This is a genomic window from Candidatus Pelagibacter sp. HIMB1506, assembly GCF_052047935.1.
Lineage (GTDB): Bacteria > Pseudomonadota > Alphaproteobacteria > Pelagibacterales > Pelagibacteraceae > Pelagibacter.
The window spans coordinates 1,266,815-1,324,485 of record NZ_JBNAIS010000001.1 but is presented as its reverse complement, the minus strand read 5'-3'; the positions used below and the strand labels follow the sequence as shown (position 1 = coordinate 1,324,485).

Sequence of the window (57,671 nt, the reverse complement as noted above, 5' to 3'; positions counted from 1 at the left end):
ACGTAATCAATTTTATTCTTGAAGTTGATATCTTGACCCTTAATATTTAAAAACTCAATTCTAGACGACTTGATATCTTTTTTTGCAACCTCTATAGCTTTTGATGGTTCAATTCCATATAATTTCTTTGGTTTGTAATTTAGTAAATTCTTAGATATTCTACCACTTCCAACTCCAACTTCCATTATCGTTTTGTTCTTAATTTTCTGAAGGTTAAATGGGTAGACAATTTCTTTTAGCAGTTCATTACTTCCTAAATATCCTTCGTAATGATTATCAACTGTAAATTGTTCCCCAAATTCTTCAAAACTTTCTCTATGATCAATTCTCATTAACTAAATATCTTTAAATACAAGAATATTATAAAAAAATCTAAACCAATGCTTGTTTAATTGAAAGTTTAACTTTACCTCTATCAAATCCAATTACTTTAACTTTTACTTCATCACCTTCTTTGACAACGTCAGTAACTTTAGCAACTCTTTTATCTGCAAGTTCTGAGATATGAACAAGTCCATCTTGTTTTCCTAAGAAATTGACAAATGCACCAAATTCCATAATCTTCATTACTTTACCTGAATAAATTTTATTCAGTTCAGCTTTTGCAGTTATGTCTTTAATCATCTGCATTGCGATGTTTCTAGACTCTTCATCTGGAGCAGCAACTGTTACTACACCTTCATCATTTACATCTACTTTCGCACCTGATTTTTCAACTATTTCTCTGATTGTTGCACCACCTTTTCCAATTACAGCAGCAATGTCTTTTTTATCGACATTAACTTGTTCCATTTTTGGAGTATGTTTTCCAACATCAGATCTTGAAGCTGATAATGCTTTATTCATTTCTCCTAAGATATGAACTCTTCCATCTTTAGCTTGGCTTAATGCTTGCTCCATGATTTCAAATGTAATACCTGTAATTTTGATATCCATTTGAAGAGAAGTAATACCATCTTTGGTTCCAGCAACTTTAAAGTCCATATCACCTAGGTGATCTTCATCACCTAAAATATCTGACAAGACACTAAAATCATCACCTTCCTTAATTAAACCCATTGCAATACCTGCAACTGGCTCTTTAATTGGCACTCCAGCATCCATTAACGCTAGAGAAGTTCCGCAAACAGTAGCCATTGAAGAAGAACCATTAGACTCAGTTATTTCTGAAACTACTCTAAAGGTATATGGAAACGCCTCTTTAGTTGGTAATGAAGAGTTAATCGCTCTCCAAGCTAATTTACCATGTCCGATTTCTCTTCTACCAGTTCCGATTCTTCCAGTTTCTCCAACTGAAAAAGGAGGAAAATTATAGTGAAGCATAAATCGTTCTCTCTGAAGCCCATCTAAACTTTCAATTCTTTGTTCGTCATCAGAAGTCCCTAAAGTTGCAACAACAATTGCTTGTGTCTCACCTCTAGTGAATAATGCAGAACCATGAGCTCTAGGTAAAATACCCACTTCACACTCGATAGGTCTTACATCAGATAAACCTCTTCCATCAATTCTATTTTTATTTTTTAGGATATCGGTTCTAACAATTGATTTTTCTAGACTTTTTAGCTGACTGTTAACATCAAGATCTGTGTAGTTTTCATCTTCCTCATAAAGTTTTTTAGCTTTATCAGTAATTTCAGAAATTTGATTAGATCTATCTTGTTTATCTCTTGTAGCAAAAGCTTTTTTAAGATCTTCAGTAAAAGATTCCTCAAGTTTTTTCTTAACTTCAGATAAATCTTTTTTCTCAACTATCCATTCAGGTTTTCTACATTCTTTTGCAAGCTCCTCAATCATTTCAATAACTGGAACAAAGCCTTCATGACCAAATTTAACTGCATTTAACATTTCTTCTTCAGTTAAACCGCCTGCCTCTGACTCAACCATAAGCACAGCATCTTTTGTACCTGCTACAACTAAATCTAATTTCGATTTTTCTAACTCTGCTTTAGATGGGTTTAAAACATATTTTCCATCAATAAATCCAACCCTTGAGGCTCCTACAGGTCCCATAAATGGCATTCCTGATATAGCTAATGCTGCTGATGAAGCAGTGATTGATAAAATATCTGGTTCGTTTTCTTTGTCGTATGAAATTACAGTTGGTAACAACTGTACTTCATTTTTAAATTCGTCTGGAAACAAAGGTCTGATTGGTCTATCAATTAATCTAGAGATTAATGTTTCACTCTCAGTTGGTCTTGCTTCTCTTTTAAAATATCCACCCGGAATTTTTCCAGCTGCATAATATTTCTCTTGGTAATTTACAGATAATGGAAAGTAATCCATATCAGGATTTACTTTTTTTGCCCCCACTACTGTTGCTAGTACGACTGTTTCTCCACATGTTGCTATTATTGCACCGTCTGCCTGTCTTGCTACTTTACCTGTTTCTAAACTTATCTTCTTTCCCGCTACTTCAATTTCCTTCTTGTATACTTTAAACATTTCATTTCCATTTCGTTTCGTTCGTTTCGTTCCATTCCGTTCTATCTATCTTGACTTCTATTTTCTTAAATTCAATTTCGACAGTACATTTTTGTAAGAATCCATTTTGTTTTTCTTTAGGTATTCTAACAATTTCTTTCTTCTATTTACCGCTCTCAACAATCCAACAGATGAGTGTTTATCCTTCTTGAATTGCTTAATATGCTTAGAGAGAGTTTCAATTTTCTCTGTTAGCAAAGCGATTTGGATTTCTGAAGATCCAGTATCTTTATCATGCATTGCTAATTCTTGTGCCTTTTTATTCATGCCTCTTTCTTCCTATTTATTTGTTTGTTTTATTAAGTTTTCTATTTTTTCCGCATACTCAAAAGATTCGTCTTTTCTAAAAAGTAATTTTGGTAAAAATTTCATAACCACTTTTTGTGATAAAATTTTTCTTATTAAAAATGAGTATTCTTTCAAAACATTAATTGTTTCCTCAGCATCTTTTCCTCCCAATGGAAGAACATATGCTTTAGCAATTTTTAAATCAGGACTCATTCTAACCTCTGTAACTGTTATAGTATTTGTTTCTAAGTTGGGCACCTTAGCCTCATTTCTTATAAAAATCATGCTTAAAGACTGCTTAATCATTTCTCCAACTCTAAGCTGTCTTTGTGATACTGGTTTTCCTATTCTATCAGCCATTAAATTGATCTCTCTGTAGATGTAACACTAAATGCCTCTATTGTGTCGTTTTTTTGGAAATCCATATAATCTTTAACGGTAATTCCACATTCTTGACCATCACTAACTTGTTTTACTTGATTTTTTTCTCTGAAAATTGTTGAAACTTTTCCTGTGTAAATTATTGCTCCATCTCTAATAATTCTTACATCAGAATTACTATTTATTTCACCTTCTGTAATTTTTGAGCCCGCAACTTTTCCAGCACCTGAAACTTTGAATATCTCCAGAATTTGTGCTGTTCCAGTAATTGTTTCTTGAACATCAGGAGATAATAGCCCAGACATTTTTTGTTTAACATAATCCAACACTTCATAAATAATATTATAAGAAGAGATTTTTATTTTTTCATTTTCAGCAAGTTTTTTAGCCTCTTTGCTCGGTTTAACATTGAAAGCTATTAGAACAGCATTAGATGCTTTGGCCAATGTAACATCGGTCTCAGTTACCATTCCAATGTCTGCTAAAATTATTTTTGGTTTCACTTCTTCATGTTTAATTTGAGCAATTGCATTTTTGATAGCCTCAGATGATCCTTGAACATCGGATTTAATAATTAAATTTAATTCCTCAGAAGACTTATCTGAAAAGGCAGAATCTTGCGTTGCAAAGGTTAATGGGTTCTTTCCATCTTTGCTCTCTTGAGCTCTATTTTCACTCAAAGTTTTAGCTTCTTTTTCGGTGTCTAAAACAATAAAATCATCTCCAGCTTTAGCGGCACCATTTATACCTAAAACTTCTATAGGAGTTGAAGGTGAAGCCTCGCTAATATTTTGACCTTTATCATTAATAATTGCTCTAACCTTTCCCCATTTTAAACCACTTACAAAAAAATCACCTTTTTTTAGAGTACCTGTCGTTACAATAATATTTGCAACCGGTCCTCTCCCAACATCTATTTTTGACTCTAAAACAATGCCTGTAGCTTTAGATTCATAATCTGTTTTAAGATCTAAAATTTCAGCTTGTAAAATTATAGACTCAACTAACTTATCTAAGTTTTGTTTTGTTTTTGTAGAAACCTCAACCATTAATGTATCACCAGATAAATCTTCTGCGATTAACTCATGTTCAAGTAGTTGGTTTTTAATTTTTTGCGGATCAGCTTCAGGAAGATCACACTTATTTATTGCAACTACTATAGGAACATTTGCTGCTTTTGCGTGTTTTATAGACTCAACTGTTTGTGGCTTTACCCCATCATCAGCTGCAACAACCAAAACTACTACATCTGTTAATTTTGATCCTCTAGCTCTCATTTCAGTAAAAGCTGCGTGACCTGGAGTGTCTATAAAAGTTAATTTATTATTTTGACTTTCAATTTGATATGCTCCAATATGTTGAGTAATTCCACCAAACTCTCCTGAAACAACATTAGCACTTCTTAAAACATCTAAAACAGAAGTTTTACCATGATCAACATGGCCCATAACTGTAACAATAGGTGGTCTATTTTTTAAATTTTCTACTCTAGTAGCTTTTATTTTTTGAATAATTTCTTCTGCTTTTTCTTCTCTTATTGGATTATGTCCAAATTCCTTAACTAAAAATTCAGCTGTATCGGCAGCTAAAGTTTGATTAATTGTTACAGTTACACCCATTCCAAATAAATATTTAATTACATTACTAGATTGCTCCGCCATTCTATTGGCTAGCTCTCTAACAGTTATTGCCTCTGGAATATTGATGTCTCTTTTTACTGGTTTTGAATTTTCTTGCGCATCTTCTTTAGAAGAGTTTTTCATTTCTTTTTGTCGAGCTCTTTTAACTGATGCTAAACTTCTTTCTCTTGCTTCTATTTCGTCACTTAATGCTCTTGAAACAGTTAATTTTAATTCTCTTTTTTTTGTTCCAGCTTTTAATGTTTTTTTATCTTTTTCATTATCTCCCTTAAGTCTTTTAGTGGCTCTTTGCTCTGCAAGTTTTCTTCTTTCAAAATCACTTGTAATTGGAGGAGATTTTGACGCAAAAGATGGTTTTACTGGTGCACCTCTATTAAATGAAGTAGTAGATTTTGGTTTTCCCACACCAGGTCTAAACGATCCACCCTTATTATTGAATTTTCCACCTTGTTTTTCGATTACTCTGGAATTTTTTCCTTGAGTTTTAGCTATCTCAATATTTCTTATAGATTTCTTTGCAGAGCCGGATATTGTTAATTTTGTTTTTTTCTCCATTGCTCATCTCTCAATCTTTATAAATTATATTTCTAGCAGACATAATTAATTCATCTGCCTCTTCTTTAGATAAAGCAAAATCCTCTAGATAACCTTGAATTTTAACCCTCTCTCCTTTAACTACATCGTAGCCACCAGTAAGTTCATCAGATGCAAGATCTGCAAAATCTTCTAATGTTAATATTTTCTGTTCGCCCAATGTAACTAGCATTCCTGGTGTAAGGCCTTTAAGGTTTATAAGAGCATCTTGTAAACCAAGCTCTTTAATTCTTTCCGATATATCTTCTTGATCTTTTTGATGAAACTCTTTTGCTCTATCAATTAACGCAATAGCTGTTTCTTCCTCAATTCCTTCTATTTTAGTTAAGTTTTCTGGCAAACTATCTTTAATATCGTCTATTGTTGAAAAACCTTCAGCAACTAATAACTGACCTAAAGTTTCATCCAATTCTAAGTTTTTAACAAAGTTATCTGTCTTTTCTTTAAATTCTAATTGTCTTCTCTCGGAGTCTTCTGCATCAGTCATAATATTAATTTCATAATTTAACAATTTAGTTGCCAACCTTACATTTTGACCCCTTCGACCAATCGCTTTACTCAAATTTTCTTCAGTTAAAATCACATCAAGTTTTTTTCTTTCTGCATCAACATTAACTCTTTGAACTTCTGCAGGCGACAAAGCATTTGATACTAATATTGCAGCATCCTCTGACCAATTCACAATATCAATTTTTTCTCCTTGAAGTTCATTTACAACTGCCTGAACTCTAGAACCTCTCATACCAACACAAGCTCCAACAGGATCTAATGATGTATCAACTGCTTTAACACAAATCTTTGCTCTACTTCCAGGATCTCTTGAAGAAGATTTAATTTCGATTAATCCATCATATATTTCTGGCACTTCTTGAACAAAAAGTTTCTCCATAAATTTTGGATGAGCTCTAGACAAGAAGATTTGTTGACCTCTTGGCTCTCTTCTTACATCATAACAATAAGCTTTTACTCTATCACCAGCTTTAATATTTTCTCTAGGAATTAATTCATTTTTTTGGATGATTGCTTCTGTTCTACCTAAATCAACAATGACACTTCCAAATTCTAATCTCTTAACAATACCACTTAAAATTGTATCTTTTTTATCAATAAAGTCATTGAATTGTCTTTCTCTCTCTGCTTCTCTTACATTAAAGCTTATTACCTGTTTTGCAGTTTGAGCAGCTATTCTACCGAAATCAAAAGATGGTAATGGTTGAAGAACTTCATCACCGATTGATTTATCTTTATTATTTTCATTAAGATTTATCGCATCTTCTAACTTTATTTCTGTATTTGCATTTTCAGGATTTTCAGAAATAACAAGTTTTCTGAATAATTCTATGTCTCCATTATCTCTATTGATTGAAACTTTAATTTCATTTTCTTGACCAAACTTAGATTTGGCTGCTTTAGCTATTCCTGTTTCCATAGAACTAATTATAAGTTCTTTATCTATCGATTTTTCCAAAGCTACTGCTTCAGCAATTCTTAATAATTCTAATTTATCTGCTCTTTTATTTAACATTTTTTATCTGCTCCAAAAAAAAATGGGCCAAAGCCCATTTTGATAATTCAACAATGTAAAGGCAATATAGTAAAGTTTTTTTTTAATTCAACTGAAACTATTTAGAAAAAACGTTGATTTTATCTGTTTTTTCCCACGAAAATGATCCATCATCTCCTGAAGTTCTACCAAAGTGACCATAGGCTGCTGTTTTTTCATATATAGGTCTATTAAGGTTTAACATCTCTCTAATTCCTCTAGGACTGAGATCAAAATTTTCATTAATCTTTTCAACAACAAATTTGTTTTTATCTAAATCATTATCAAATAAATCAACATAAATAGATAAAGGTTTTGAAACTCCGATTGCATAAGCTAACTGTATCAAACATTTATCTGCTATTTTTGAAGCAACAACATTTTTAGCAATATATCTTGCCGCATAAGCAGCAGATCTATCTACTTTTGTAGGATCCTTGCCTGAAAATGCTCCTCCTCCATGGGGTGCTGCTCCACCATAGGTATCCACAATAATTTTTCTTCCTGTTAAACCACAATCGCCATCTGGACCACCTATTACAAAATTACCAGTTGGGTTTACATAAAAATCTTTCTCATTAAAGTCTTTAAGAAATTTTTGTGGAATTGATTTTAACATATACGGTCTTAATAATTCTCTTACCTGGGCTTGATTAACATCAGAAGAGTGTTGAGATGATATGACAACAGATTTTACTTTAGTCGGTTTACCATCAACATATTCGAATGTAACTTGGCTTTTTGAGTCAGGTTCAATATTTTTTAATTTACCAGATTTTCTATCCTCGGCCATAAGTCTTAAAATTTTATGCGAATAATGAATTGGTGCTGGCATAAATACATCTGTTTCATTACATGCATAACCAAACATTATACCTTGGTCTCCAGCACCCTCATCTTTATTTCCAGATGAGTCCACACCTATTGCAATATCAGCAGATTGAGAATGCAAATGACTTTCTATTTTTGTTGCTTCTTTCCAGGTAAATCCTTCCTGATCATATCCAATATCTTTTATACAATTTCTTACTTTTTCTATTAAATCATCTTTTTTAATCTCAGGTCCTCTTACTTCACCTGCTAGCACAACTTTGTTTGTTGTCGTTAAAGTTTCACAAGCAACTCTTGAATAAGGATCTCCAGAAATGTAACTATCAACAACCATATCAGAAATTCTATCTGATACTTTATCTGGATGTCCCTCTGAAACAGACTCACTTGTAAATAGGAATTTTTTTAAATTACTCATATTTAATTCTATTAAATGAAAATATTAAAAAAATATACAATAAAATTATTAAACCAAAAATTTTATTCCCATATTTAGAAAAGACTGTTGGTTTAATTTTTCTCATTTCGGTAAAATCAATATATCCAATTTCATTAAAGTTAATTTTTTCCTCAACGATACCGATAGGGTTTACTACTGCAGCTATTCCGTTATTAGCTGATCTAATTACATATTTTCCACTTTCAATAGCACGAAATATACTGTGAACAAAGTGTTGTTCTGGTCCTATTGATTGACCAAACCATCCATCTTCTGAAATATTTACTATTATATCAAAGTCATAATTTTTATATAATTTTCCAGAATAAATTATCTCATAACAAATTAATGGTAAAAATTTTATAGAAAAATTATTTTGATTTAACTCTATAATTTCCCTTTTTTGACCTTTTGAGTAGGATTGATAATTGTTAGTTAATGATTTGAAACCTACATTTTTTAATAAGTTTTCCATAGGTAAAAATTCACCAAACGGTACAAGATTTATTTTATTATAATAATTTAATAAATTAAGATTATGATCATAAACAGATAAAGAATTGTAATACCTCACTTGATCATTAACTTTTGACTTGTTGTTGATGCCTAAAATGAGTAAGTGATTTTCGTTAAAACTTTCATTAAATAAATAATCATAACTTTGAATTTGATCCTGAGAAATTCCAGGCAATATACCCTCTGGCCAAATGAAAATTGTTTTCTCTTTCTTATTTGGTGAACTAATATTAATAAGATCTTCTATAGTTAATAAAGGCCCCTCTCCTGAATAAAACCTATTCAAAGAAATATCCGTACCAACTAATCTTATTTTATAATCAAGTTTTTCAACATCACTATTGTAAAAATCCTGCTTATTTGAATATCCAAAGAAGTAAAAAAATAAAAATATTAAAGGTAAAATTAAACTAAAAATTAAATCTTTTTTATCATTCCGTAAAATAAAAAGTGCAGGACATAGAAACAAAGTTATACAAAATAAGTTGAAAGAATATGTGCCTATTAAAGATGTTATACTTAAAATTTCTAAATGATTTGAAAAACTATATGCAATTAGGTTCCAAGGAAAACCTGATAAAACTGAACCTCTTATAAATTCTAGAAAACCAAAGATTACAGAAAATAATAAAATTGAACTTAAAGTTTTATTTGGTTTAAAGAAAATAAACAAATAACAAACAAAACCGTAAAATAACGCAATAAAAGAAGGAACTAAAATTAGAGCAAATGGAATTAAAAATTTAAAATTTTCATCAAATGTTAATGAAATAGAGATCCAATATATATTTGTTAGAAAATATCCAAATCCAAATAACCATCCATAGAAAAAAAATAATTTCTGTTTGCTCTCTTTTTTTTTAATCAAAAAAATAAAGAATAAGCTAAAGGATAGAAAATTAATTATTAACAAATTGAAAGGTGGTAAACTTAATGATGTTATCGCTCCAAGAAACAATAAATAAACTACATCAATATATAAATTTTTTTTCAATTTACTTAATTTTTGAGATAACAGATTTAAATATTTTTTCTTCTTCTTTTAACATTTTAAAATAATCTTTATTTTTTAAATGATCAAATCCTAACAAGTGTAAAAAACCGTGAATAAATGTTTTAATTATTTTTTCTTTAAATTGTTTATCTGTTTGGGATTTTGGTTTATTCATAAAATTAAAACTGATAATTATATCTCCCAAGTAAGTTTGCTTTGATATTTTTAATATTTTGGTAGATGGGAAAGATAAAATATCAGTAGATTTATTTTTATTTCTAAATTTTCTATTTAAAATTTTAATTTTTTTATTGTTTGAAAGAAGTAAAGATAAGCTTATTTTTTTATTTAAAAATTTATATTTTTTTGGAAAAGCATCACAAATACTTTTAAAAAAAAAATCTTTTTTTTTAAGTTTTTTAGACCAAGCCTTCTCTTCTGAGAAGACGTTTAAATTAATCATTTTTAGAGTAGGCTTTTACAATTTTAGAAACCAGTGGATGTCTAACTACATCTGAATAATCAAAGTCTACAACTGAAATTTCATTTAGATGCCCCAATAATTCTTTTGATCTAACTAATCCTGACATGCTTTTGTTGGGTAGATCTATCTGAGTAGGATCTCCATTGACTACAATTTTTGAATTTTCACCAATCCTTGTTAAAAACATTTTTATTTGTGTATCTGTTGCATTTTGCGCTTCATCTAATATGGCAAAAGAATTTTTTAGCGTTCTACCTCTCATAAATGCCAAAGGAGCAATTTCGATATCACCAATTTCGATCATTCTTTGTATTTTTTCAAAATCGAATAAGTCATACAAAGAGTCATATAAAGGTCTTAAATACGGATCTACTTTTTCTTTCATATCTCCTGGTAAAAAGCCAAGTCTCTCTCCTGCTTCAACAGCAGGCCTAGATAGAATAATTCTTTCTATTTTTTTTTCTAACAACATAGTCAAACCAACTGCTACAGCTAAAAAAGTTTTTCCTGTTCCAGCTGGACCTGCTGAGATTACAATGTCACTTTGTCTTAGAGCTCTGACATAGCTTTTTTGTTTTTCAGATCTAGGAATAATTGATTTTTTTGGTGTTTTTATAATGTCAGTTACATTATTATTTTTAACCTTCTCTTTAATCATAAATTGATCAATTGATGATATAAGATCTTTGTTTTCGACTGAACCATTATTTATAAATTGATTAGTTAAAAATTGAATTGCATTTTTTATTAACTCATTTTTTTGCGGATCTGATTTTATCATTATTGAATTTCCCCTAGAATACAAACTAGAGTTAGTCATCTTTTCTAATTCTTTTAAATTTTTATTAAATTCTCCAGCAACACCCATGAGTAATTCATTGTTGTGAAATATTACACTTAATGAATTATTGTCTGAGTAAACAAATTTTAGAGTGGTATCGATTTTTTTTTTAATTGTATTATTCAAAGATTATGCCACCTTTTGATCTGGGTTGCTTAGCAATTCTCCAAACAATGTAGTTCTATTACTATTTGTAATTTTCACTTTCACAATTTTTCCAATATGTTCTCTTTTACCATTAAAAATTACTGATGTCATATATTCAGTTCTACCAAAAGCTTTGGATTTATCCTCAGTTAAATTTTCAACCAAAACATTGATTGTTCTATTTTCTAATTTTTTGTTCATTTGAGTTTGATTTTCAGATAATAAATTTTGAATAAATTCTAATCTTTTCATTGAAATTTTTTTATCAATTAAATCTAAACCTTCTGCCTTTGTCCCAGGCCTTGGACTAAAAATAAATGAGTAAGAATTTATAAAATTAACTTTTTTAATTAAATCGACTGTACTTTGGAAGTCTTCTTCAGTTTCACCAGGATAACCAATAATAAAATCACTTGAAAATTCAATTGATTGATTAATTTTTTTCAATTCGTCATAAACTTTTAAATAATGATCTATTTTATGTTTTCTATTCATCAACTTTAAAATCCTATCGGATCCACTCTGAACTGGAAGATGGACTAAAGGCATTAACTTTTTAGAGACTTTATATACTTCAATTAAATCATCAGTCATATCTTTTGGATGCGAAGTTGTGTATCTAATTCTTTTTATATTTTTAATCTTTTCAGTTTCTAAAATTAAATCGGATAGTCTTTTACTATTATCATTGTAAGCATTTACATTTTGTCCCAAAAGAATAATTTCTTTTGCTCCATTATCTGACAAATAATTTGCCTCCTCAATTATTTGATTAAATGGTCTAGAATATTCTGGTCCACGAGTATATGGAACCACACAAAAATGACAAAACTTATCACATCCTTCTTGAATAGTTAAAAAAGATGAAACTTTACCTGCCTCACTCTTTATTTTACTAAAATATTTAAATTTTGAAACAGCATCAAAATCTGTTTGTTCGATTTTTTTTCTTTTTTTAATATAATCCAGAATTGTTTCATTAATCTTATGATAGGCTTGAGGGCCAATCACTAAATCTATATAAGGCTCACGTTTAAGCATCTCTTGGTTTTCTGCTTGAGCAACACACCCCGCTATTATTACTAATGGTTTAATTTTGGCTCTAAAGCTTTTTTTAACCCGTCCTATTTCAGAATAAACTTTTTCTTTTGCTTTATCTCTAATATGACAAGTGTTTAATAAGTAACAGTCAGCTTCTTCTAGGTTTTTGCTTTTTTGATAACCAATTTTCTTTACTGAATCAAAAATTCTATTTGAATCATATTCGTTCATTTGACAACCGAATGTTTTTATAAAAATTTTTTGCATTCTAGTTTAAGATTTTTTTTTTATTCCATAAAGTTCAAGCTTATGATCAACTAAAGTGTAACCATATTTATCAGCTACCTTTTTTTGAAGTTTTTCGATTTCTTCATCAACAAATTCTATTATTTCACCTGACTTTACATCTATTAAATGATCATGATGTCCTTCATTAAGCTCTTCATACCTTGCTTTTCCACCTTTAAACTCATGCTTTGTAAGTATTCCAGATTCTTCAAATAATTTTACTGTTCTGTAGACGGTAGCAATACTTATTTTATTATCAACCTTTGAAACTCTATTGTAAAGTTCATCAACATCAGGATGATCGGTAGACTCGGACATGACCTGAGCAATTATTTTTCTCTGATCTGTTAATTTCATACCTTTTGCTAAACATTTTTGTTCAATTGTTTCAGACATAATTTAATTTTAACTTATATAAATAGGGTTAATCAAATTTTTTTTAACTTTAAATTTATCGCACAAATAAGGAATATTTTCATATTTTACGTCTTTTTCACCTTTAAAATCCTCTAAGCTGTAGCAATAATAATCAATATTTTTTGCTAATTTGAGAGCCTTCACAACAGAAATAGAATTTCTAATCCCTGCAAAACTTCCTGGGCCTCTGTTAATGTATATATTGTTAATATCCTTCAATTCAAATTTATTTAATTCTAAAAATTCTTTTATTATCAAAGTTAATTTTTCATAATTTATTTTAGTATTCTCATGAGTAATGTTGTAAATATGATCATTAGCTATGATCATTAAAAAAATTTTATCTCTAGCAACATCAATTATAAGTTTATTCATTTTATCTTTGTTTTTTAGTTTTAGTTCTAAATCAGATGAAAATAATATCAAATTTTATTCAGAAGATAATGGGATTTTATCAATAATGTATCATCGTTTTAATGAACATAAATACCCATCGACTAATATTAATATGGATATATTTAAGAAGCACTTAGAAATTGTTAAAAATTCTAAATACAATTTTCTTAATCCTAATGAATTTGATTCAAAATTTAAAACTTCAAAATCAGAAAAAGAAGTTTTGATAACAATTGATGATGCATTTGAATCATTTTACAATGAAGCTTGGCCATATTTAAGAGATAATAAAATTCCATTTATACTTTTTGTTTCAACAGAACCAGTTGGAAACAAGGGTTATATGACCTGGGATCAAATTAGAGAAATTGATGCAGCGGATTTTTCTTTAATTGGACACCATTCACATAGCCACGAGTACCTAATAGAAGAAACTGAAGAAAATTTCATTTTAGATATTAAAACTGCAAACAAAATTTTTGAACAAGAACTTAATTATATTCCTAGTCTATTCTCTTATCCGTTTGGTGAATATTCTAAATTTATGAGAGATTATATTTCTCAAAACTTTAAATACGCATTTGGCCAACATTCGGGGGTTATTGATCTTAATAAAAATAAATTTGAATTGCCAAGATTTCCGATAAATGAAAAATATGGAGAGCTTAAAAGGTTTAAATCTATAATTAATTATTATCCTTTAGAATATAAAAGTTTATCTCCAAGTGAAAAACATCTTACAATAAATAATAATCCACCAAATTTTAAAGTTGAATTTTTTAAAGAACAAAAAAATTTAACCAATATCACATGTTATTCCAATGAAGGGGACAAGTGGGATAAATCTAAAACTAATTTGTTATCTAATCAAATCTTAACTATTGAATTTAGAGAACCTTTTAAACCTAGAAGAGGCAGGATAAACTGTTCTTTAAATGATAATGGCAAATGGAGATGGTTTGGAGTTCAATTTCCGGTCAAAAAAAATTAAATTAAGCTTTCTAAATCCTTACTAGATGGCAATAATCTTGCGTCATCAAAATCTTTCAATTTATTTTGATTGATTATTTTTTGTAGTACTTCAATGTACTGATTTCCTGTTTCTGCATATTTATCTAAATGTTTAGATAATATTATACTATCAAGTGGTTTATCATTGCTTCTCAACTCACTTCTGGCTTTTCTTAAATGTATGTAGGATTTATGAGTATTTAAATTTCTTAAGTACGCTCTCACAGACAGTTGTAAGCTATTAAATTTCATGACCTTATGAGTTTCACTTTTGTCAGCTTCTTTAGGTTTTAAACCTTCACCTGACCATGTCCATTGACCAAATAAAGCATTTCCTTTTCTTGCAAATCTTGAAGTTCCCCAGCCTGTTTCTTTTGCCGCTTGTGCAATTGCTAACGAAGCTGGAATTTCATCCATTCTTACTTTTAATGATGAAAAATCATTTTGCCTAACACCATATTGCTTAAATTTTGTCTCAAGCCATTTTTTTTCTATATCAGTATTGCTACTTTTATTTAGAATCGTGAAAAGTCTTTTTCTATCTACTCTAATTTTAGTGTTTTCTTTAACAATCAATGGAAGGATTATTTTAATAAACATATCCTTTTTTTTCTTTGAACTAGAGATGTCATTTATTTCGTTTGGAAGAAGTCCTATATCGATAGGCTTTACGAGTTTATTTTCCCTCACATCTTTTAAGTTATAGTTTACCTCTTTGAATAATGAATTAATTTCTGAGGTTGTATACCTGACTAAATTAATTTCTGAATTATTATCCTCTAAAATATCATAAAGTAAATCCATCTCATCTACTTCACCTGAGATATCTTCTTCAATTAAACCATTTGTATTAAGTTTTTTTAATAAAAGATTTTTAGAGTTATTTGCAAATTCCTTATGATTAAAATTTGTTTCAGCAAAGTTAATAAATATCGGGGTTACATAAAAAAATGAGATTAAAAAAATTCCACTTAACGTAAATCTAGAAATAGAATTAATGCTTTTATTTTTACTAAATTGAAATTTGATTAAATTTTTTTTCATAAATTTTTAAATTGCAATAACTTCTTTTACCTCTGGAAGATAGTGACACAGAAGGTTTTGTACTCCTTGCTTTAAGGTCATTGTCGAACTTGGACAGCCTGAACAACTTCCTTGTAATTGCACTTTTACTATTCCGTCTTTAAATTCTTTAAATTTTATATCACCACCATCTCTTGCAACTGCAGGTCTAATTTTTTGATCTAAAATTTTTACAATTTTTTCCTCAATTTCACTTAGATTATTATTTTTTTCTTCTTCATTTTCATCAATTACGTATTCTTTACCATCTAAATAAAAGTCATTTATTAATGAAATAACAATATGTTTAATTTCGTCCCATTTAATTTGGTCATTTTTATTTACTGAAATAAAATCCTGTCCTAAAAAAATACCCTCAACCCCATTGACTGACAAGATATTTCTAACCAAATCATTATTTATTTGATCTTTACTTGTTATTTCATAAGGCCCACTGTTTGAAACTTTCTTCCCAGGAAGAAATTTCAAAGAATTAGGATTTGGTGTTATTTCAGTTTGTACGAACATGTTGTAAATATATATAGATCTTATTTCTAAAATTTAAACTTGATATTTAAATTATATTAAAATCCTAGTATTTCTTTAATTCTATCTATCTTTTTTGATGCAATTGAGTTTGCTTTTTCAACTCCTTCTAGAAGAATTTTATCTAAATAAGGTTGATCATTTAAAAGTTTTTTAATTTCCAAAGATATAGGTTCAATCTTTTTAACCAATAAATCAGAAAGTTGATTTTTAAATTCAGAAAAATTTTTACCTGAAAAGTTTTCGACTGTATTTTGTAAAGTTGAATTGTTTAAACTAGAATATATGCCAAGAAGGTTTTTTGCTTCTAACCTCTCTTTTAATTCTTCAACACTACTTGGCATTGGTAACGGATCAGTTTTTGCTTTTTTTATCTTATTTACTATTGCATCTTTGTCATCTGTTAAATTAATTCTGCTTAAATCTGATAATTCAGATTTACTCATCTTTTTTGATCCATCTTTTAAACTCATAATTCTAGAAAATTCTTTTTGAATTAAAGGTTCAGGTACTTGCAAAAAATTATCTTTATCAAAATCATTATTAAACTTTTGAGCAATATCTCTACATAGCTCAAGATGTTGTTTCTGATCATCACCAACAGGGACATGAGTCGCATCGTACAAAAGAATATCAGCTGCCATTAAAACAGGATATGAATACAGTCCAACACTTGCTTTTTCTTTATCTTTACCTGCTTTTTCCTTGAATTGTGTCATTCTATTTAACCAACCCATTCGAGCAACACAGCTCAAAATCCAAGCTCCCTCTGAATGGGCTGCTACACCAGATTGATTAAAAATAATGCTTTTTTTGGGATCAATTCCACTTGCTATAAAAGTAGCTACGGTCTCTCGAATATTATTTTTTAGCTCTTTTGGGTCTTGTTTAACTGTAATTGCGTGCAGATCAACCACACAGAATATACAATCATTATCAGGGTCATTATTAAGGTCTACAAAGTTTTTGATTGCACCTAAATAATTACCAAGGTGAAGATTGCCTGTTGGCTGAACACCAGAAAATATTTTTTTACCCATATTTTTAATAGTTTAATTTAATATCACTAATTTTAAAAGCTTTGATGAAATAACAAATAAATATGTAAAAGAATAGTGCAAATAATACGCTTAAGATTAAATAAATTGATTTAAAGCTATAATAAAATGAAAGTTGATTTTCAAAAAAGTTTAATAGAAAATTAAAGAATAATCCCATTAAAATTGATGCAAAAATTATTTTAAAGAAATTTAAAAAAAAGTTATTTTGAAAATAGAATAAATTATTATTTTTTAAATATATAAAAAGTACTACTGCATTAAACCAAGATGAAATTGAAGTTGCAATTGGAATTATAATAAAACCTATTTTGTTAAAATAATAAATACTAATTAAAATATTTAAAAGAACCGAAATTAACGAAATATAAAATGGTATTTTTGTATTATGATTAGCAAAGAAAAAACTTGAAAAAACTTTTATCAAAGCAAAAGCGGGTAAACCTAAGGCAAAATAGAATAAAGAAAGACTTGAATTATTAACAGATTCTTTATTAAAATTACCATAACCAAATAACGCTGAAATTATTTGCTCTGAACCAATCATTAAAGCTATTGTTGCGGGAATACTTAAAAATAAACTTAGCTCTAAAGCTTTGTTTTGAATAAAAGAAATTTTTTCTTCATTTTTGGTGTCTATAAATCTTGAAAGTTGTGGCAAAATCACAACTCCAATGGCAATACCAGCTATCGCTAGATTGATCTGATAAATTCTGTCTGCATAATAAAGATAAGAAACTGCGCTAGCTTGAAAGGAAGCAATAATTGTTCCAACTAAAATATTGATTTGAGTTACGCCAGATGAAAAAATGCTCGGTAATAGTTTTCTAAAAAAAAACTTTACTTTTTCATCACTTGCTAACTTAAATTTAAATTTAAATGAAAAAAATCTTTTAACAAAATAATATAAAAAAATTAATTGTAAAAAACCTGCTAAGGATACACCGTATGATAAATGGTAAACAAGCTCATCTCCTAAGGCTTTAGAAAATAATAAAACAATTATTAAAATAACATTTAATAAAATTGGTGCTGCTGAAGCTGCAGCAAATTTATTATGAGAATTTAATATTGCAGAAAAAAAAGATGCTAAACTAATAAATAATAAAAAAGGAAAAGTAATCCTTGTTAAACTGATAGCTAAATCCATTTTTTCTAAATCATCTACAAAACCTGGGGCAATAATTGATACAAATCCAGGCATAAAAATTTGAACAACTATTGTTAAAATTAAGAGACCTAAAAATAAAAGATTAAAAATATTATTTGCAAAATCGTTTGCAGATTTTTTTCCTTTGTTCATTTCAGAAGTATAGCTAGGTACAAAGGCGGCATTGAAAGTTCCTTCTGAGAATAATCTTCTAAATGTATTTGGAATTCGAAATGCTACAAAAAAAGCATCTGCCAACAAACCTGTTCCAAGAAATATTGCAATTAATATGTCTCTAATATATCCAAGCAGTCTGCTAATGATGGTATAAAAGCCAAATGTGCCTGTTGACTTAATTAAGTTCATAAATCATATTAGTCTTAATTTTACCCTAATTGTATACTTATTATCAGAATATATAGATCAAATATTCCAAATAATAAAAAATATAAAATAGATAAAGTTTGTATTCAGTTTAATAAAAATGAAAAAAACAAAGATTGATCATTACACAGATAAAGAAGCTTTAGATTTTCATAAAGATAAGAAACCTGGCAAGATTGAAATAGTCTCTTCCAAAAATATGACTACAAAAAGAGACCTTGCTCTTGCTTATTCTCCAGGGGTTGCTGCCCCAGTTAAAAAAATAAGTGAGGATCCAGAAGCAGCTTATGATTATACAAGTAAAGGAAATTTAGTAGCCGTAATTAGTAATGGTTCTGCAATTTTAGGATTGGGTAACTTAGGTGCATTAGCCTCTAAACCAGTTATGGAAGGAAAGGCAGTACTATTTAAAAGATTTGCAGATATAGATTCGATTGATTTAGAAATAGACTGTAAAGATGCTGATGAAATTATCAATTCAATTAAAAACTTTGCTCCGAGTTTTGGAGGAATAAATTTAGAGGATATAGCTGCACCAGATTGTTTTATCATAGAGCAAAAACTTAAAGGAATATTAGATATTCCTGTGTTTCATGATGATCAACATGGAACAGCAATTATCACAACAGCAGCTTTACTGAATGCACTCGACATAAGTGGAAAATCAATCAAAGATATAAAAGTTGTAGTTAATGGTGCTGGTGCATCTGCTCAGGCATGTACAGAGTTATTTATTAACTCAGGTGTAAAATCTGAAAATGTAATAATGCTAGATCGAAAAGGTGTGATTTATAAAGGAAGAGCGGAAGGTATAGATCAATGGAAATCAAGATTTGCAATTAATACAGATTTAAGAACTTTAAGTGATGCCATTAAAGGGGCTGATGTTTTCTTAGGATTATCTTCTAAAGGTGTTTTGAAAAAAGATATGGTTAAAAGCATGTCTAAAAATCCAATTATATTTGCATGTGCAAATCCTGATCCAGAAATTACACCTGAAGAAATAAACGATGTAAGAAATGATGCGATTATTGCAACTGGAAGATCAGATTATCCCAATCAAGTAAATAATTTAATTGGATTTCCTTATATATTTAGAGGTGCGCTAGACGTGAGATCAAAAACAATTAATGAAGAAATGAAAGTTGCTGCTGCTGAAGCTATAGCAAAACTTGCTAGAGAAGATGTTCCAGATGAAGTTGTGGCAGCTATGGGAGGTGAAAGGCCTCATTATGGAAAAGATTATATAATCCCATCAACTTTTGACCCAAGATTAATTAGTGTTATTCCAGCTGCTGTAGCTAAGGCTGCTATTGAAAGTGGGGTTGCTAGAAAAAAAATTGATAATTTTGAAATCTATAAAGAGCAACTTAAACAAAGATTAGACCCAACAGTTACAATTATGCAAGGTATAAACACGTTCATTAAAAAGAATCAAAAAAGAATTGTTTTTGCAGATGGTGAAGACGAAAATACTTTAAAAGCTGCAATAGCATTTAAAAATTCAAAACTTGGTATTCCAATTTTAGTTGGTAAAGAAAGTAAAATTAAAGAGCAGATTAAAAATATCGGTTACAACGAAAATTTTGATATCGAAATTACCAATTCAAAAGATGAAGAAAAAAGAAAAAAATACGTAAATCATCTATTTAAAAAACTTCAAAGAGAACAAGGTTTATTAGAAAGAGATTGTGATCGAATGGTCAGAAACGATAGAGTTGTCTGGGCTACTAGCATGGTCGCTTGTGGAGATGCAGATGGTGCAGTTACTGGAAATACTAGACGTTTTGGAGCATCTCTTGAAAAAATAAAACAAGTTGTTGATGTTAGAAAAGGTGAAATAATGTTTGGACTAAACATGGTTGTTAATAAAGGAAAAACAATTTTTATTGCCGATACAAGCGTTCATGAATACCCATCATCAGAAGAAATGGCAGAAATAGCAATTTCAGCAGCTAGAGTAGTGAGACTTTTTGGAATTGATCCAAAAATTGCATTTGTTTCACACTCTACATTTGGACAACCTTTAACGAGTAGAACAAAACACATTCGTACAGCAGTAGATATTTTAAAAGATAGACAAGTTAATTTTGAATTTGATGGTGATATGCAGCCTGATGTTGCTCTCAATCCTGATTACGAAGATCTCTATCCTTTTGCAAAAATAGTAGGTAAAGCAAATATTCTGATAATGCCTGGACAACATAGTGCAGCTATATCCTATAAACTAATGAAAACTTTAGGTGATACTAAAGTTATAGGACCCTTATTGATTGGACTTGGTTTGCCAATTGAAATTGCTCCTCTTAGGTCTTCAACATCAGAAATAATTAATTTAGCTTCAATTGCCGCTTATTCATCTGAGGTAATTGAATATAAAATAGATTAATTTTTTTGAACTCTCAAATCTTCAAGTAGCAAAATACTTGCAACAACATCTTCAACGTCAAGAATTTCTTTTGCTTCACTGATAACCATTTCTTTTTCTTCATCAGTTAAAGCTATTCCATAAATGTAAATTTTCTTTTTATAAGTATCTATTTGATAATTTGTTGCTTTGATATTTTTATTTACTATCAAGGCAGTTCTTAATTGAGACGTTATAAGTAAATCTTTTGCTGACTGCTTAAAATTAAATTCCTCTTTAATTTTGATATCATTTCTTACCGATCTAGCGCCTTTTGTTTCCCAGGCAATTTTAGTAATTTTTAATTTTTCTTCTGGTGCATCAACTTTTCCAGTGATAAATATTCTTCCGTCCAAAACTTTAGTTTTAACTTTTAAAAAATGTTTTTTATCCATAGCAAGTATTTTACTTGAAATTGTTTTTTGCATAATAGAATCGTCTATTTGTGTTCCGACAGTTCTTGGATCAATTGCTACTGATACTCCTGTCCCGAATAAACCAGTTGAGCTAACTCCTGGCACGCAACCTGATAAAATAATTGATAAAAAAATAATTATTAAAATTTTAAATTTCATTTTTTAATTTTAAGCAAAAATTATAAACTACCTTTTTGGGAATATTTTTATTGCTACATATTAAATCTGTAATTTCTTTTGTAGTTAATTTGTTAATCATTTTCTTTATCAAATTAATATCTGATTCACTTAGCTTTTGGGAAGCTTTTTCTTCTTTTTTTTCAGAAATAACTATTGTTAATTCCCCTTTTAATTCATTGTTAAATAATTCTAATTCATCGATATTCTTTCTAATATACTCTTCATACAATTTAGACAGCTCTCTACAGAAAACTATTTTTCTTCCATTAAAAAAATTTTTAAATGCAGGAATAAGTTTATTTATTTTTTTTGATGATGAAAAAAAAACCAAACTGTAATTAAAATTTGATAGTTTTTTTAATTCATCTTCAATTTGATTTTTTTTTTCTGGTAAAAAACCATAAAATAAAAATTTATCAGAAAACCCACTTGCTGCAACAGCAGTTGTAACTGCTGAAGGTCCAGGTATTGAAAATATATTAAGATTATTTCTTATACATTCATTTACCAATACTAAACCTGGATCAGAGATACTTGGAGTTCCCGCATCTGATATAAGTGAAATTAATTTACCTGATTTTAAATATTCAATTACTTGTAATGTATTTTTTTTTTCATTGAATTTATGATTTGAAATCAATTTTGATTTAATTTGATATTTTTCTAATAAATTTTTAGAAACACGTGTATCCTCACAAAGTATATAATCTGATTTTTCCAGAACCTCTAATGATCTGAATGATATATCTTTTAAATTACCTATTGGTGTTGCTACCAAATAAAGCCCGTTTTTATAATCATTTGATTTAAATTGTGGTTTTGTGATCATAATTCAGCTTAAAAATTATATAATAACATCAAAATGAAAAAGATTCTCAAAATTATTTCTGTTTCTTTACTTCTCTTATTCTTAAACTTCTTAAATTTAGTTAATGCAAATGAAAAAATAAAAATTGGACTGTTAGTTCCGATGACTGGAGAAAATAAAGATCTGGGCTCATCTATTATTAAAGCTGTAAGTTTAGCTGTCAAAGATATTAATAATGATTTAATTGAAATTTATCCAAAAGATACTGCCACAAGAGCTAACCAAACTCTTAAGTCTGCTTTTGAATTAAAACAAATGGGAATTAATATTATTATTGGACCAATATTTCATGAGAGCTTAACTTACTTGGATGAGATGGAAGATTTAACTTTTTTATCTTTAACAAATAAGACTTTGGATTTGCCTAAAAATGTAATTTCTGCTGGAATAAATTCCACTTCACAGTTTAATACTATAAAAAAATTTTTAGATGAAAATAATTTAAAAAAAACTCTTTTTTTAACCCCGATTCAAAATTTTGAGTTTGAAGTAAAGGACGGTTTAAAAAATTCAAAAATAAAAATTTTTAAAAATTTTGAATATAATACTGAACCAACTAAGCTTACAAAACAAATTGAGGAAATAACCAAATATAAAATTAGAAAACAAAATCTAGCAGATGAAATTCAAAGAATTAAAGAATCAAATGAACCAAATAAAGAAAGAAAAATAAAAAACTTAGAAAAAAAATATACAATTGGAAATGTTAATTTTGATGTGGTTGTTATATCTGATTTTGATGAAAGTCTCAAAAGTGTTGCAACTTCTTTGCTGTACACTGATGTGTCTCCAAAAAATAAATACTTTATAACTCTTAACCAATGGTTTGATGAAAGTTTAATGGAAGAAACAAATATTCAACCAATTTATTATCCATCAATTAATAAAGAAAATTTTGATGATTTTAAAATCAAATATTTTAATGCTTTTAATCAAAACCCATCCCATCTATCATTGTTAAGTTATGATTTAGTTGGTTTAGTATATTATCTTTCATTGAAATCAGATCTTTCAAAAATGGATAAATTATTTAAGAAAAAAAATTCATTCAAAGGAAAGATAGGAATTTTTGATATTAAAGATAACAAAATTAACCACAGATTAAATTTTTATAAAATAGAGGATAAAAAACTTACAGAAATCTTTTAAGCTTTTTAAAAGCTTGATAACGATGGTCCATTTTATATTTTTGAGATGGTTTCATTTCACCAAATGTTTTAGATTTTTTTAGTGGAATAAAAATTGGATCATAACCAAATCCATTTTTCCCCTTTGGCTCATTTGATATTCGACCCTCAACTTTGCCTACTACACAAGTAATTTTTTTATTTAAGTGCGAGATTGATAGAGCACAAACAAATCTTGCTTTAATTTTTTTATTTTTCCAATTTTTATCTTTTTTATCTAGCTCTCTAAATACTTTTTTAATAGCTTTATTAAAATCCCCTGATTTTCCTCCCCATCGTGCAGAATAAATTCCAGGTCTTTTATCTAAATAATCTATCTCCAAACCAGAATCATCAGCCAAACATATTAAACCGGTCTTTTTAGAGAAATATTTTGATTTAATTAAGGAATTTTCCTCAAAAGTTTTTCCATTTTCAGCAGGACTTTTAAGTTTAAAATCAGAAGTAGAGTAAATTTTGATATAATTTGGTAATAAACTCCTAATTTCTCTTAATTTACCCTTGTTGTTAGTGCCAATGAGTAATTGTTTAATTTTTTGCTTAGACATCTAGAAATAATTAAATTCCTTACCATATATGAGCCTATGGAAAAAGAAGAAAACCAAAACAATACTCCAGAAGACGAAAATCAGAATTTAGAAAAAGAAGCAGAAAAACCTGAGGAAAGCTCAGCGGGTGAAAATGAACAAGAAACACCTCAGGAAACTAAAGAAGAAATTAAAGAACCAACTCCAGAAGAAAAAATTACTGAACTAGAAGATAAACTGGCACGAACTTTTGCTGAAATGGAAAATCAAAGAAGAAGGTTTGAAAAGGAAAAAGAGGACGCCTTTGAGTATGGAGGCTCTAGCTTTGCTAAAGAAGCGTTAAATTTAATTGATAACTTAGATCGTTCTAAACATGTTTTAGAAAGTGATGACAAGTTAAAAGAAACAGACGCTTTAAAAAAGACACTGGAGCATTTAGAGATAATAAAGAAAGATTTAATTTCTATTTTTGAAAAAAACAATATTAAACCAATTGATTGTATTAACAAAAAACTAGATCCTAACTTTCATCAAGCAATGATGGAGATTGAAGATGACACTAAAGAAGCTGGAACAATTGTTCAAGAAATTCAAAAAGGCTTCACTATTAAAGATAGACTTTTAAGACCTTCATTAGTTGGTGTCTCAAAAAAAATTACCAAAAAAGAGGAAAAAATTGAACAAAATCAGGAAAATTCAGGAGATAAATAATAATGAGATCAACTTGTAGTTTCAAATTTAAACCCTATATGACGAAAGAGAGACAATAATATTATGAGTAAAATAATTGGAATAGACTTAGGAACAACCAACTCTTGTGTTGCGGTAATGGAAGGAACACAAGCTAAGGTTTTAGAAAATGCAGAGGGAGCAAGAACAACTCCTTCAGTAGTTGCATTTACTGACGAAAATGAAAAATTAATAGGTCAACCTGCTAAAAGACAGGCAGTAACAAATCCTGAAAATACAATTTTTGCAGTTAAAAGATTAATCGGAAGAAATTTTGATGATCCAACAGTAAAAAAAGATGTTGAAGCTGCACCATTTAAAATAGTTAACTCTGAAAAAGGAGACGCTTGGATTGAAGCTAAAGGAGAAAAGTATTCTCCCTCACAAATCTCTGCATTCATATTACAAAAGATGAAAGAGACAGCTGAAAAATATTTAGGATCAGAAGTAACAAAAGCTGTAATTACTGTACCAGCATATTTTAATGATGCACAAAGACAAGCTACAAAAGATGCAGGTAAAATTGCAGGACTAGAAGTCTTGAGGATTATCAATGAACCAACTGCTGCATCGCTAGCTTATGGTTTAGATAAAAAACAAAATAAAAAAATTGCTGTATACGATCTAGGTGGAGGAACATTTGATGTTTCTATACTTGAGTTAGGTGATGGTGTATTTGAAGTTAAATCAACTAATGGTGATACTTTTTTAGGTGGTGAAGATTTTGATAATGCTATAGTTGATTATTTAATTTCTGAATTTAAAAAAGATAATGGTATTGATCTTAAATCAGATAAACTTGCTTTACAAAGATTAAAAGAAGCGGCTGAAAAAGCAAAAATTGAATTATCATCTGCAGAACAAACAGACATAAACTTACCATTTATAACTGCGGATAAAACAGGCCCAAAACACATTAATTTAAAGATGACTAGAGCAAAACTTGAAGCTTTAGTTGAAGATTTAATTGCTAGAACAATGCCTCCATGTCAGACTGCTTTAAAAGACGCAGGAATTACTGCAAGCGAGATAGATGAAGTAGTTATGGTTGGTGGTATGACTAGAATGCCAAAAGTTATAGCAGAAGTTAAAAACTTTTTTGGAAAAGACCCTAATAAAAGTGTAAACCCTGATGAAGTAGTTGCAATGGGTGCTGCTATTCAAGCAGGAGTGTTGCAAGGAGATGTTAAAGACGTTCTTTTATTAGACGTTACACCATTGTCATTAGGTATTGAAACGCTTGGTGGAGTTTCAACTAAACTAATTGATAAAAATACAACAATTCCAACTAAAAAAAGCCAAGTCTTCTCAACAGCAGAAGATAATCAGCCAGCTGTCTCTATCAGAGTTTTACAAGGCGAAAGAGAGATGGCTACTGATAACAAGTTATTAGGTAATTTTGAATTGGTAGGTATTGCACCAGCTCCAAGAGGAGTTCCTCAAATTGAAGTTACGTTTGATATTGATGCTAACGGTATCGTAAATGTTTCAGCAAAAGACAAAGGAACTGGTAAAGAACAAAAAATCCAAATTCAAGCTTCAGGTGGATTAAGTGATGAAGAAATCGAAAAAATGGTCAAAGATGCTGAAGCTAATAAAGAAGCTGATAAAAAGAAAAGAGAGTCAGTTGATGTTAGAAACCAAGCAGACACTTTAATTCATTCAACAGAGAAGAACTTAAAAGAACATGGATCAAAAATTTCAGATGCAGAGAAAAAAGCAATTGAAGATGCATCATCTGCTGTAAAAGAAGCTCTAAAAGGTGAAGATATTGAAAATATCAAGAAAAAAACAGAAGCTTTAGTTCAAGCTTCAATGAAACTTGGAGAGGCAATCTACAAATCACAACAAAGTGCTAAACCAGAATCAGGAAAAGATGATGGTGGAGATAATACAGGTAAAAAAGACGAGAATGTTGTTGATGCTGATTTCGAAGAAGTAAAAGACGAGAATAAAGAGAAAAGCGCATAAACTGACATTTAATTGTCTGGGGTAATTTGATGGCTAAAAGAGACTATTATGATGTCCTAGGCGTTAATAAGAGCGCAAGTCCTGATGAACTAAAGTCTGCGTATAGAAAACTAGCAGTTAAATATCATCCAGATAAAAATCCAGGTGATTCAAAAGCAGAAGAAAAATTTAAAGAAGCTAGTGAAGCTTACGGAATACTTTCAGACAAAGAAAAAAAACAAAACTATGATAACTTTGGACATGCTGCATTTGAAAATGGTGGTGGTAGACCAGGTGGTGGTTTTGGTGGTTTTGGCGGAACTGATTTTTCAGATATTTTTGAGGATTTCTTTGGGGATTTTGGAGGTGGAGGAAGATCAAGAAACAGAAGGTCAAATAATAGAGGTTCAGATTTAAGATACGATTTATCAATTTCATTAGAGGAAGCTTATCACGGGAAAAAACAAGACATTAAATTTGCAACTACTGAGCAATGTGGGACTTGTAAAGGTAATGGTTCAGAACCAGGTTATTCTCCAGACAGGTGTTCTTATTGTGGAGGAAATGGAAGAATAAGATCTAATCAGGGTTTCTTTACAGTTCAACAAACATGTCCACAATGTAATGGTAATGGTGAAGAAATCACCAATCCATGCAATGATTGTAATGGTCAGGGGAAAAAACAAACATCCAAAAAAATATCCGTAACTATTCCTAAAGGAGTAGATGATGGTACTAGAATAAGACTTGCCGGAAAAGGTGAAGCTGGCAGCAGAGGTGGTGCTACAGGCGATTTATATTTATTTATAAATGTTAATTCTCATGAATTATTTAAAAGATCAGATGAAAACTTATTTTTTGAGTTTCCTCTATCTCTTGCTGATGCGGCTCTTGGAACTACGATTGAAATACCAACAATTGATGGTGGAAGAGCAAAAATAAAAATTCCAGATGGAACCCAAAACGGTAAACAATTTAGATTAAAAGGCAAAGGAATGCCATTTATGAGAAGAGGTGACTTTGGTGATTTATATGTTCAAGTAAAAACAGAAGTACCAGTATACTTAAACAAAAAACAGAAAGAATTATTAGAACAATTTAGAGAAATAGAAAACGACAAATCAAACCCAAGTATCAAAAAGTTTTTTCAAAAAGCAAAAGATTTTTGGAAAAATTAAACTATGGGATTAGAGGAAATAATTCCATCAATAGCTTTAATATTAATACTATTTTTAGTTTTACCTAATTTCATAAAATCAAATTTAAAAAGGAGAGTATTTTTTAAAAATTTAGGTATTTGGGGTGTAATTACGATTGTTCTTGTGATACTTGTGTATTTTGTTTCTTAATGAAAAAAATTAATTTATCTATTTCAGGGTGTATGGGAAGAATGGGTCAACAACTCATTAAATCCTCAAAAAAAAATAAAAATTTTAAATTAGTTTCACTTACAGAAAATAGATTGGTGAATAAAAAATTTAATGGTGTTAAACCTGAATTAAATTCTGATAAAGCGTTTAAGAAAACTGATATAATTATTGATTTCACAGTTCCAAATTGTACGCTTGAAATACTCAAAATAGCTTCAAAACTAAGGAAAAAAGTTGTAATTGGTACCACTGGATTTACTAGAGCGCAAGAAAATCAAATTAAAATTTACTCAAAAAAAATACCAATTTTAAAAGCTGGTAATATGAGCCTAGGTGTAAATTTATTAATGTATTTAACTGAGATTGCCTCAAAATCACTTAATGATGAATACTTAAGTAAAATATTTGAAGTACACCACAAACATAAAAAAGACTATCCATCCGGTACAGCATTAATGCTTGGTAAAGGAATTGCTGTGGGAAAAAATAAAAATTTATATAATTTGATTGGTAAGAAATTCTTGAATAAAAAATCATTTCCTTATGGAAAAAAAATTAATTTTAACTCGATTAGAAAAGGTGAAATTATTGGTGAACATGAGGTAAAATTCTCAAGTGGAAAAGAAATAATTACATTAAATCATGAGGCTTTTGATAGAGCACTATACTCAGACGGGGCCTTAACCGCTTCCAAATGGTTAATGAAAAAAAAACCAGGATTATATTCGATGAGAGATTTGCTTAACTTTTCATAATGAATGAAAAACAAAAAGCAAAAGTAATTATTAAAACTTTAAATAAAATTTATCCTAAAGCACCAGTTCCTTTGAAAAGTAAAAATACTTTCACTCTATTAATTTCAGTTTTACTTTCTGCACAATGTACTGATGTAAATGTCAATAATGTAACAAAAGATATATATCCGAAATACTATAAGCCAGAACACTTTGTAAAATTAGGAAGAAAAAAAATTGAAAAATTAATTAAGAAAATTGGTATTTTTAGAGTTAAAGCAAAAAGTATTTATTTAATGTCAAAACAAGTGCTAGAAAAACATAAAGGTAAAGTACCTAAAACCTTTGAAGAACTTGAAAAACTACCTGGCGTAGGACACAAAACAGCAAGTGTTGTTATGTCCCAAGGTTTTGGATATCCAGCTTTTGCTGTTGATACTCACATTCACAGACTTGCACAACGGTGGGGATTAACAAATGGAAAAGATGTAGTACAAACTGAAAAAGATTTAAAAAGAATATTTCCTAAAAAAACCTGGTCCAAACTTCATCTCCAAATAATCTTTTATGGCAGAGAATATTGTAAAGCCAGAGATTGCTATGGAATGAGCTGCAAAATATGTACTACTTGCTACCCAAATAGAAAAAAACCTGTTATTACCAAAAAGGCTTGATATGAAAATTTTAGGAATAGGAAACGCTATTGTGGATGTCATTTGTAAAGTTGATGATAGTTTTATTGATCAAAACAAACTTACAAAAAGTACAATGAAATTATTTTTTGATGAAAATGAATTCAAAAACTTATTAACAAATCTAAAGGTTGAAAAAACGGTTTCTGGAGGGTCAGTTGCAAACTCAATCGTTGGTATATCTCAGCTTGGAGATGAAGCTGGCTTTATAGGAAAAATTTCAGACGATAAATTTGGTAGCAGTTATGAAGAAGGATTAAAAAAAGAAAATGTAAAGTATTTTTATTCAAAAAAAAAAGAAAAATTACCAACAGGGACTTGCTTAATATTAGTAACTCCGGACTCAGAAAGGACAATGTGCACCTTCTTGGGTACGGCAGGAAAAATTAATGAACATGATGTTAGTTCTGATGCTATTAAAAAGAGTGAAATAATATTTTTAGAAGGTTATTTATGGGATGAAGGAGAACCAAAAAAAGCATTTGATAAAGCTATAAATAATGCAAATAAAGTTGCAATGTCTCTCTCGGATCTATTTTGTGTGGATAGACACAAACCTCATTTTTTAAATTTAGTTAAAAACAAACTCGATATAACTTTTGCTAATGAACAAGAAATTACCTCTTTAATTGAAGCAAAAAATTTTAATGAAGTTGTAAATTTTTCAAAACAACTTAATAAATTAATAATCGTTACTAGAGGGGAAAAAGGCGCAATTGCAATCAATGGCGATGAAGTTGTTGAAACTAACATACAAAAAAATCTCAGTATAATTGATCTTACAGGTGCTGGTGATCTTTTTGCTGCAGGATTTTTACATGGGTATATAAATAAATTTTCTACTAAAGAGTGCCTTGAAAAAGGGACTGAAATGTCATCAAAAATAATACAACAAATTGGTGCAAGACTTTAAAAATAAATTTTTTTTCTTTTAAAACTTCCTTTTCCTTTTTTAGGCTTAATTTTTTTTAACTTATACTTTTTTGTAAACAATTCTTTAGCAATTGGATTTTTTTTAACTGATTTGATAGCCATTTTTTTTACTAACTATAAAACCATTGTCGTTAAAAGTGTTTAATATTTTTTTTCTTAATCGATATACATGTGTCTCAACAGTATGGGTTTCTATATCAGATTGATAACTCCACACTTTTTCTTGTAATTCTTCAATACTCACTGGATTATTAGATTTAGATAAATATGTAATCGTATTGATTTCTTTCTCAGTCAGTTTAAGTTTAATATTTTTTGACCTTATTTCTCTTGAATTAAGATCAATAATATAACTGCCTACATTAATCTCGGACTGATTATTAAATTGGTTTTTTAAAAATTCAATATTCAACTTTTCTATAAATTTAAAAATATTTATTGGTTTATTTTCTAAAATAAATTGATTATTAAAATCTGTATTTTTTTTATTTGACACAATTAAAAAATTATTCAAATTTTTTATTTTTTCATTTAGAGAACTTTCATTATCTGCAAATATAACATTAAAATTTAAATCAGAATTAAGTTCTTCAAGAATGTGGTATAAACCTTTAAACTTATATATTATTAAATTTTGTACACTCATAAAAATAGAATATGACAATTTATGTGAAAAATAAACACACTCTTCAGATAGATGAATTCAAATTTAGATGTTGCATTGGAAAAAATGGATCAACAAGAAATAAAAAAGAAGGGGATAAAAAAACACCTAGAGGTATATTTGAGATTGAAAATCTTTATTTTAGAAAAGATCGTAAGAATAAACCAAACACATTGCTTAAATGTATTGTGATTAAGAAAAATATGGGATGGTGTGATGATATTCGTTTTCCAAAAAAATATAACAAACTTATTAAAATAAATAAAAAAACAAAATATGAAAAACTTAGCAGAAAAGATTATAAGTATGATTTTCTAATACCAATCAAATATAATTTTAAAAAACCTATCAGTGGTTTAGGTAGTTGTATTTTTATTCATCTGACAAAAAATTATATACCAACTGCAGGATGTGTAGGATTAAGTGAAAAAGATTTTCTAATTATGCTCAAATTAGTAAATAAAAAATCTAAAATAAAAATCTTCTAATATCTTTGACCAAAAATACTAGATCCAACCCTTACAAAGGTTGATAGGTTTTTAACAGCCAAAATAAAATCTGATGACATTCCCATACTTAATTCAACAAAACCTAGAGATTTATTTAAATTTTGCATCTCTTCAAAATATTTATCAGGTTCAACATCTACTGGTGGAATACACATTAAACCAATTACATCCAAACCAATTTCTTTACAGTAAAGAGCCAATTGCTCTACATTCTCTTTGTTAATACCAGATTTTTGACTTTCCTCACCAATGTTAACTTGTAGAAATATTTTAATCTTTCGATTTATTTTAGTTTGCTCGTCTAAGATTTTTTTTGCAAGTTTTTTAGTATCGACAGAGTGAATATAATCAAATAATTTAACTGCAAATTTAACTTTATTAGTTTGTAATTTACCAATCATGTGAAGTTTAATAGATGGTTTTATTTTTTTAATTTCTGTCCATTTTTCGATTGCTTCCTGAACTTTATTTTCTCCAAAGTTAATATGACCATACTCTATTAGGGGTAAAATTTTATCAATTTTAAATGTTTTTGAGACTGCTATAATTTGTGGTTTAGAGTTAATATTAAACTCATTTATTGAAACTTTAATATTATTTTCGATGTCTAATAAATTTTTTACAGTAATATGCATAATTAAGTATGAACAAAAAATATTACTTTATAAGCAAATATGAAACAAAAAATATAGACAAATTAGACAAGCAAACCATTGTAATTTATAGAAATTATAGTTCTAAGGTTGCTAATAAAGAAACCATAATTAAATTAAAAAAATATTGTAAAAAAAAGCACATAAATTTTTATTTATCTAACAATATTAAACTTGCGATTAAATTAAATCTAGATGGTGCCTATATTCCTTCATTTAATAAATCTAAAGGTCATTTAGCTTTTTCATTAAAAAATAAATTTAACATAATTGGATCAGCTCACAATATAAAAGAAATAAGAACAAAGGAAAAGCAAGGTGTAAGTGAAATTTTTCTATCTTCTATTTTTAAAAAAAATAAAAATTATCTGGGAATTTATAAATTTAAACTTTTGAAAAAATTAACAATAAAAAGGATTGTTGCTCTTGGTGGGATTTCAAAAAATAATTTGAAAAAATTAGATTTAATTAACAATAAAGATTTTGCAGGTATTTCATATTTTGAATAAAAAAAAAGGCCCCTAAAAAGGGGCCCTTTTAATATTTATATTCTAATTAAATTAGAATGCAAAAGATGCAGATAATTTCCATCTTTCATGTTCTGCAGTTGATCCTGCAGTGTGATCAACACCTGTTGCTTCAACAGAAGCAGCAGAAATTGTCATACCACCACTTGTGTATGAAACTGTAACAGCGCTAACTTCTTCATCAACTGATGAACCTGCTGTTTCATGTGTTTCTTCACCATATGATACTGATAGATCATCAGACACTGTGTAAGCAAGATTGAATGAACTTACTGTATCATCATTACCTGTGCTTAGGTCATGTTCTGTTTGAGATGCACCTAAAGTTATAGAACCAATAGCATATGATCCTTTTAACGTAGTTGTATCAGCTTCTGAACCTTTAGTGTTTGATTCACCTGTTCCGTAGCTTACAGATAAGCCTTCAACACCTGAGTATGTAGCGCTGTAAGCAATAGCTGAATCTGGCTTCTCAGCACCTGATGGAGAGTAACTAGCTTTAAGAGTTAAATCATCCATTACTGAAGGAAGTGTGTACAACATGCTGTTGTTACCAGCTTCTGAAGCTGATGGTGAAGAAATTCCGAAACCGTTATCCCAGATGTCACCAGCTGCAGTAGTATCTAATGCAGACTGAGCAGAAGATCCACCTTCACCAGAGAATACTAAAGATCCCATAGTGTCTGAACCAACTGTTACAGAGTGACTATCAAAAGGACCACTTCCGATTGCAGTGTCATCACCTTGGTCAATTACGAATGATAATGATACATTTAAACCACCATCTGTTTCACCTGAACCAGAGAAAGTTAATTGATTTCCCATTGTCCAAGATTTACCTGTAGCGTTTGAAGTATTTTTAACTCCAATTGACGCTGAACCAGCTACTGACATTTCGCCAGCGACTGCAGAAGAAACTGCTAAAGAACCAGCTAAAGCAGTTAATCCTAGTTTTTTAAAAGTGTTCATATTAATTACTCCTTTTATAATTAGTGTTAATTATTAATAATAAACATTGCGTAATTATCATTATTATTGATATATTTTTCAAATTATTCCCTGTTTTATTGATATTTTCGTATAGTGTTGCATTTTTGCATCATAAAAATTAAAGTTTTTTGTACATATTTTCGAAAAAAAACAACTTTTACTGTATAAGCTTGAAAAATTATGAATAAAGAAAATTTCTCATTTAAAAAATTTCTAATTCTTCCTTTGATTTTTTTATTACTTTCTAACTGTAATGGAAAAATGCCTGGAGCAGACGCTAGAAAATTTCCTGCAGATCCTAAGAAAAGAGTTAAGAAAAACTTGGAAGAAGGTAGAGGTTTTAGAATTAATGATGCTGTAAAAGGTGCTGGTGGTGGTAAATTTGATTTTGCTAGCTCAAATGAGTTATGGAGAGCCTCATTAGATACAATAGATTTTATGCCATTAACATCAGTCAATTATAGTGGTGGAATTATTATTACTGATTGGTATTCAGATGAAAATGATCCAAGTGAAAGTATTAAAATTAGCATAAGATTTCTTACTAACGAAATTAGATCAGACTCTTTAGATATAAAAGTATTTAATAGAAAATGTTTGGACAGCCTAATAAACTGCAAAATTACACAGGAAAATAAAGTTTTGGTAACTGAATTAAAAAAGCAAATATTAAAAAAAGCAGCAATTTATTCTGAGCAAAATAAAGATAAAAACTTCAAGCCTTATAAGAATGAAGGATTGGGTATAGAATAACAGATCAATAATAATTTTTAATTTTGTGGAAAGATACAACTTCAAATTAATTGAGGAAAAATGGCAAAAACATTGGGAGGATAATAAAACTTTTTCTTCTAAGATAAATAAAGCTAAAAAAAAATTTTATTGCCTAGAAATGTTTCCATATCCATCCGGAAAAATTCACATGGGACACGTGAGAAATTATACAATTGGTGATGTTTTAGCTAGATACAAGTCATTGCAAGGTTTTAATGTTCTTCATCCTATGGGTTGGGATTCATTTGGTATGCCAGCTGAAAATGCTGCAAAACAAAATAATCTTGATCCAAAAATTTGGACTGAAAATAATATTGAAAATATGAAGACTCAATTAAAAAAACTAGGTCTTTCAATTGATTGGGATAGAGAAATTTCAACTTGCTCGGAAGATTATTACAAACATCAACAAAATTTTTTTCTTGAGTTGTTAGAAAAAAAATTAGTTTATAGAAAAGAAAATTATGTAAATTGGGACCCTGTTGACGAAACAGTTTTAGCTAACGAACAAGTTATAGATGGAAAGGGCTGGAGGTCTGGTGCACCAGTCGAAAGGAAAAAACTAAATCAATGGTTTTTTAATATTTCAAAATTTTCGCAAGACTTACTAGATGGTCTTGATCAATTAGAGAAATGGCCAAACAAAGTTAAAGTGATGCAAAAAAACTGGATTGGAAAATCTTTTGGTTGTGAAATAGAGTTTAAAATTGAGGGAAATTTACCTATTGATAATATTAAATGTTTTACCACTAGACCGGATACACTTTTTGGATTTTCCTTTTTAGCATTATCTACAGATCATGAAATATCTAAGTTTTACAAAGATGACCCTGAATTTAAAAAATTTAGAGAAGAGTGTTCTAAAACAGGGACAACAGAAGAAGCTATCGCTGTAGGAGACAAAATTGGATTTAAAACAAGCTTATTGGCGATAAATCCACTAGATCCTAACCAAAAAGTCCCTGTATACTTTGCTAACTTTGTTTTAATGGATTACGGATTTGGTGCAGTTTTTGGATGTCCGGCACATGATCAGAGAGATTTTGATTTTGCAAAAAAATATGATCTAGAGATAAAAACGGTTGTAAAACCAAATGACGCTGATGATGCTTTTAAGGTAATGGACGAAGCTTATTCTGGATCTGGAATAATAATTAATTCTAAATTTTTAAATGGTTTAAAAGTTCCCGATCAGTCAGTAATCGAAACAATAAATCTACTTGAACAAAAGAAAATTGGTAAAAAGAAAATTAATTTTAGATTAAAAGACTGGGGGATATCTCGGCAAAGATATTGGGGGTGTCCAATACCCGTTGCATATGATTCAAATGGAAATGTTTACCCTATACCAAAGTCTATGTTACCAATTAAACTACCCTCTGACATCGACCTAAAAGTAAAAGGGAATCCTTTAGATGGTCAAGATGATTGGAAAAAAATCGTAATTAATGGAAAAACTTTATCAAGAGAGACTGATACATTAGATACGTTTGTTTGCTCATCCTGGTATTATTTAAGGTTTTGTTCCCCAACAAATTCAGAATATGGATTTACAAAAAATGAAATAGATTACTGGATGCCTGTAGATCAATATATTGGGGGCATTGAACATGCTATTCTTCATTTACTATATTCTAGATTTTTTATGAGAGCATTATCTCATGAAAATGAAAGCTTTCAAATCAAAGAACCTTTCGATGGATTGTTTACACAAGGTATGGTTTGTCATGAAACATATAAAGATCCAGATGGAAATTGGATTAGTCCAGAAGAAATAGAAACAATTAATGGAATAAAATATTTAAAAAAAGATAACACGAAAAAAATTAAAGTTGGGCCATCTGAATCTATGTCAAAATCAAAAAAAAATACAATTGATCCAGAAAATATTATTACAAATTACGGTGCTGATGCAGCTAGGTTGTTTATACTGTCTGACAGTCCACCTCACAAAGATGTTCAGTGGTCTGAGGATGGAATTAATTCATCATTTAAATTTATTCAAAAATTATGGAGTCTTAACTTAAAAGTTTTAGAAAAAATTAAAAATAATAAATTAAATGATCAAGATGAAGAGTTAACCAAAGAAACAAATAAGTTTATAAAAAAAGTCACTGAAAATTTAGAAAACTTTAGTTATAATAAAATCATAGCAAACATGCATGAGATCTATTCTTTTTGGAATAAACAAATCGAAAATTCATATAGCAAAGAAACAATCATAGAAAACTTTGAGAAGATTCTTTTGAGCTTTATGCCTGTAATACCTCATTTTTCAAATGAATGTTTAAAATTAATAAATAGCAAAAATTTTCAATGGCCAATATATTCTGATAAACTTGTTCAGGAAGAAGTTGGTAATATTGTTATTCAAGTAAATGGCAAAAAAAGAGGATTAATACAATCTGAAAAAGGTACGACTGAAGATGAGATATTAGAGAAAATAAGTAAAGACGAAAAATTATCTAAATATTTGTATCAACAAAAAATTAAAAGAAAAATATACATAAAGGGTAAACTTATTAATATTATAGTTTAAATGATAAAAAAAAAAATTATTTTAATTTTATTTATTTTTATAAGTCACTGTGGATTTAGTCCGGTATACAATTCAGAAAAAAAGTCAGAACTTAACATAACAATTTCTGGAATTACTGGAGATAATTACATCAATACATTAATGAACAATAAACTAAAAAATAAAAACAATGAAGTATCTAAAAATGAATTTAATTTAACAATTAATAACAACTTTAAAAAAACTGTAATTTTAAAAGATTCAAAAGGATCCCCAAGTGAATATGAGCTATCCTTAGAAACAACAGTTTTCATTGAAAAAGATAAAGAAAACTCAAAAACAGTATCATTCAATGAAAAACAAATCATTAAAAATATTTCTGATACATTCACCCTTAAAAATTATGAAAATACAATTAAAGAAAGTTTTGTAGATTCAACAATCAGGAAATTAAAATTTGAATTAATAAATTTTGAATGATTTTCAAATCATATGAAATAAAAAAAATTAATTCTGATAAGTCAAAAATTATTCTTTTGTACGGGAAGAACGATGCTCAAAAAGAAGAAGCAATAAATTTTATATCTGATAATACTGATTATTTCAGTTACGATCAAAGTCAAATATTTGAAAACCCTGAGAATTTCTTTGATGAAATTTATACTAAATCTCTATTTGGAAGTAGTAAAATTATCATTATTAAAAGAGTTAATGATAAAATATTAAATATAGTTGAAAGTATAAATTCAGAAAAGGTACAAGACACAATTATCATACTAATTGCGGATGTTTTAGATAAAAGGTCAAAATTAAGATTAAAATTTGAAAAAGATAAAGACTTAGCTTGTGTAGCTTTCTATCCCGATAGTAAACAGACACTGATGGGATTTGCATCAAATTTTTTTAGAGAAATTAATGTTTCAGTATCTAGCTCATTAATAAACACAATTATAGAAAAAACAAACGAAGATAAAAGTGCACTCTTAAATGAACTTGAAAAAATAAATTTATATACAAAAAATAACAAAAAAATAGATGAGGGAAAAATATATAAGCTAATTAACTTAAACGAAAATCATAATTTTAATGATTTAATTAACAATTGTTTAGTTAAAAATAAAAAAAAAATAATTCGTATTTTGAGCGATAACAATTTTGTTAATGAAGATTGTATATTAATTATAAGAATTTTCTTAAATAAATCTAAATTAATACTTAAACTCATAAAAGAATACGAAATCAATCATAATATAGATAAAACAATTTCATCAGCTAAACCTCCTATTTTTTGGAAAGATAAAGAAATAGTAAAAAAACAAATTCTAAATTGGCAAGCTCAGGATTTGAATAATTTAATATATGAGATAAACGAGTTAGAACTATTAATAAAAAAAAATATTAATAATTCAATTAATTTGATGACAAACTTTATTTTTGAGAAATCTTCGGCTAAAGATTAGTAATTTGATTTTATTATATCAATTATTTTATTTAGTTGATCTAAATCTTTATATTCAAAACTAATTTTACCCTTATTTCTTTTATTATTTTTTATCTCTACATTTAGCCCAATTTTATTTGAAATGGACAACTCAAGTGCGATTATATTTGTATCTTTGGACTTTAAGGATTTTTGTTTATTATTTTTAAAAATTTTAACAAAATTTTCAGCCTGCCTTACTGAAAGTTTTTTATGTATTATTTTGGAAGCAACGAAACTAGCGTTATCAAGACCAACTAAAATTTTAGCATGACCAGCAGTTAATTTTTGTGTTTCAATTAATTTTATTACATCATTAGGAAGGCTTAATATTCTTAATGAATTTGAAACATGACTTCTGCTCTTACCAATAAATTTTGAAACTTTTTCTTGATCATAGGAAAATTCATCAATTAATCTTTTATAGCCTTGAGCTTCTTCAAGTGGATTTAAATCATGCCTTTGAACATTTTCGACAATAGCAAATTCTAAAGATTTTAAATCATCTGCCTCTGTTATAACAACAGGCACATTATGTAATCCAGCTTTTTGTGCCGCAAGCCACCTTCTCTCTCCTGCAATTATTTCAAATTTTGATTTATCATCATTTGATTTTCTAACAATGATTGGCTGTATCATTCCTCTTTCTTTAATAGATTTAGTTAAATCTTCTAAATTGTTTGCATCAAATATTTTTCTTGGTTGATACTTGTTTGGAATAAGATCACTTACTAGCAATTGATTAGTTTGAGACTCTGTTTTTGCTTCACCAATCAATGAAGATAAGCCTCTTCCTAGACCTTTTTTAATTTTATCCATTAAGCAGCACTTCCAATGTTTGTTTCTTGATTAATAAATTCATCTGTAAAACTAAAATATGACTTGCTACCTGGGCATGATTTATCATAAATTAAAACTGGCATTCCATGCGAAGGTGCTTCTGATAATCTAACATTCCTTGGTATCACTGTTGAATAAACTTTATTACTAAAATAATCTCTAGCTTCTTTTTCAACTTGTGAAGACAATTTATTTCTTTTATCGTACATTGTTAAAAGTATACCTCTAATTTTTAATTCTGGGTTTAAACTTACTTTTATTCTTTCAATAGTCTTCATTAGTTGTGTTAAGCCTTCAAGGGCAAAAAATTCTGTTTGCAACGGCACTAGAAGAGATCCTGAGCATACCAGTGCCATAACAGTCAACAAGCTAAGCGATGGTGGGCAGTCGATCAAGATATAATCGTAGGATCCTTTAGAATCGTTTAAATAGGCGGCTAATTTACGCTTTAAAATAAAAGCTCTATTTGTATCATCTGCCGTTTCAACCTCTAAACCTGATAAGTCTACATTAGAAGTAATCATATCCAAATTTTTAAACCGAGTTTTCTTTATTACTTGATAAATTTCTTTAGTTCCATTTAAGACCCCATAAATTGTATCACTTGAGTTATCCATATTAGATAATCCAAGTCCTGTAGTTGCATTCCCTTGAGGATCTAAATCAATAACCAAAATTCTTTTATCATGTTGTGAAAGTCCTGCTGCAAGATTTATTACTGTTGTAGTTTTTCCTACCCCACCCTTTTGATTTATGACTGAAATAATTTGCATTTTATTTTTTTTAATTTCTTTTTAATTTTTTTTTTTAATTTTTTTTATATTTATCAAAAATGAATCCTTACTTGTTAAACTTTTCTTTTCTATAAATTCTAAATTCCATTTTTTTTTAGAATTTTCAAAAACTTTTTTTCCACTTTTACCCATAAAGAAAATTAAATTTTTATATTTTGAAAAATTTTCATAAACTAAATCTAAAACTACAGGCATAGGTTTAAAAGCCCTCGACATAATTGTGCCTGTCTCTAAATTTTTTATCTCAAAAATATTTTTTTGAAAAACTTTTGTATTTAAATTTAATTTTTCTGAAACTTCTTTTAAAAAATGGCTTTTATGGTAGCTTTTTTCATACAGATGCACATTCATTTTATTTTTCATGTTTTTTAGTATAATTGCCACTATAATTCCTGGTAAACCCGCTCCAGAACCTAAATCTGTTATTGTATTGCAATTTAAATCAACGAAATCAATTATTTGTGCTGAATCTATAATATGACGCTCAATTATTGCGTTTTTTGATGCTGTATTATGACCAATTATGTTAATTTTTTTATTTTTTTCAAGAATAAGAGATATATAGTTTTCAAAGTCTAAAAATGTTTCACGTGAAACATTTAGATCATCAAGTCTAGAGTAAGAATTTAAAATTTCTTGATCCATTAAGCTATATGCTTAATAGACTTTCTTTTTACATGTGACAACAAAATATATACAGCTGCTGGGGTTATTCCATCAATTCTAAGAGCCTGACCCATAGTTTTGGGCTTTATTTCTTTAAATTTAGCTTTTACCTCATTAGATAAACCAGAAAGCCTATCATAATTAATTTTATCAGGAATAATTAAGTTCTCATCTCTCTTAAATGCTAATATATCTGCTTTTTGCTTCTTTAAATATCCCCTGTAATGGGCATTAATTTCTACTTGTTCATCAATTTCTTTACTAAAATAGGGTATTTCTGGCCATATTTCTCTAATTTTACTCATATTCACATCTTTTTGAGATAGCATCTCATTTGAAGACCTTAATATTCCATCTTTCGCTATTTTGATCCCAAATTTTTCAGCTTTAGATGGTGAAATACTAGATTTATTCATTTTTAAATTAATTTTTTCAATTTTGTCAAATTTATCCAAATATAAAGTTTTTCTTTCTTCTCCAATTAACCCAATTTCTATTCCCTTGGCTGTTAATCTTTGATCTGCATTATCTGCTCTCAAACTTAATCGATATTCTGCTCTTGATGTAAACATACGGTAAGGCTCAGCAACTCCCTTGGTAACTAAATCATCAATCATTACACCAATATAGGCATCGGATCTATCAAGGATAAAAGGCTCAGAATTTTTTACAGACAAAGCTGCATTTATGCCAGCTATAAGGCCTTGCGCAGCTGCTTCTTCATATCCTGTTGTTCCGTTAATCTGCCCAGCAAGATAAAGATTGCTAACCTTCTTAGTTTCAAGGGTCAAGAATAGTTCACGTGGATCTATATAGTCATATTCTATAGCATATCCTGGTCTTATAATATTAACATTTTCTAAACCATTGATATTATTACATATTTCTTCTTGTACTTCAGCTGGGAGCGATGTAGAGATCCCATTTGGGTAAATTGTGTGATCATAAAGCCCTTCTGGCTCTAAAAAAATCTGATGACGAACTTTATCTGCAAATTTTACTATCTTATCTTCTATAGATGGACAATATCTTGGACCTACTCCTTTTATGTTACCTGAGTACATTGCACTTTTAGATAAATTTTTTTCAATAATCTTATGAACCTTCTCATTGGTATAAGTCATTCGACATGACACTTGTTTGTTTAAATTTTTTTTAGTTAGGAATGAAAAATAATAAGGATCATCATCTGCAAATTGTTCTTCAAGGTTTTCGAAATTAATCGTTCTTGCATCTAACCTGGGCGGTGTTCCAGTTTTTAATCTTCCAATTTTAAAATCATATTTTGCTAATTGTTCACTTAAACCTGTTGAAGGTTTTTCATCATACCTTCCTGCTGGTGTTCTTTCGTCACCTATATGTATCAAACCATTTAAAAAAGTTCCTGTTGTTAGTATTAACTTGCTACATGATACCTTTTTACCTTCTTTTGTTTCAAAACCATTTATAGCATTATTTTTAAAAATAAACTTTATTACAGGATCTGAAAAAATGCTTAAATTACAATAGTTTATCAATTTTTTTTGCATAAATTTACGATATAGTGCTCTATCTGATTGCGTTCTTGGTCCGCGCACAGCTGGTCCTCTACTTCTATTTAATAATCTAAATTGTATGCCTGATTTATCTGCAACATCTCCCATAACACCATCGAGTGCATCTATTTCTCGAACTAAATGACCCTTACCTAAACCACCTATTGCTGGGTTACATGACATCTCACCGATAGTTTCTATTTTATGAGTGAATAGGGCAGTGTTAACACCTAATCGAGCAGAAGCAGCTGCTGCTTCACATCCTGCGTGACCTCCACCAATTACAACTACATCAAATGACAAATCATTTTTCATAGGTTAAATTTATATGTGAATACGTAATTTACAAGACAGACTTAATTTTTTGTAAATAAGCGTTAATTATCAATAGTTTTGGATAAAAAAATGTCTAAAAATAAGGAAAATAGGGGATTACTTACCTATGCAAAAATCATTGAAAATACTACCTAATATCTCCTCTACATCAACTTTTCCAACGATCATACCCAAATGTCTAGTAGCTAATCTTAAATCCTCTGCTGCTTTATCAAAATCTTCTACTGCTTTTTTTTGATTAAAGTTATTCAAATGGTCTAAACACTGTTCCAAATGTTGTCTGTGTCTTTCTCTGGTAATCAAAATATCATCACTAGTTATAAATTTATTTTTTAAATTATTTTTTATTTTTGAAATTAGTTCATCAATATTTTTATTGTCTTTAATTGAGATTAAAACATGATTTAAATTTTTTATTTCTGAGTCAATTTCTTTTTCTAAAAGATCAGACTTGTTTATAACTAAAATTGCATTTTCATCTAATAAACCTCTCAAAACGTCAGTAAAATCAAGGCTTTTTGCATCTACCACTACAAGCTTTAAATCTGCTTCTTCGGCTCTATTCAAAGATAATTTAATACCTTTTTTTTCTATCTCATCTTTAGATTCTCTTATGCCTGCGGTATCAGATATTATTACGGGATAACCATCTATATTAAGATGAGTTTCTATAACATCTCTTGTAGTACCAGCTATTTCAGAAACAATTGCAACATCTCGATTTGATAAATGATTTATTAAACTAGATTTCCCTGCATTAGTAGGTCCAAGGATTGCAATCTTAAAACCCTCTCTAATTCTTTCTCCGACTTTTTGATCATTTAAAATCTTTTCAATTTTTTTTATAACTTCATTTGAATTATTTTTAATTTCATCCAAAATATCGTTTGGTAAATCCTCATCTGGAAAGTCAATTTTAGCTTCAACATGAGCCAAGATTTTTAAAAGTTTTTCTCTTAAAAAATTGAATTGATCTGCAGACTTACCTTTCATTATTTTAATTGCTTGTTGTCTTTGAATTTCTGTTTCAGATGAAATTAAATCAGCTATACTTTCTGCTTCTAATAAATTTATTTTTCCATTTTGGAATGCAAGTTTAGTAAATTCACCTGGCTCTGCTAATCTGCAATTTTCAATTTGAGATATAGAGGAGTGTAGGGCATCTACCACAGCCTTGCTACCATGAACTTGTATTTCAGCCATATCTTCACCTGTGTAGCTCTCAGGACCAGGAAACCATAGAATTAATCCTTCATCTATCAATTCAGATTTATTTGTTTTATTAATCTTTCTTAGAGTTGCCACTCTTGGAATTGGGAGTTCTTTACCAGTTAACATCTTGATAACTCTAGAAGTCTCACTGCCGGAAATCCTGATTACTGCAACACCAGAAATTCCAGGCCCACTGGATAAAGCAAATATTGTCATAAAAAGATTATAGCTTGAAAATTGATTATTATGGCAAAATTTTTAATAACAGAAATATTAGGAATGGTTAATTTCCTCAACCATATTAAAGAATGACTTTGAAAAACTAACTTTATCAAATAATGAGGAATCAATTACATTTTCGAATATAAAATTCCTTAATTCGTTAAGTTTTTTTATATCATTTGATAGTTCAACAGCCTTATTAATATAATCCTCTTGATCTTTTGAAATTAAATAGTCCAATTTTAAATTTTTATTTATAGACGCTCCACATCTTGAATTAAAATTATATCCATCCATTGTTAAAACTGGTACACCCATAAATAATGCCTCAAATGAAGTTGTAACTCCATTATAAGGAAATGTATCAAGCGCAACATCTACTTTTTCATACAACTTTAAATGATCTTGAAAATTTTTATCATGTTCATGGAAAATAATTGAATCTGATATTCCGTACTCAGCAAATTTTTTTTTAATTCTTCTATTGTTATCTTTTTCCATAGAAGATTTTAGTAATAATTTTGAATTTTTACTTAATTTTAAAATTTTTGACCAAGTATCAATTACATTGTCATTAATTTTCATAAAATTATTAAAACAACCAAATGTTATGTGATTATTAGATAATGTTGGTGAGTTAATTTTTTTTCTTAAATAATTAATGCCAGAATGACAATTCCAAATGTTGGGTAAATAAATTATTTTTTCTGAATAATATTTTTCTTCCTCTTTTTTAATTAAATTTCTATCAGTGATAAGATAATCCATATTATCTAAACCAGTTGTATTGCAGTAACCTAACCAAGAAACCTGATTATGGGCTATTCTATTTTTAATAATTTCAACTTTGCTTTCAGAAGTTAATCCCATCAAATCAAATACCAAATTTAAATTATATTTCCTGATAGTGTTAATGGCAATAATATCGTCGAGATTATGAATATTTATTGTTTTATATACTAAATTGCTAAAAACCTTAGTTGTATCATCTGTAAAATTTTGATTTAGAATTAAATAAATTTCAAATTTATTTTTGTTATAATCTTTTAAAATTGATTTTAAAAAAAAAGTAACAGAGTGTGAATTTCTTATATCGGCAGATAAAAAACCAATTTTGATTTTCTCGTTTTTAATTTTTGGAAAAGAAAGTAAATTATCATTATTATATTTTGGAACCTTTTCATTGAAATTTTTTAAATGATAAAAAAAGTCTTCTTGTGAACAGTCATTATTAAACATTCTAAAATAATTTATTGAACAATAATCCCGCAACCTAGAATCTTTATTATTAACCATTTTTTCTAGATGAACTATAATTCGATTTGAGTCATTTAATCTTGTATACAAACGCTTCATGGAATTATTTAGCTGATAATCTTCTAAAAAATTATTATTTTTTAATTTAGAATAGAGATCAATTACTTCATCAAAATCAACTAAGGACTTATCAAGATCATATAATTCAATAATTGAATTTATTAAGTTTGCTAAAGACTCTAGACCTATTTTTCCATCTCGATCTTTTTCGTAAGCTGATTTAAAATCTGAAATTGCAGAGAGCAAATTCTCTGTTGTTTTATTCTCTGATAATTTTGAAAAACCTAATAAATTAAAAATACCTGCAGGCCTATCAGCGATAGGGAAATTTTGTTCCATCAAAGAGATAGCTTCTGTAAATTTTTTATTATTAATTAGTTCTTGTAATTTTAACTTTAGATCTGTGGAAGAGATCATTTTAAAATTATTTAAGAAGGTTTGTTCATTGAATTAAAAAATTCTGAATTATTTTTCGTATCTTTTAGTTTTGAATTAATAAACTCTATAGCATCCATTGTTCCCATTGGAGCAATTATTCTCCTCAACACATTCATTTTTTGTAAATCATTTTTATCGAATAATAACTCTTCTCTTCTTGTGCCTGATTTTGTTATATCTATTGCTGGATAAATCCTTTTATCAGCAATTTTTCTATCTAAGACAGTCTCACTATTTCCTGTTCCTTTAAATTCTTCAAATATCACTTCATCCATTCTGCTTCCAGTATCTATTAAAGCAGTTGAAATTATGGTTAGAGACCCTCCTTCTTCAATGTTTCTTGCAGCACCAAAAAATCTCTTTGGTCGTTGAAGTGCATTTGCATCAACACCTCCGGTCAAGACTTTACCAGAACTTGGTATCACAGCATTATATGCTCTCCCTAATCTTGTTATTGAGTCTAACAATATAACAACATCTTTTTTGTGCTCTGTTAGTCTTTTAGCTTTTTCTATAACCATTTCTGCAACAGCTACATGACGTTGAGCAGGTTCATCAAATGTTGAACTAATCACTTCACCTTTAACCGTTCTCTGCATATCGGTCACTTCTTCCGGACGTTCGTCTATTAACAAAACTATTAAATAACATTCTGGATAATTTTTTGCTATTGAGTTTGCTATACTTTGTAAGATCATTGTTTTTCCAGCTTTTGGTGGTGAAATAATTATTGATCTTTGGCCCTTACCAATTGGACTAACTAGATCAATCAATCTTGGAGTAAGGTCTGGTTTTTTTTCAACCTTAGTTGTCTCAATTTCCATAACTAATTGTTTGTCTGGATATAATGGAGTTAGGTTATCAAATGCAATTTTATGTCTAGCTTTTTCCGGTTCTTCAAAATTTATTTTACTTACTTGTAATAATGCAAAATATCTTTCTCCTTCTTTAGGGGCTCTCACTGGACCCTCAACAGTATCCCCGGTTCTTAAACCAAATTTTCTAATCTGACTTGGGCTTACATATATGTCATCTGGTCCCGGAAGATAATTAGATTCCATTGCTCTTAAAAAACCAAAGCCATCTTGTAAAAGCTGCAAAACACCAACACCTGTGATTTCCTCTTTTTCTGCAACTTTTTTAAGTATAGCAAAAAGAATTTCTTGTTTTCTTAACGTGCTAGCATTCTCAATTCCAAGTTCTTCTGCTTGAGTAATGAGCTGTTCAGATGATTTAAGTTTTAATTCTTGGATGTTCATGATTAATATTTTGATAAGGACTTATCGATGATATGAATATATATACTGATTATATTATTTCAACCCTAGATTGGCTTAAAAATAGCCAAAAATACAACAATAATTAAAATTATAGTTGGTATTTCATTAATAATTCTAAAGAATTTAGAAGATTTTGTATTTGTAGAATTTTTTATGCTAACAAGACATTTTCCTAAAAAGTCATTGTAGGCTGACAACAAAACTATCAAAATTATCTTTATCTGAAACCACAGTTGAGCAAAAATTTCTATTCCATTTAAATAAATTAAAACTAATCCAAAAACCCAGGTAAATATCATAGCGGGACGCATAATATAAAAGAATAATTTTCTCTCCATCACTTCAAATATATCGGTGGCTTCTTTCTTTTCTTTGTTTTCAACATGATAAACAAAAATTCTTGGTAAGTATAAAAGACCAGCCATCCAAGAAACAACCGCGATTAAATGTAAAGATTTAAACAGCAAATAAGAATTCATTCATCAAATATTTTTTTCAATTAAGGATTTTATTAAAACAATATGGTCATCATTATCATTTAAACATGGAACCATATCAAAGTTTATTCCTCCAGCATTTATAAAATTTTCTTTACCTTGAATTAATATTTCCTCCAAGGTTTCTACACAATCAGATGAAAAACCCGGAGATATGACAAGAATATTTTTAATTCCCTCATTTGGGAGTCTTTCTAGAGTTTTATCAGTGTATGGTTGCAGCCATTCTTGTGGACCAAATCTTGACTGAAAAGTAGTTTTAATTTTTATAGAATTAAATTTTTCTGAAATAAGTCTCGTTGTTTTATGACAGTAGCAATGATACGGGTCTCCTTTATCAAAATATTTTTTTGGTATCCCGTGGTATGAGGCTATGATTAGATCTGGTTTCCAGTTAATTTCATTAATTTTTTTATTGATCGAATTAACTAGTGCATCAATATATAAAGGATTAGATTCATAATGCGGAATTATTTTAAGGGAAGGTTGCCATCTCATTTTCATTAACGTTCTGTAAACTTCATCGCAAACTGTTGCTGTTGTGGCCGCTGCATATTGAGGATAAAGAGGAAGGATAACTAAATTTTCGCACCCCATCCCATTCAATTTATGTATCTTTTTTTTAATACTTGGATTTCCATATCTCATTGCAAAATCCAAAACGATATTTTCTTTTTTAAATAATTCAGAAGTTTTCTCGCTTTGTTTTTTTGTATAATATAGAAGGGGAGACATATTTTCGTTTTTCATCCAAATTTCTTTATAAGCCTTAGCTGTCTTGGAAGGTCTAAAAGTTAGGATAAATAAATTTAAAATTACTTGCCAGACTATAGGATTTACTTCAATCACTCTTCTATCTGAAAGGAATTCTTTTAAATATTTTCTTATATCAAACCAACTGGTAGAATCTGGTGTGCCTAAGTTAATAATTAGAACACCTGTTTTTCCATATTTTATAGGTGGATGATTAACGTCCATATTTTAATTATTCTTTACTATTTTTATTAAGTTTTCAACCATCTCCGGATTAGTCTCTGGCAGTATACCATGACCTAAATTAAATATATATGGATGGTCTTTAAAAATTTCTAAATAACTTAAAGCTGCTTTTTTTAAATTTTCATAATCTGTTAAAAGAACTTTGGGATCTAATCCTCCTTGAATGGGAATTTTAATATCTTTAAGTATCTTTTTAGGATCAACATTATAATCAATACTTATTGCATCAGGTTTAACTATCTCGCAAAACTCTTTATAATTTTTAATCTCTCTTGGAAAACATATTACAGGTACATTTAGAGATTTGACATATTCTACTAAATTTAAAGTAGGTGCGTAAATATAGTTTGGTAAATCTTTTTCTTCTAATAAACCGGCCCAACTATCAAAAATTTGGATAACATTTGCTCCATTATCTATTTGATTTTTTATATGAACTTTTAAAAATTTTTCTATAAGTAATAAAATTCTGTTTATTAAAAACTCATCTTTGAAAAAATTTTCATTCAAATCCTTTTTTGGAGATTTTAAGTTAATCATGTAAACTAAAAGAGTCCACGGTGCACCTACAAATCCAATAGTATTTTTATTTTTTACAATTGGATGAGAACTTACTTGTTTAATTGCTTTATAAACAGGATATAACTTTTCAACAAAATCTATCTCATCTAATTTTGCAACCTTACTTAAATCTAAATTATCTAGTTTAGGACCAAAATTTTTCTCAAATTTCACTTTTTGACCTAAACCATAAGGTAACATTAAAATATCAGAAAAAATTATTGCAGCGTCAATATCAAATCTTTTCAATGGTTGTAGAGTTATTTCAGTTGATAAGTTGTCATTTAAACATAGACTAATGAATTCAGGATTTTTTTTTCTAATTTCTCTAAACTCTGGCAAATATCTGCCTGCTTGTCTCATTATCCATAGAGGTTTAAATGATGTATCTTTGTTAATAATTACTTTGTTTAAAGGTTTCATATAAAAGTCTTATAAATTATTGTAGTATTATTATATCTTGTGAATAAAGAAGATTATTTTTTATAAACATTATACTGACAATTTACTAACAAGTTTGATGATTAAAATTGTTTAAAATGAAGCTTTTTTGATTATTTCAATTTTTGTGGATTGTTTTAGCTTATTTATTATTATTGTTAATAAAAGTCAGATTTTACAGATGTTATTGGAGAAATTTAAAATTGTATAATTTAATCAAAACAATACACGTTTATTAACAATTTATTTATGAGTAATACATATCAAATATATTTAATTTCCGACTCGACCGGAGAAACCCTAGATAGAATATTTTTGGCCCTTAAAGCACAATTTTTAAATATAGAATATAAAGTTAATTCCTACTCCTTCACAAGAACAGAAAATCAAATTTTAAAAATTTTAGAAGACGCAAAAAAAAATGAGAATTCAATAATTTTATATACTATTGTAGATAATAACCTTGCTAAGTATTTAGCTAACGAGAGTGAAAATAAAAAGATACCTTGTTTTGGAGTATTAGGTAATTTAATTTTAAATTTTTCTAAAATTTTAAATCAAAAAGCATCTCATGAACCCAGCGGACAACATGTTTTGAATGATGAATATTATGATAGAATTGAAGCAATTCAATTTACCATGAATCACGATGATGGTAATTTAATAAGTGAAGTTGAAAAATCTGATATTATTCTCGTAGGGGTTAGCAGAACCAGCAAAACACCAACATCCATTTATCTTGCCAATAAAGGCTTTAAAACTTCAAACATTCCTTTAGTTAACGAAAACTCTTTACCAGAAAAACTTAAACAAAATCCACATATAACTTGTGTTGTTGGATTAAGTACAGAACCCGAGAGACTCGCAGATTTAAGAAAAAATAGAATGAATTCATTGAAAGAAACAGAAAGTATAGATTATACCAATCTTGAAAGTATAAAAAAAGAAGTTCTTCAAGCAAAAAAAACATTTCAAAAATACAAATGGCCCTTAATAGATGTAACAAGAAAATCTGTTGAAGAAACTGCAGCCTCTATAATTAAAATACATGAAATTTATTTAAACAATGTCAGATAAAATTATTTTAGCATCTAAAAGCAAGGTCAGAAAAGATATTTTAGATAAGAATAATATTAAAAACATCGTGGAACCTTCAAACGTAGATGAAGAAATTGTGAAATTAGCTTTAATTAAAGAAAATGCTACTCCAGAAATAATTTCAAAAAATTTAGCAGAATTAAAGGCAAATAAAGTTAGCACCAAAATTCACGACCAAATAGTACTTGGTGCTGATAGTGTGATTGATTTAGATGGAGAATTAATCTCAAAACCTGAAAGCAGAGAAGAAGCGATGAATATATTGAGAAAACTTAATGGGAAATCGCACTTTTTAATAAGTTCTGTTTGCATTTCAAAAAATGGTTCAATGGTTTGGAATTACACTGATAAAGCAACTTTAATAATGAAAAATTTTTCAGATTTAGAATTAGAAAAATATTTATCTAAAATATCAGACGAAAATCTTTACGCTTACAATGTCTATCAAATCGAAGGAGAAGGAAGAAGTTTGTTCAGCAGTATAGAAGGAGATGAAAATACAATAATGGGGTTACCTATAAAAAAAATCAAAGAATATTTAAATTTACAAAAATGAAAAAATATTTTGTGATTGGAAACCCAATTGAACATTCATTGTCTCCACAATTACACAACTATTGGTTAGAACAAAATAATATTAAAGCAGTTTATGAAAAAATTAAACTAGAAGAAAGTGAAATTGAAAATTTTATCCTTAAGATCAAAAATCAAGAAATAAATGGTTGTAATGTTACTGTTCCGTTTAAGAAAATAGTGATACCTTTTTTAGACAAGCTAAGCTCAGAAGCAGAACACACGCAGTCGGTAAATACAATTTGTTTTGATAATGGTGATTTAGTTGGTTACAATACGGATATTGGTGGTTTTCAAAAAGCAATAAATAACTTGAATTACAAAGTTAAAGATAAAGAAATTTTAATTTTAGGTGCTGGAGGCGTAGTTCCATCAATTATTTTTGCTTTAAATAAAATGGAAGCATCTAAAATCACTGTGAGCAATAGAACTTATAAAAAGGCTGAAAATTTAAGAACTCAATTTAATAAAATAAATATTGTTAATTGGGGAGAAGTGCCTGATTTTGATATGATTATAAATGCAACTAGCATAGGATTAAACAATGAGAGCATAAATCTTAACATTACAAACATTGGTGACGGAAAGTTATTTTATGACGTGATTTATAATCCTCGTGAAACCAATTTTTTAAAAGAGGGGAAAAAATTGGGAAATCAAATAGAAAATGGGAAATTAATGTTTATTTATCAAGCTTTTGAAGCATTTAAGTTATGGCACAACATTGAACCAACGATAAATAGTAGCGTACTTAAATTATTAGATAATGATTAGAATAGGTATAATTGGCGATATTGGGTCTGGAAAAACATTTGTAGCAAATAATTTTGGATATCCTGTTTTTAATGCTGACCATGAAGTATCAAAATTATATAGAAAAGATAAAAAAGTTTATTTCAAATTAAAAAAAAAATTACCAAAATATATTTATGCTTTTCCTATAGATAAAAACGAAGTTACCAAAGCAATATTAGCAAAACCAAATAATCTCAAAAAAATAATAAATATTGTTCATAAAGAAATCAGAAAAAGATTAGATTCTTTCTTAAGAAAAAATAAAAATAAAAGAATTGTTATTTTAGACATTCCATTATTAATCGAAAATAAAATTTCCAATAAAAGGGATATATTGATTTTTGTTAATTCTAAAAAAAAAGATATTGATATAAGGTTAAAGAAAAGATTAAATTTTAATAGTAGACTTGTAAGAATGTTTAAAAAAATTCAGTATAATTTAAAATATAAAAAAAAAAGATCTAACTTTATAATTAAAAATAACTTTAGAAAAAATTCAGTAAAAAAACAAATTAAGGAAATTTTAAATTTTATCGAATAAATGAAAGAAATAGTTTTAGATACAGAAACAACGGGAATATCTATAAAAGAGGGTCATAGAATTGTTGAAATTGGCTGTATTGAATTAGATAATTTAATCCCAACAAAAAATACATTTCATTGTTATCTAAACCCAGAAAGAAAAGTTTCTGAAAAAGCATTCCAGGTACATGGTTATTCTGATGAATTTTTATCAAAACAAAAAAAGTTTAGTGATGTCCAAGATGATTTCTTAAATTTCATTAAAGACAAACCGTTAATTATACACAACGCAGAATTTGATTTAGCTCATTTAAATAATGAATTGAGACTTCTTAGTAAATCAAAAATTACAAATGAAGTAAAAGATACATTGGTTATCGCAAGAGACAAATACCCAGGATCCCAAGTTAGTTTGGATGCTTTGTGTAAGAGATATAGAATTGATAATTCAAGAAGAATAAAGCACACAGCGCTTATCGATTGTGAATTATTAGCTAAAGTTTATATTAATTTAATTGATCAAAAAGAGCCGTCTTTAAATTTTAACTCAGAAGAAAAAATTAAAGAAGTAGAGGATTACAAAGTTAAGTATTTTAAAAAAGTAATTTATCCAAATGCTGAGGAGTTAGAAAGTCATAAAAATTATTTAAAACAACATTTAAAGAAAAATTATTTCTAATTCATTCTTTGAGAATATAATTCTTCAAAGTTAACTTTTTTTTCGAATTTAATATTTGGATATCCAGATACTTTTAAAACATTTAGAAGGGCTTCTTCTAATTTAGGATAGATCTCAGTTTGAACATCACATAGAATAATTTTTTCTAATTCTTTCTTATCTATTACTTGTTCATTAATTTTGATTATTGTTGAATAAATAATTTCAAAATAAGATTTTTTTTTAACTTTTTCTTTTTCCTCAAATTTAAATTTAGTATTAATTTCTATCATTTTATTTTTTATTGCTTTTGAGTTTATATCTATATCTAATTGATATTTAGATATTCTATCCCTTACGTATAGAAATGTTTCTATGTCAGGAGTTTCGCTCGATAAATCTTTTATATAATTTCCAAGTATCTCAAATTTTTCTTTCATCATCTTCCTCAATTATTTCTTCATACTCTCCATCTATAAAGCTTTTTGTTTTATATTTTTTTTTATCAAAATTCTTAAATATTTTTTTAATTAAATATTTTCTAGTTAATGGAAAAATCAATATAAAGCCAACCAAATCACTTGCAAAGCCGGGTATAATTAAAAGTATAGCTGCAACAGCAATAGCAGCACCAGACATAACTTCATATGTTGGATTTCTGTTGTTATTAATTTGCAGAAATCCTGATTTTAAAGTGTTTAACCCCTCATACTTTGCATAATAAATTCCTATTATAGCTGTTATAAAAATTAAAAATATAGTGCTAAAGGCTCCAATTTGAGCCCCAATTTTTATAAAAAGAAAAATCTCAACAATTGGTATTAAAATTATGGAAATAAGAATTGGGTTCATTTGTCTCTTAGTTTAAATTGCTGGTTGAAATTAATCAACAGAGTAATTAGTATAAAGGCTATGAGTTATAGTTTTGAGTACATTGATATAATCTTATTAGCCATGATTGCTGGTTTTATCTTTTTAAGACTAAGAGGAATTTTAGGTAAAAGAACTGGATTTGAAGGTAAAGCACCAGGTCAATTTAAAGAAGTAATAGAAAAAATAAAAAATGAAAAAACCATAACATCTTCTGATAAATTTGATGATCAAGCTCAAAAAGAATTTTTACAAGGGGCAAAAATTGCATATGAGACAATAATTACAGATTTTAGTGATAACGATAACAAAATTACAACAAGCAAGCCTCTTTTAGGAGAAAAAATTCTTTCACAATTTAATGAGGCTCTTAACGAGAGGAATTCAAGAGGTCACTCTGCAGATATAACTTTCATTGGTATTAATTCGGCAGTAATAAAAGAACATAAGAAAAATGATAAAATTCTCAATGTTACTGTTGAGTTTATAGCTGAAGTTATAACTTGTATAAAAGATAAAAATAAAAATATAATTTCTGGGGACCCTGAGAAAATAAAAAAAATTTATGACACTTGGGTTTTTTCAAGAGACACAACATCATCGAACCCAAATTGGAAATTAGTTAATACATTAACTTAATTGAATAAAAAAATATCAGATAAAGACAAACAAGATTGGCAAAGTTTTATTGATAGTAACGATAAACTGTTTGATAAAGACTATAAGTTAACAAAAGATAAACAATTTAAATCAAGACAGTTAGATTTGCATGGCTACTCTTTAGATGATGCTAATCAAAAAATTAAATATTTTATAATCAGCAGTTATGAAGAGGGTGTGCGTAAATTAAGAATAGTTACTGGAAAGGGACTACATTCAGATAATGAAAAAAACCCATATGTTTCTAAAGATTTAAGCATTTTAAAATATTCAATACCTGAATATATCAATAACAATCCAAGTCTAATGAAGTTAATTAATTCTTTTGGTGAAGCTAAAATTGAAGATGGAGGAAGTGGAGCGTTTTATATTTTTCTGAAAAAAAAACTTTAATTCAGTTATAATAAAAAATTAGTAAATTAATAAAATGTTTATCTGGTTAGCGTCATATCCCAAAAGTGGAAATACATTGGTTAGAGCAATGTTGTCATCCTATTTTTTTTCTAAGGACGGTAAATTTAATTTTGAATTAATTAAAAATATAAAACAATTTCCGCATATTGGAATTTTTGAAAAGCTAGGAATTAATATAAAAGATGAAAAAGAAATTTTAAAAAATTACATTAAAGCCCAAGAAAGCATAAATCAAAAAAACTCTATTCAATTCTTAAAAACACACAGCTATCTTTTTAACATAAATAACAATCCATTCACTGATTTGAATAATACTCTTGGAGTTATTTATATCGTAAGGGATCCAAGAAATGTTGTAACTTCTTACGCTCATCATAATAGTATTAGTGTTGAAGATTCTGTGGAGAGATTAACACACTCTATAGAGTATGGAGGCAATGTAGATAGTGACCATATTTCTGATAGATCTAAAGTATACATGGGTTCTTGGAGTAGTAATTATAATAGTTGGAAATCTTTTGATACTATTGGAAAATATTTGTTAATTAAATATGAAGATATAATTTTAAACAAAGAAAAAACTTTATTAGAAATATTAAATTTTATTTATCGGCTTAAGGGCATCAATTTTTCTGTAGATAAAAAAAAAATAGAAAACGTTATTAGTTCCACAAACTTTGATAAGATGAAAGATTTGGAGAAAAAAGAAGGTTTTATAGAAGCTAAAGTAAATCCAAAAACAGGAAAAAAAATACCTTTTTTTAATTTAGGATCAAAAAACGTTTGGAAGAATAACTTAGATTTAACAATAAAAAATAAAATTGAAAATTCATTTAAAAAAGAAATGCTAGAAATAGGTTATTTGTAAAAAATATTTTATGATTTTTTGGCTTGCTTCATACCCAAAAAGTGGAAACACTCTAATAAGATCAATGTTGTCGGCATACTTATTTTCCGAAGATGGTAAATTTGAGTTTAGTTTATTAAAAAATATAAAAAAATTTCCAGATTTTGGAGTTTTTAGAAATCTAGGAATAGATACAAGTGATGAAAAAGAAGTTGTAAAAAAATATATTTATGTTCAGCAAGAGATAAACAAGAGAGATTCTAATACAATTAGATTATTGAAAACTCATTCAGCTTTAAATGATATAAATGGATATAAATTCACAGATTTAAAAAATACTTTGGGGGCAATTTATATTGTGAGAGACCCAAGAAAAGTTGTTTTATCATATGCAAATCATAGTGAGATATCTTTAGAAGAATCTTTAAATAGATTAACTAATATGAGAACTATAGGAGGTATAAATGATGCTCAAAATCAATCTGTAACACATGTAGGTTCTTGGGCTTCAAATTATAATTCATGGAAAGAATTTAAGAAAGTAGATCGGTATCTATTGATTAAATATGAAGATCTTATTTTAAAACCTGAGGAAACTTTTATTTCTATATTAAATTTCATATACAAAATATCTAATGCTAAATTAGTACTTAATAAAAAAAAACTGAAAAATGTTTTAGAAACAACAACTTTTGAATACTTGCAAAATTTAGAACAGAAAAAAAATTTTCCTGAAGCTATCAAAGCTAAAGACGGAAAGAATATAACTTTCTTTAAATATGGAAATAAAAATACTGGCAAAAATTTACCATATATAATTAATGATACACTAGAAAATATTTTTCAACAAGAGATGAAAGAGTTGAAATATTTATAAAAATTCAAGTTAAAGTATGAATTTAGATAAGTCAGTGTCTTTTACTAAACTGTCTAAATTTTTATTAATATATTCTTTGTTAATAAGAATTTTTTCACCAGCTCTGTCGGTTGCTGTAAAACTAATATCATCTAAGATTTTTTCTATTATTGTGTGCAATCTTCTAGCCCCGATATTTTCAACTGTTGCATTAACCTCCGATGCGATGTTTGCGATTGTATCAATCCCATCATCTGAAAATTCTAAATCAACATTTTCAGTTTTTAACAACGCTACATATTGTTTAATTAAACTATAATCTGGTTCTTTTAAAATTCTTTTAAAATCTTCACTAGTCAAAGCTTCTAGCTCAACCCTAATTGGCAATCTCCCTTGCAATTCAGGAAGTAAGTCGGAAGGTTTTGCTAGCTGAAAAGCACCTGAGGCAATGAATAAAATGTGATCAGTTTTTACAGGTCCATGTTTTGTATTCACTGTCGTCCCTTCAATTAAAGGTAACAAATCTCTTTGAACACCTTCTCTAGACACATCTCCACCAACTCTATCAGTTCTTGCTGAAATTTTATCTATTTCGTC

The 57,671-nt window shown here is 28.4% G+C and carries 61 protein-coding genes (2 of these 61 running past the window's edge); 24 read left to right on the top strand and 37 right to left on the bottom strand.

Features of this window, described 5'->3' with window-relative positions:
- The 13 genes from ACTTA8_RS07110 to ACTTA8_RS07050 all read right to left on the bottom strand — a co-directional run.
- Positions 1-332, bottom strand: partial view of a class I SAM-dependent methyltransferase gene (locus ACTTA8_RS07110; RefSeq protein ID WP_440655171.1) — the start only. The gene continues 457 nt to the left of window position 1, outside the view; only the first 332 of its 789 coding nucleotides appear in the window; it begins with the start codon at positions 330-332; its stop codon lies beyond the left edge, outside the window.
- Between the two features lie 40 nt (positions 333-372).
- Positions 373-2,445 (bottom strand): polyribonucleotide nucleotidyltransferase, encoded by a 2,073-nt coding sequence (gene pnp / locus ACTTA8_RS07105; protein WP_440655169.1) that lies wholly within the window; start codon positions 2,443-2,445, stop codon positions 373-375.
- 57 nt (positions 2,446-2,502) lie between these two features.
- The gene (gene rpsO, locus ACTTA8_RS07100; RefSeq protein ID WP_075485648.1) at positions 2,503-2,751 is read right to left on the bottom strand and encodes a 30S ribosomal protein S15; all 249 of its coding nucleotides are present in this window, start codon (positions 2,749-2,751) and stop codon (positions 2,503-2,505) included.
- A 12-nt stretch (positions 2,752-2,763) separates the two neighbouring features.
- On the bottom strand, positions 2,764-3,132 hold the full coding sequence (gene rbfA, locus ACTTA8_RS07095) for a 30S ribosome-binding factor RbfA (protein ID WP_075485631.1): 369 nt from the start codon (positions 3,130-3,132) through the stop codon (positions 2,764-2,766).
- On the bottom strand, positions 3,132-5,348 hold the full coding sequence (gene infB, locus ACTTA8_RS07090) for a translation initiation factor IF-2 (protein WP_440655167.1): 2,217 nt from the start codon (positions 5,346-5,348) through the stop codon (positions 3,132-3,134). Before infB ends, rbfA begins: the two co-directional genes overlap by 1 nt.
- A gap of 10 nt (positions 5,349-5,358) precedes the next feature.
- Positions 5,359-6,912, bottom strand: a complete 1,554-nt coding sequence (gene nusA / locus ACTTA8_RS07085) for a transcription termination factor NusA (protein WP_440655165.1) — start codon at positions 6,910-6,912, stop codon at positions 5,359-5,361.
- Positions 6,913-7,009: 97 nt separating this feature from the next.
- Positions 7,010-8,179, bottom strand: coding sequence for a methionine adenosyltransferase (metK, locus tag ACTTA8_RS07080; RefSeq protein ID WP_440655163.1), 1,170 nt, complete (start codon positions 8,177-8,179; stop codon positions 7,010-7,012).
- Positions 8,172-9,710: an apolipoprotein N-acyltransferase gene (gene lnt, locus ACTTA8_RS07075; RefSeq protein WP_440655162.1), complete on the bottom strand. Its 1,539-nt coding sequence runs from the start codon at positions 9,708-9,710 to the stop codon at positions 8,172-8,174. The genes metK and lnt overlap by 8 nt, the downstream gene beginning before the upstream one ends.
- A 1-nt stretch (position 9,711) precedes the next feature.
- Positions 9,712-10,173, bottom strand: a complete 462-nt coding sequence (gene ybeY, locus ACTTA8_RS07070; RefSeq protein ID WP_440655160.1) for an rRNA maturation RNase YbeY — start codon at positions 10,171-10,173, stop codon at positions 9,712-9,714.
- Positions 10,166-11,161 (bottom strand): PhoH family protein, encoded by a 996-nt coding sequence (locus ACTTA8_RS07065; RefSeq protein WP_440655158.1) that lies wholly within the window; start codon positions 11,159-11,161, stop codon positions 10,166-10,168. The genes ybeY and ACTTA8_RS07065 overlap by 8 nt, the downstream gene beginning before the upstream one ends.
- Before the next feature lie 3 nt (positions 11,162-11,164).
- On the bottom strand, positions 11,165-12,490 hold the full coding sequence (gene miaB, locus ACTTA8_RS07060) for a tRNA (N6-isopentenyl adenosine(37)-C2)-methylthiotransferase MiaB (protein ID WP_440655156.1): 1,326 nt from the start codon (positions 12,488-12,490) through the stop codon (positions 11,165-11,167).
- Positions 12,491-12,496: 6 nt separating this feature from the next.
- Positions 12,497-12,907 (bottom strand): Fur family transcriptional regulator, encoded by a 411-nt coding sequence (locus ACTTA8_RS07055; protein ID WP_440655155.1) that lies wholly within the window; start codon positions 12,905-12,907, stop codon positions 12,497-12,499.
- A 9-nt stretch (positions 12,908-12,916) separates the two neighbouring features.
- Positions 12,917-13,303, bottom strand: coding sequence for a peptidase M22 (locus tag ACTTA8_RS07050; protein ID WP_440655154.1), 387 nt, complete (start codon positions 13,301-13,303; stop codon positions 12,917-12,919).
- A gap of 133 nt (positions 13,304-13,436) precedes the next feature.
- On the opposite strand from ACTTA8_RS07050, the gene ACTTA8_RS07045 reads away from it, so the two are divergent.
- Complete coding sequence (locus ACTTA8_RS07045) at positions 13,437-14,315, top strand: polysaccharide deacetylase family protein (protein ID WP_440655152.1); 879 nt, start codon at positions 13,437-13,439, stop codon at positions 14,313-14,315.
- Here the strand turns inward: ACTTA8_RS07045 and ACTTA8_RS07040 are convergent.
- From ACTTA8_RS07040 to murJ, 4 genes are read right to left on the bottom strand one after another with little or no spacing between them, the layout of a single operon-like run.
- Complete coding sequence (locus ACTTA8_RS07040; protein ID WP_440655150.1) at positions 14,312-15,379, bottom strand: glucosaminidase domain-containing protein; 1,068 nt, start codon at positions 15,377-15,379, stop codon at positions 14,312-14,314. The genes ACTTA8_RS07045 and ACTTA8_RS07040 overlap by 4 nt on opposite strands.
- Positions 15,380-15,385: 6 nt before the next feature.
- On the bottom strand, positions 15,386-15,925 hold the full coding sequence (locus tag ACTTA8_RS07035; RefSeq protein ID WP_440655148.1) for a NifU family protein: 540 nt from the start codon (positions 15,923-15,925) through the stop codon (positions 15,386-15,388).
- A 56-nt stretch (positions 15,926-15,981) separates the two neighbouring features.
- Positions 15,982-16,983, bottom strand: coding sequence for a tryptophan--tRNA ligase (trpS, locus tag ACTTA8_RS07030; protein ID WP_440655146.1), 1,002 nt, complete (start codon positions 16,981-16,983; stop codon positions 15,982-15,984).
- Between the two features lie 4 nt (positions 16,984-16,987).
- Positions 16,988-18,517, bottom strand: a complete 1,530-nt coding sequence (gene murJ / locus ACTTA8_RS07025) for a murein biosynthesis integral membrane protein MurJ (protein WP_440655145.1) — start codon at positions 18,515-18,517, stop codon at positions 16,988-16,990.
- Positions 18,518-18,635: 118 nt separating this feature from the next.
- Here murJ and ACTTA8_RS07020 point away from each other — a divergent pair, with 118 nt between their 5' ends.
- A complete protein-coding gene (locus tag ACTTA8_RS07020) occupies positions 18,636-20,924 on the top strand; it encodes an NADP-dependent malic enzyme (protein ID WP_440655143.1) in 2,289 nt (762 codons plus the stop codon).
- Here the strand turns inward: ACTTA8_RS07020 and ACTTA8_RS07015 are convergent.
- Both ACTTA8_RS07015 and rsmI read right to left on the bottom strand, forming a co-directional pair.
- The gene (locus ACTTA8_RS07015; protein ID WP_440655141.1) at positions 20,921-21,517 is read right to left on the bottom strand and encodes a BON domain-containing protein; all 597 of its coding nucleotides are present in this window, start codon (positions 21,515-21,517) and stop codon (positions 20,921-20,923) included. The two genes, ACTTA8_RS07020 and ACTTA8_RS07015, sit on opposite strands and share 4 nt — an antisense overlap.
- Positions 21,507-22,367, bottom strand: a complete 861-nt coding sequence (gene rsmI, locus ACTTA8_RS07010) for a 16S rRNA (cytidine(1402)-2'-O)-methyltransferase (protein ID WP_440655140.1) — start codon at positions 22,365-22,367, stop codon at positions 21,507-21,509. Before rsmI ends, ACTTA8_RS07015 begins: the two co-directional genes overlap by 11 nt.
- A 33-nt stretch (positions 22,368-22,400) precedes the next feature.
- On the opposite strand from rsmI, the gene ACTTA8_RS07005 reads away from it, so the two are divergent.
- A complete protein-coding gene (locus tag ACTTA8_RS07005) occupies positions 22,401-23,555 on the top strand; it encodes an ABC transporter substrate-binding protein (RefSeq protein WP_440655138.1) in 1,155 nt (384 codons plus the stop codon).
- On the opposite strand, the gene rdgB is transcribed toward ACTTA8_RS07005, so the two are convergent.
- Positions 23,539-24,141, bottom strand: a complete 603-nt coding sequence (gene rdgB, locus ACTTA8_RS07000; protein WP_440655137.1) for an RdgB/HAM1 family non-canonical purine NTP pyrophosphatase — start codon at positions 24,139-24,141, stop codon at positions 23,539-23,541. The genes ACTTA8_RS07005 and rdgB overlap by 17 nt on opposite strands.
- A 36-nt stretch (positions 24,142-24,177) precedes the next feature.
- Here rdgB and ACTTA8_RS06995 point away from each other — a divergent pair, with 36 nt between their 5' ends.
- The 6 genes from ACTTA8_RS06995 to ACTTA8_RS06970 all read left to right on the top strand — a co-directional run bounded on the left by ACTTA8_RS06995 (position 24,178) and on the right by ACTTA8_RS06970 (position 30,508).
- A complete protein-coding gene (locus ACTTA8_RS06995; protein ID WP_440655135.1) occupies positions 24,178-24,831 on the top strand; it encodes a nucleotide exchange factor GrpE in 654 nt (217 codons plus the stop codon).
- A gap of 63 nt (positions 24,832-24,894) precedes the next feature.
- On the top strand, positions 24,895-26,820 hold the full coding sequence (gene dnaK / locus ACTTA8_RS06990) for a molecular chaperone DnaK (protein ID WP_440655134.1): 1,926 nt from the start codon (positions 24,895-24,897) through the stop codon (positions 26,818-26,820).
- Between the two features lie 29 nt (positions 26,821-26,849).
- Positions 26,850-27,977 carry a molecular chaperone DnaJ gene (gene dnaJ / locus ACTTA8_RS06985; RefSeq protein ID WP_440655132.1) on the top strand — a complete coding sequence of 376 codons (1,128 nt, stop codon included), beginning with the start codon at positions 26,850-26,852 and terminating at the stop codon, positions 27,975-27,977.
- Between the two features lie 170 nt (positions 27,978-28,147).
- Positions 28,148-28,924, top strand: a complete 777-nt coding sequence (gene dapB, locus ACTTA8_RS06980) for a 4-hydroxy-tetrahydrodipicolinate reductase (RefSeq protein ID WP_440655130.1) — start codon at positions 28,148-28,150, stop codon at positions 28,922-28,924.
- Positions 28,924-29,577, top strand: a complete 654-nt coding sequence (gene nth / locus ACTTA8_RS06975; protein ID WP_440655128.1) for an endonuclease III — start codon at positions 28,924-28,926, stop codon at positions 29,575-29,577. The genes dapB and nth overlap by 1 nt, the downstream gene beginning before the upstream one ends.
- Before the next feature lies 1 nt (position 29,578).
- Entirely contained in the window at positions 29,579-30,508 is a 930-nt protein-coding gene (locus ACTTA8_RS06970) for an adenosine kinase (RefSeq protein ID WP_440655127.1), read from the top strand.
- On the opposite strand, the gene ACTTA8_RS06965 is transcribed toward ACTTA8_RS06970, so the two are convergent.
- Both ACTTA8_RS06965 and ACTTA8_RS06960 read right to left on the bottom strand, forming a co-directional pair.
- A complete protein-coding gene (locus ACTTA8_RS06965; RefSeq protein WP_440655125.1) occupies positions 30,505-30,630 on the bottom strand; it encodes an alternative ribosome rescue factor ArfA in 126 nt (41 codons plus the stop codon). The two genes, ACTTA8_RS06970 and ACTTA8_RS06965, sit on opposite strands and share 4 nt — an antisense overlap.
- Entirely contained in the window at positions 30,611-31,174 is a 564-nt protein-coding gene (locus ACTTA8_RS06960; RefSeq protein WP_440655123.1) for a winged helix-turn-helix domain-containing protein, read from the bottom strand. Before ACTTA8_RS06960 ends, ACTTA8_RS06965 begins: the two co-directional genes overlap by 20 nt.
- A 23-nt stretch (positions 31,175-31,197) precedes the next feature.
- Here ACTTA8_RS06960 and ACTTA8_RS06955 point away from each other — a divergent pair, with 23 nt between their 5' ends.
- Positions 31,198-31,680, top strand: a complete 483-nt coding sequence (locus ACTTA8_RS06955) for a L,D-transpeptidase family protein (protein WP_440655121.1) — start codon at positions 31,198-31,200, stop codon at positions 31,678-31,680.
- Here the strand turns inward: ACTTA8_RS06955 and ACTTA8_RS06950 are convergent.
- A complete protein-coding gene (locus tag ACTTA8_RS06950) occupies positions 31,677-32,336 on the bottom strand; it encodes a YggS family pyridoxal phosphate-dependent enzyme (protein ID WP_440655120.1) in 660 nt (219 codons plus the stop codon). The two genes, ACTTA8_RS06955 and ACTTA8_RS06950, sit on opposite strands and share 4 nt — an antisense overlap.
- Before the next feature lie 8 nt (positions 32,337-32,344).
- Between ACTTA8_RS06950 and ACTTA8_RS06945 the strand changes: the two genes are divergently transcribed.
- A complete protein-coding gene (locus ACTTA8_RS06945) occupies positions 32,345-32,863 on the top strand; it encodes a thiamine phosphate synthase (RefSeq protein WP_440655119.1) in 519 nt (172 codons plus the stop codon).
- 51 nt (positions 32,864-32,914) lie between these two features.
- Here ACTTA8_RS06945 and ACTTA8_RS06940 read toward each other — a convergent pair whose 3' ends face one another.
- Positions 32,915-33,850, bottom strand: coding sequence for a porin (locus tag ACTTA8_RS06940; protein ID WP_440655118.1), 936 nt, complete (start codon positions 33,848-33,850; stop codon positions 32,915-32,917).
- Between the two features lie 201 nt (positions 33,851-34,051).
- Between ACTTA8_RS06940 and ACTTA8_RS06935 the strand changes: the two genes are divergently transcribed.
- Genes ACTTA8_RS06935 through holA form a run of 4 tightly spaced genes read left to right on the top strand, consistent with a single transcriptional unit; the run spans position 34,052 to position 38,623 of the window.
- Entirely contained in the window at positions 34,052-34,624 is a 573-nt protein-coding gene (locus ACTTA8_RS06935; protein ID WP_440655117.1) for a DUF3576 domain-containing protein, read from the top strand.
- A 25-nt stretch (positions 34,625-34,649) separates the two neighbouring features.
- Positions 34,650-37,184, top strand: a complete 2,535-nt coding sequence (gene leuS, locus ACTTA8_RS06930) for a leucine--tRNA ligase (protein WP_440655116.1) — start codon at positions 34,650-34,652, stop codon at positions 37,182-37,184.
- A complete protein-coding gene (locus tag ACTTA8_RS06925) occupies positions 37,185-37,643 on the top strand; it encodes a hypothetical protein (protein WP_440655115.1) in 459 nt (152 codons plus the stop codon).
- Entirely contained in the window at positions 37,640-38,623 is a 984-nt protein-coding gene (gene holA / locus ACTTA8_RS06920; protein WP_440655113.1) for a DNA polymerase III subunit delta, read from the top strand. The genes ACTTA8_RS06925 and holA overlap by 4 nt, the downstream gene beginning before the upstream one ends.
- Here holA and ACTTA8_RS06915 read toward each other — a convergent pair.
- The 10 genes from ACTTA8_RS06915 to hemE form a co-directional block, all read right to left on the bottom strand.
- Entirely contained in the window at positions 38,620-39,462 is an 843-nt protein-coding gene (locus ACTTA8_RS06915; RefSeq protein WP_440655111.1) for a ParB/RepB/Spo0J family partition protein, read from the bottom strand. The genes holA and ACTTA8_RS06915 overlap by 4 nt on opposite strands.
- Positions 39,462-40,256: a ParA family protein gene (locus ACTTA8_RS06910; protein WP_440655110.1), complete on the bottom strand. Its 795-nt coding sequence runs from the start codon at positions 40,254-40,256 to the stop codon at positions 39,462-39,464. Before ACTTA8_RS06910 ends, ACTTA8_RS06915 begins: the two co-directional genes overlap by 1 nt.
- A gap of 21 nt (positions 40,257-40,277) precedes the next feature.
- Complete coding sequence (locus ACTTA8_RS06905) at positions 40,278-40,922, bottom strand: 16S rRNA (guanine(527)-N(7))-methyltransferase RsmG (protein ID WP_440655109.1); 645 nt, start codon at positions 40,920-40,922, stop codon at positions 40,278-40,280.
- A complete protein-coding gene (gene mnmG / locus ACTTA8_RS06900) occupies positions 40,922-42,793 on the bottom strand; it encodes a tRNA uridine-5-carboxymethylaminomethyl(34) synthesis enzyme MnmG (protein WP_440655108.1) in 1,872 nt (623 codons plus the stop codon). Before mnmG ends, ACTTA8_RS06905 begins: the two co-directional genes overlap by 1 nt.
- A gap of 117 nt (positions 42,794-42,910) precedes the next feature.
- Positions 42,911-44,242 (bottom strand): tRNA uridine-5-carboxymethylaminomethyl(34) synthesis GTPase MnmE, encoded by a 1,332-nt coding sequence (gene mnmE, locus ACTTA8_RS06895; RefSeq protein WP_440655107.1) that lies wholly within the window; start codon positions 44,240-44,242, stop codon positions 42,911-42,913.
- Between the two features lie 57 nt (positions 44,243-44,299).
- Positions 44,300-45,982, bottom strand: coding sequence for an O-linked N-acetylglucosamine transferase, SPINDLY family protein (locus ACTTA8_RS06890; RefSeq protein WP_440655105.1), 1,683 nt, complete (start codon positions 45,980-45,982; stop codon positions 44,300-44,302).
- Between the two features lie 11 nt (positions 45,983-45,993).
- A complete protein-coding gene (gene rho / locus ACTTA8_RS06885; RefSeq protein WP_440655103.1) occupies positions 45,994-47,262 on the bottom strand; it encodes a transcription termination factor Rho in 1,269 nt (422 codons plus the stop codon).
- A gap of 65 nt (positions 47,263-47,327) precedes the next feature.
- The gene (gene hemJ, locus ACTTA8_RS06880) at positions 47,328-47,762 is read right to left on the bottom strand and encodes a protoporphyrinogen oxidase HemJ (RefSeq protein ID WP_440655102.1); all 435 of its coding nucleotides are present in this window, start codon (positions 47,760-47,762) and stop codon (positions 47,328-47,330) included.
- A 3-nt stretch (positions 47,763-47,765) separates the two neighbouring features.
- Positions 47,766-48,758, bottom strand: coding sequence for a ferrochelatase (gene hemH / locus ACTTA8_RS06875; protein ID WP_440655100.1), 993 nt, complete (start codon positions 48,756-48,758; stop codon positions 47,766-47,768).
- 3 nt (positions 48,759-48,761) lie between these two features.
- Positions 48,762-49,763: a uroporphyrinogen decarboxylase gene (gene hemE, locus ACTTA8_RS06870; protein ID WP_440655098.1), complete on the bottom strand. Its 1,002-nt coding sequence runs from the start codon at positions 49,761-49,763 to the stop codon at positions 48,762-48,764.
- A 267-nt stretch (positions 49,764-50,030) separates the two neighbouring features.
- Here hemE and ACTTA8_RS06865 point away from each other — a divergent pair, with 267 nt between their 5' ends.
- From ACTTA8_RS06865 to dnaQ, 5 genes are read left to right on the top strand one after another with little or no spacing between them, the layout of a single operon-like run.
- Positions 50,031-50,858 carry a pyruvate, water dikinase regulatory protein gene (locus tag ACTTA8_RS06865; protein ID WP_440655096.1) on the top strand — a complete coding sequence of 276 codons (828 nt, stop codon included), beginning with the start codon at positions 50,031-50,033 and terminating at the stop codon, positions 50,856-50,858.
- Positions 50,848-51,435 carry a Maf family protein gene (locus ACTTA8_RS06860; RefSeq protein WP_440655094.1) on the top strand — a complete coding sequence of 196 codons (588 nt, stop codon included), beginning with the start codon at positions 50,848-50,850 and terminating at the stop codon, positions 51,433-51,435. Before ACTTA8_RS06865 ends, ACTTA8_RS06860 begins: the two co-directional genes overlap by 11 nt.
- Entirely contained in the window at positions 51,432-52,226 is a 795-nt protein-coding gene (gene aroE / locus ACTTA8_RS06855; protein WP_440655092.1) for a shikimate dehydrogenase, read from the top strand. Before ACTTA8_RS06860 ends, aroE begins: the two co-directional genes overlap by 4 nt.
- Entirely contained in the window at positions 52,219-52,788 is a 570-nt protein-coding gene (gene coaE / locus ACTTA8_RS06850) for a dephospho-CoA kinase (RefSeq protein WP_440655091.1), read from the top strand. The genes aroE and coaE overlap by 8 nt, the downstream gene beginning before the upstream one ends.
- Positions 52,789-53,448 carry a DNA polymerase III subunit epsilon gene (gene dnaQ / locus ACTTA8_RS06845; RefSeq protein WP_440655089.1) on the top strand — a complete coding sequence of 220 codons (660 nt, stop codon included), beginning with the start codon at positions 52,789-52,791 and terminating at the stop codon, positions 53,446-53,448.
- Here the strand turns inward: dnaQ and ACTTA8_RS06840 are convergent.
- Both ACTTA8_RS06840 and ACTTA8_RS06835 read right to left on the bottom strand, forming a co-directional pair.
- Positions 53,445-53,867 (bottom strand): protein-export chaperone SecB, encoded by a 423-nt coding sequence (locus ACTTA8_RS06840; RefSeq protein ID WP_440655088.1) that lies wholly within the window; start codon positions 53,865-53,867, stop codon positions 53,445-53,447. The genes dnaQ and ACTTA8_RS06840 overlap by 4 nt on opposite strands.
- A complete protein-coding gene (locus ACTTA8_RS06835) occupies positions 53,851-54,279 on the bottom strand; it encodes an FxsA family protein (protein ID WP_440655086.1) in 429 nt (142 codons plus the stop codon). The genes ACTTA8_RS06840 and ACTTA8_RS06835 overlap by 17 nt, the downstream gene beginning before the upstream one ends.
- A 60-nt stretch (positions 54,280-54,339) precedes the next feature.
- Between ACTTA8_RS06835 and ACTTA8_RS06830 the strand changes: the two genes are divergently transcribed.
- The 4 genes from ACTTA8_RS06830 to ACTTA8_RS06815 are packed head-to-tail and all read left to right on the top strand — an operon-like array spanning position 54,340 to position 57,095.
- The gene (locus ACTTA8_RS06830) at positions 54,340-54,936 is read left to right on the top strand and encodes a Tim44/TimA family putative adaptor protein (protein ID WP_440655084.1); all 597 of its coding nucleotides are present in this window, start codon (positions 54,340-54,342) and stop codon (positions 54,934-54,936) included.
- Positions 54,937-55,350 (top strand): Smr/MutS family protein, encoded by a 414-nt coding sequence (locus ACTTA8_RS06825; protein ID WP_440655083.1) that lies wholly within the window; start codon positions 54,937-54,939, stop codon positions 55,348-55,350. It begins immediately after the preceding gene.
- Positions 55,351-55,384: 34 nt separating this feature from the next.
- Positions 55,385-56,239 carry a sulfotransferase domain-containing protein gene (locus ACTTA8_RS06820; protein ID WP_440655082.1) on the top strand — a complete coding sequence of 285 codons (855 nt, stop codon included), beginning with the start codon at positions 55,385-55,387 and terminating at the stop codon, positions 56,237-56,239.
- 10 nt (positions 56,240-56,249) lie between these two features.
- Positions 56,250-57,095, top strand: a complete 846-nt coding sequence (locus ACTTA8_RS06815; protein ID WP_440655080.1) for a sulfotransferase domain-containing protein — start codon at positions 56,250-56,252, stop codon at positions 57,093-57,095.
- A gap of 9 nt (positions 57,096-57,104) precedes the next feature.
- Here the strand turns inward: ACTTA8_RS06815 and hslU are convergent, their stop codons facing one another.
- A protein-coding gene (gene hslU / locus ACTTA8_RS06810; RefSeq protein WP_440655079.1) for an ATP-dependent protease ATPase subunit HslU crosses the window boundary here: on the bottom strand, positions 57,105-57,671 show its 3' end. 807 nt of this gene lie beyond the right edge of the window; 567 of the gene's 1,374 nt are visible here — the last part of the coding sequence; the start codon falls outside the window, past its right edge — the gene reads right to left on this strand; it ends in the stop codon at positions 57,105-57,107.

Excerpts from the sequence above, each read along its gene's own strand:
- pnp (WP_440655169.1), bottom strand. The coding sequence starts at position 2,445 with ATGTTTAAAGTATACAAGAAGGAAATTGAAGTAGCGGGAAAGAAGATA.
- rpsO (WP_075485648.1), bottom strand. The coding sequence starts at position 2,751 with ATGAATAAAAAGGCACAAGAATTAGCAATGCATGATAAAGATACTGGA.
- rbfA (WP_075485631.1), bottom strand. The coding sequence starts at position 3,132 with ATGGCTGATAGAATAGGAAAACCAGTATCACAAAGACAGCTTAGAGTT.
- infB (WP_440655167.1), bottom strand. The coding sequence starts at position 5,348 with ATGGAGAAAAAAACAAAATTAACAATATCCGGCTCTGCAAAGAAATCT.
- nusA (WP_440655165.1), bottom strand. The coding sequence starts at position 6,912 with ATGTTAAATAAAAGAGCAGATAAATTAGAATTATTAAGAATTGCTGAA.
- metK (WP_440655163.1), bottom strand. The coding sequence starts at position 8,179 with ATGAGTAATTTAAAAAAATTCCTATTTACAAGTGAGTCTGTTTCAGAG.
- ybeY (WP_440655160.1), bottom strand. The coding sequence starts at position 10,173 with ATGATTAATTTAAACGTCTTCTCAGAAGAGAAGGCTTGGTCTAAAAAA.
- miaB (WP_440655156.1), bottom strand. The coding sequence starts at position 12,490 with ATGCAAAAAATTTTTATAAAAACATTCGGTTGTCAAATGAACGAATAT.
- ACTTA8_RS07055 (WP_440655155.1), bottom strand. The coding sequence starts at position 12,907 with ATGTCTGAAACAATTGAACAAAAATGTTTAGCAAAAGGTATGAAATTA.
- ACTTA8_RS07050 (WP_440655154.1), bottom strand. The coding sequence starts at position 13,303 with ATGAATAAACTTATAATTGATGTTGCTAGAGATAAAATTTTTTTAATG.
- ACTTA8_RS07045 (WP_440655152.1), top strand. The coding sequence starts at position 13,437 with ATGGATATATTTAAGAAGCACTTAGAAATTGTTAAAAATTCTAAATAC.
- ACTTA8_RS07040 (WP_440655150.1), bottom strand. The coding sequence starts at position 15,379 with ATGAAAAAAAATTTAATCAAATTTCAATTTAGTAAAAATAAAAGCATT.
- ACTTA8_RS07035 (WP_440655148.1), bottom strand. The coding sequence starts at position 15,925 with ATGTTCGTACAAACTGAAATAACACCAAATCCTAATTCTTTGAAATTT.
- trpS (WP_440655146.1), bottom strand. The coding sequence starts at position 16,983 with ATGGGTAAAAAAATATTTTCTGGTGTTCAGCCAACAGGCAATCTTCAC.
- murJ (WP_440655145.1), bottom strand. The coding sequence starts at position 18,517 with ATGAACTTAATTAAGTCAACAGGCACATTTGGCTTTTATACCATCATT.
- ACTTA8_RS07020 (WP_440655143.1), top strand. The coding sequence starts at position 18,636 with ATGAAAAAAACAAAGATTGATCATTACACAGATAAAGAAGCTTTAGAT.
- ACTTA8_RS07015 (WP_440655141.1), bottom strand. The coding sequence starts at position 21,517 with ATGAAATTTAAAATTTTAATAATTATTTTTTTATCAATTATTTTATCA.
- rsmI (WP_440655140.1), bottom strand. The coding sequence starts at position 22,367 with ATGATCACAAAACCACAATTTAAATCAAATGATTATAAAAACGGGCTT.
- ACTTA8_RS07005 (WP_440655138.1), top strand. The coding sequence starts at position 22,401 with ATGAAAAAGATTCTCAAAATTATTTCTGTTTCTTTACTTCTCTTATTC.
- rdgB (WP_440655137.1), bottom strand. The coding sequence starts at position 24,141 with ATGTCTAAGCAAAAAATTAAACAATTACTCATTGGCACTAACAACAAG.
- ACTTA8_RS06995 (WP_440655135.1), top strand. The coding sequence starts at position 24,178 with ATGGAAAAAGAAGAAAACCAAAACAATACTCCAGAAGACGAAAATCAG.
- dnaK (WP_440655134.1), top strand. The coding sequence starts at position 24,895 with ATGAGTAAAATAATTGGAATAGACTTAGGAACAACCAACTCTTGTGTT.
- dnaJ (WP_440655132.1), top strand. The coding sequence starts at position 26,850 with ATGGCTAAAAGAGACTATTATGATGTCCTAGGCGTTAATAAGAGCGCA.
- dapB (WP_440655130.1), top strand. The coding sequence starts at position 28,148 with ATGAAAAAAATTAATTTATCTATTTCAGGGTGTATGGGAAGAATGGGT.
- nth (WP_440655128.1), top strand. The coding sequence starts at position 28,924 with ATGAATGAAAAACAAAAAGCAAAAGTAATTATTAAAACTTTAAATAAA.
- ACTTA8_RS06970 (WP_440655127.1), top strand. The coding sequence starts at position 29,579 with ATGAAAATTTTAGGAATAGGAAACGCTATTGTGGATGTCATTTGTAAA.
- ACTTA8_RS06965 (WP_440655125.1), bottom strand. The coding sequence starts at position 30,630 with ATGGCTATCAAATCAGTTAAAAAAAATCCAATTGCTAAAGAATTGTTT.
- ACTTA8_RS06960 (WP_440655123.1), bottom strand. The coding sequence starts at position 31,174 with ATGAGTGTACAAAATTTAATAATATATAAGTTTAAAGGTTTATACCAC.
- ACTTA8_RS06950 (WP_440655120.1), bottom strand. The coding sequence starts at position 32,336 with ATGCATATTACTGTAAAAAATTTATTAGACATCGAAAATAATATTAAA.
- ACTTA8_RS06945 (WP_440655119.1), top strand. The coding sequence starts at position 32,345 with ATGAACAAAAAATATTACTTTATAAGCAAATATGAAACAAAAAATATA.
- ACTTA8_RS06940 (WP_440655118.1), bottom strand. The coding sequence starts at position 33,850 with ATGAACACTTTTAAAAAACTAGGATTAACTGCTTTAGCTGGTTCTTTA.
- ACTTA8_RS06935 (WP_440655117.1), top strand. The coding sequence starts at position 34,052 with ATGAATAAAGAAAATTTCTCATTTAAAAAATTTCTAATTCTTCCTTTG.
- ACTTA8_RS06925 (WP_440655115.1), top strand. The coding sequence starts at position 37,185 with ATGATAAAAAAAAAAATTATTTTAATTTTATTTATTTTTATAAGTCAC.
- holA (WP_440655113.1), top strand. The coding sequence starts at position 37,640 with ATGATTTTCAAATCATATGAAATAAAAAAAATTAATTCTGATAAGTCA.
- ACTTA8_RS06915 (WP_440655111.1), bottom strand. The coding sequence starts at position 39,462 with ATGGATAAAATTAAAAAAGGTCTAGGAAGAGGCTTATCTTCATTGATT.
- ACTTA8_RS06910 (WP_440655110.1), bottom strand. The coding sequence starts at position 40,256 with ATGCAAATTATTTCAGTCATAAATCAAAAGGGTGGGGTAGGAAAAACT.
- ACTTA8_RS06905 (WP_440655109.1), bottom strand. The coding sequence starts at position 40,922 with ATGGATCAAGAAATTTTAAATTCTTACTCTAGACTTGATGATCTAAAT.
- mnmG (WP_440655108.1), bottom strand. The coding sequence starts at position 42,793 with ATGAAAAATGATTTGTCATTTGATGTAGTTGTAATTGGTGGAGGTCAC.
- mnmE (WP_440655107.1), bottom strand. The coding sequence starts at position 44,242 with ATGACAATATTTGCTTTATCCAGTGGGCCTGGAATTTCTGGTGTTGCA.
- ACTTA8_RS06890 (WP_440655105.1), bottom strand. The coding sequence starts at position 45,982 with ATGATCTCTTCCACAGATCTAAAGTTAAAATTACAAGAACTAATTAAT.
- rho (WP_440655103.1), bottom strand. The coding sequence starts at position 47,262 with ATGAACATCCAAGAATTAAAACTTAAATCATCTGAACAGCTCATTACT.
- hemJ (WP_440655102.1), bottom strand. The coding sequence starts at position 47,762 with ATGAATTCTTATTTGCTGTTTAAATCTTTACATTTAATCGCGGTTGTT.
- hemH (WP_440655100.1), bottom strand. The coding sequence starts at position 48,758 with ATGGACGTTAATCATCCACCTATAAAATATGGAAAAACAGGTGTTCTA.
- hemE (WP_440655098.1), bottom strand. The coding sequence starts at position 49,763 with ATGAAACCTTTAAACAAAGTAATTATTAACAAAGATACATCATTTAAA.
- ACTTA8_RS06865 (WP_440655096.1), top strand. The coding sequence starts at position 50,031 with ATGAGTAATACATATCAAATATATTTAATTTCCGACTCGACCGGAGAA.
- ACTTA8_RS06860 (WP_440655094.1), top strand. The coding sequence starts at position 50,848 with ATGTCAGATAAAATTATTTTAGCATCTAAAAGCAAGGTCAGAAAAGAT.
- aroE (WP_440655092.1), top strand. The coding sequence starts at position 51,432 with ATGAAAAAATATTTTGTGATTGGAAACCCAATTGAACATTCATTGTCT.
- coaE (WP_440655091.1), top strand. The coding sequence starts at position 52,219 with ATGATTAGAATAGGTATAATTGGCGATATTGGGTCTGGAAAAACATTT.
- dnaQ (WP_440655089.1), top strand. The coding sequence starts at position 52,789 with ATGAAAGAAATAGTTTTAGATACAGAAACAACGGGAATATCTATAAAA.
- ACTTA8_RS06840 (WP_440655088.1), bottom strand. The coding sequence starts at position 53,867 with ATGAAAGAAAAATTTGAGATACTTGGAAATTATATAAAAGATTTATCG.
- ACTTA8_RS06835 (WP_440655086.1), bottom strand. The coding sequence starts at position 54,279 with ATGAACCCAATTCTTATTTCCATAATTTTAATACCAATTGTTGAGATT.
- ACTTA8_RS06830 (WP_440655084.1), top strand. The coding sequence starts at position 54,340 with ATGAGTTATAGTTTTGAGTACATTGATATAATCTTATTAGCCATGATT.
- ACTTA8_RS06820 (WP_440655082.1), top strand. The coding sequence starts at position 55,385 with ATGTTTATCTGGTTAGCGTCATATCCCAAAAGTGGAAATACATTGGTT.
- ACTTA8_RS06815 (WP_440655080.1), top strand. The coding sequence starts at position 56,250 with ATGATTTTTTGGCTTGCTTCATACCCAAAAAGTGGAAACACTCTAATA.